The 57,671-nt window shown below is 59.1% G+C and carries 54 protein-coding genes (1 of these 54 running past the window's edge); 44 read left to right on the top strand and 10 right to left on the bottom strand.

The features are described 5' to 3' along the window. From K6117_RS06320 to K6117_RS06255, 14 genes are all read left to right on the top strand, one after another. Positions 1-285 carry the final stretch of a TonB-dependent receptor gene (locus tag K6117_RS06320; protein WP_246604914.1) on the top strand. Its footprint begins 2,112 nt before the window's first position, so the window shows 285 of its 2,397 coding nt (coding positions 2,113-2,397); its start codon lies off the left edge, out of view; the stop codon is at positions 283-285. A gap of 210 nt (positions 286-495) precedes the next feature. After that, positions 496-2,421, top strand: a complete 1,926-nt coding sequence (locus K6117_RS06315) for a linalool dehydratase/isomerase domain-containing protein (protein ID WP_221793063.1) — start codon at positions 496-498, stop codon at positions 2,419-2,421. A gap of 46 nt (positions 2,422-2,467) precedes the next feature. After that, positions 2,468-2,812, top strand: coding sequence for a hypothetical protein (locus tag K6117_RS06310; protein ID WP_221793061.1), 345 nt, complete (start codon positions 2,468-2,470; stop codon positions 2,810-2,812). Between the two features lie 19 nt (positions 2,813-2,831). Further along, positions 2,832-3,593, top strand: a complete 762-nt coding sequence (locus tag K6117_RS06305) for an SDR family NAD(P)-dependent oxidoreductase (RefSeq protein ID WP_221793059.1) — start codon at positions 2,832-2,834, stop codon at positions 3,591-3,593. Positions 3,594-3,887: 294 nt separating this feature from the next. Continuing rightward, entirely contained in the window at positions 3,888-5,015 is a 1,128-nt protein-coding gene (locus tag K6117_RS06300; protein ID WP_221793057.1) for an acyl-CoA dehydrogenase family protein, read from the top strand. Between the two features lie 12 nt (positions 5,016-5,027). Beyond that, complete coding sequence (locus K6117_RS06295; RefSeq protein ID WP_221793055.1) at positions 5,028-6,212, top strand: acetyl-CoA C-acyltransferase; 1,185 nt, start codon at positions 5,028-5,030, stop codon at positions 6,210-6,212. Positions 6,213-6,302: 90 nt separating this feature from the next. Then, positions 6,303-7,478, top strand: coding sequence for an acyl-CoA dehydrogenase family protein (locus tag K6117_RS06290; RefSeq protein WP_221793053.1), 1,176 nt, complete (start codon positions 6,303-6,305; stop codon positions 7,476-7,478). Next, entirely contained in the window at positions 7,475-8,542 is a 1,068-nt protein-coding gene (locus K6117_RS06285; protein ID WP_221793051.1) for a phosphotransferase, read from the top strand. Before K6117_RS06290 ends, K6117_RS06285 begins: the two co-directional genes overlap by 4 nt. A 191-nt stretch (positions 8,543-8,733) precedes the next feature. Continuing rightward, positions 8,734-9,861: an Rv3169 family protein gene (locus K6117_RS06280; RefSeq protein ID WP_221793049.1), complete on the top strand. Its 1,128-nt coding sequence runs from the start codon at positions 8,734-8,736 to the stop codon at positions 9,859-9,861. 146 nt (positions 9,862-10,007) lie between these two features. After that, the gene (locus K6117_RS06275; protein WP_246604912.1) at positions 10,008-11,306 is read left to right on the top strand and encodes a cytochrome P450; all 1,299 of its coding nucleotides are present in this window, start codon (positions 10,008-10,010) and stop codon (positions 11,304-11,306) included. A 19-nt stretch (positions 11,307-11,325) separates the two neighbouring features. After that, positions 11,326-12,198: an AraC family transcriptional regulator gene (locus K6117_RS06270; protein WP_221793047.1), complete on the top strand. Its 873-nt coding sequence runs from the start codon at positions 11,326-11,328 to the stop codon at positions 12,196-12,198. Next, entirely contained in the window at positions 12,195-12,617 is a 423-nt protein-coding gene (locus K6117_RS06265) for a GFA family protein (RefSeq protein WP_221793044.1), read from the top strand. Before K6117_RS06270 ends, K6117_RS06265 begins: the two co-directional genes overlap by 4 nt. Positions 12,618-12,642: 25 nt before the next feature. Beyond that, positions 12,643-13,440 (top strand): SDR family NAD(P)-dependent oxidoreductase, encoded by a 798-nt coding sequence (locus K6117_RS06260; protein ID WP_221793042.1) that lies wholly within the window; start codon positions 12,643-12,645, stop codon positions 13,438-13,440. 26 nt (positions 13,441-13,466) lie between these two features. Then, complete coding sequence (locus K6117_RS06255) at positions 13,467-14,570, top strand: NAD(P)-dependent alcohol dehydrogenase (protein ID WP_221793040.1); 1,104 nt, start codon at positions 13,467-13,469, stop codon at positions 14,568-14,570. On the opposite strand, the gene K6117_RS06250 is transcribed toward K6117_RS06255, so the two are convergent. Further along, the gene (locus tag K6117_RS06250) at positions 14,571-15,230 is read right to left on the bottom strand and encodes a TetR/AcrR family transcriptional regulator (RefSeq protein WP_221793687.1); all 660 of its coding nucleotides are present in this window, start codon (positions 15,228-15,230) and stop codon (positions 14,571-14,573) included. It abuts the gene before it with no gap. A 79-nt stretch (positions 15,231-15,309) separates the two neighbouring features. Between K6117_RS06250 and K6117_RS06245 the strand changes: the two genes are divergently transcribed. The 11 genes from K6117_RS06245 to K6117_RS06195 all read left to right on the top strand — a co-directional run bounded on the left by K6117_RS06245 (position 15,310) and on the right by K6117_RS06195 (position 25,734). Continuing rightward, positions 15,310-16,464, top strand: a complete 1,155-nt coding sequence (locus K6117_RS06245; RefSeq protein WP_221793038.1) for an acyl-CoA dehydrogenase family protein — start codon at positions 15,310-15,312, stop codon at positions 16,462-16,464. Positions 16,465-16,642: 178 nt separating this feature from the next. Beyond that, positions 16,643-17,404 carry an SDR family NAD(P)-dependent oxidoreductase gene (locus tag K6117_RS06240; RefSeq protein ID WP_221793035.1) on the top strand — a complete coding sequence of 254 codons (762 nt, stop codon included), beginning with the start codon at positions 16,643-16,645 and terminating at the stop codon, positions 17,402-17,404. A gap of 53 nt (positions 17,405-17,457) precedes the next feature. Next, a complete protein-coding gene (locus tag K6117_RS06235; RefSeq protein WP_221793033.1) occupies positions 17,458-18,618 on the top strand; it encodes an acetyl-CoA C-acetyltransferase in 1,161 nt (386 codons plus the stop codon). Then, positions 18,618-19,595, top strand: coding sequence for an NAD(P)H-dependent flavin oxidoreductase (locus tag K6117_RS06230; RefSeq protein WP_221793031.1), 978 nt, complete (start codon positions 18,618-18,620; stop codon positions 19,593-19,595). The genes K6117_RS06235 and K6117_RS06230 overlap by 1 nt, the downstream gene beginning before the upstream one ends. A gap of 15 nt (positions 19,596-19,610) precedes the next feature. Then, entirely contained in the window at positions 19,611-20,387 is a 777-nt protein-coding gene (locus K6117_RS06225) for an enoyl-CoA hydratase-related protein (RefSeq protein WP_221793029.1), read from the top strand. Between the two features lie 2 nt (positions 20,388-20,389). Beyond that, positions 20,390-21,496 carry a CaiB/BaiF CoA transferase family protein gene (locus K6117_RS06220; protein WP_221793027.1) on the top strand — a complete coding sequence of 369 codons (1,107 nt, stop codon included), beginning with the start codon at positions 20,390-20,392 and terminating at the stop codon, positions 21,494-21,496. A gap of 97 nt (positions 21,497-21,593) precedes the next feature. Beyond that, positions 21,594-22,661, top strand: a complete 1,068-nt coding sequence (locus K6117_RS06215) for a zinc-binding dehydrogenase (protein ID WP_221793025.1) — start codon at positions 21,594-21,596, stop codon at positions 22,659-22,661. Positions 22,662-22,716: 55 nt separating this feature from the next. Continuing rightward, complete coding sequence (locus K6117_RS06210; RefSeq protein ID WP_221793023.1) at positions 22,717-23,745, top strand: phosphotransferase family protein; 1,029 nt, start codon at positions 22,717-22,719, stop codon at positions 23,743-23,745. Continuing rightward, positions 23,742-24,170 carry a hypothetical protein gene (locus K6117_RS06205; protein ID WP_221793021.1) on the top strand — a complete coding sequence of 143 codons (429 nt, stop codon included), beginning with the start codon at positions 23,742-23,744 and terminating at the stop codon, positions 24,168-24,170. Before K6117_RS06210 ends, K6117_RS06205 begins: the two co-directional genes overlap by 4 nt. 35 nt (positions 24,171-24,205) lie before the next feature. Then, a complete protein-coding gene (gene budC, locus K6117_RS06200; RefSeq protein ID WP_221793019.1) occupies positions 24,206-24,988 on the top strand; it encodes a meso-2,3-butanediol dehydrogenase in 783 nt (260 codons plus the stop codon). Between the two features lie 26 nt (positions 24,989-25,014). Beyond that, complete coding sequence (locus K6117_RS06195; RefSeq protein WP_221793017.1) at positions 25,015-25,734, top strand: GntR family transcriptional regulator; 720 nt, start codon at positions 25,015-25,017, stop codon at positions 25,732-25,734. Here K6117_RS06195 and K6117_RS06190 read toward each other — a convergent pair whose 3' ends face one another. Genes K6117_RS06190 through K6117_RS06180 form a run of 3 tightly spaced genes read right to left on the bottom strand, consistent with a single transcriptional unit; the run spans position 25,735 to position 29,656 of the window. Next, positions 25,735-26,871 (bottom strand): epoxide hydrolase family protein, encoded by a 1,137-nt coding sequence (locus K6117_RS06190; protein WP_221793015.1) that lies wholly within the window; start codon positions 26,869-26,871, stop codon positions 25,735-25,737. 10 nt (positions 26,872-26,881) lie between these two features. Beyond that, a complete protein-coding gene (locus K6117_RS06185) occupies positions 26,882-28,396 on the bottom strand; it encodes an acyl-CoA synthetase (RefSeq protein WP_221793014.1) in 1,515 nt (504 codons plus the stop codon). Between the two features lie 12 nt (positions 28,397-28,408). Next, a complete protein-coding gene (locus K6117_RS06180) occupies positions 28,409-29,656 on the bottom strand; it encodes a cytochrome P450 (protein WP_221793012.1) in 1,248 nt (415 codons plus the stop codon). Between the two features lie 148 nt (positions 29,657-29,804). Between K6117_RS06180 and K6117_RS06175 the strand changes: the two genes are divergently transcribed. Then, positions 29,805-30,845, top strand: coding sequence for a LysR family transcriptional regulator (locus K6117_RS06175; RefSeq protein WP_221793011.1), 1,041 nt, complete (start codon positions 29,805-29,807; stop codon positions 30,843-30,845). A gap of 10 nt (positions 30,846-30,855) precedes the next feature. Here K6117_RS06175 and K6117_RS06170 read toward each other — a convergent pair whose 3' ends face one another. Further along, positions 30,856-31,236, bottom strand: a complete 381-nt coding sequence (locus tag K6117_RS06170; protein ID WP_221793009.1) for a nuclear transport factor 2 family protein — start codon at positions 31,234-31,236, stop codon at positions 30,856-30,858. A 201-nt stretch (positions 31,237-31,437) separates the two neighbouring features. Here K6117_RS06170 and K6117_RS06165 point away from each other — a divergent pair, with 201 nt between their 5' ends. From K6117_RS06165 to K6117_RS06135, 7 genes are all read left to right on the top strand, one after another. After that, a complete protein-coding gene (locus tag K6117_RS06165; protein WP_221793007.1) occupies positions 31,438-32,511 on the top strand; it encodes a phosphotransferase in 1,074 nt (357 codons plus the stop codon). After that, the gene (locus K6117_RS06160; protein WP_343211749.1) at positions 32,508-33,932 is read left to right on the top strand and encodes an aldehyde dehydrogenase family protein; all 1,425 of its coding nucleotides are present in this window, start codon (positions 32,508-32,510) and stop codon (positions 33,930-33,932) included. Before K6117_RS06165 ends, K6117_RS06160 begins: the two co-directional genes overlap by 4 nt. Before the next feature lie 51 nt (positions 33,933-33,983). After that, positions 33,984-34,760, top strand: coding sequence for an SDR family NAD(P)-dependent oxidoreductase (locus tag K6117_RS06155; protein WP_221793005.1), 777 nt, complete (start codon positions 33,984-33,986; stop codon positions 34,758-34,760). Positions 34,761-34,770: 10 nt separating this feature from the next. Further along, on the top strand, positions 34,771-35,604 hold the full coding sequence (gene budC / locus K6117_RS06150; RefSeq protein ID WP_221793003.1) for a meso-2,3-butanediol dehydrogenase: 834 nt from the start codon (positions 34,771-34,773) through the stop codon (positions 35,602-35,604). A gap of 3 nt (positions 35,605-35,607) precedes the next feature. Next, complete coding sequence (locus K6117_RS06145) at positions 35,608-36,630, top strand: zinc-dependent alcohol dehydrogenase family protein (protein ID WP_246604911.1); 1,023 nt, start codon at positions 35,608-35,610, stop codon at positions 36,628-36,630. Further along, positions 36,623-36,997, top strand: a complete 375-nt coding sequence (locus K6117_RS06140; RefSeq protein WP_221793001.1) for a limonene-1,2-epoxide hydrolase family protein — start codon at positions 36,623-36,625, stop codon at positions 36,995-36,997. Before K6117_RS06145 ends, K6117_RS06140 begins: the two co-directional genes overlap by 8 nt. Positions 36,998-37,427: 430 nt before the next feature. After that, positions 37,428-39,620 carry a TonB-dependent receptor gene (locus K6117_RS06135; RefSeq protein ID WP_221792999.1) on the top strand — a complete coding sequence of 731 codons (2,193 nt, stop codon included), beginning with the start codon at positions 37,428-37,430 and terminating at the stop codon, positions 39,618-39,620. Between the two features lie 197 nt (positions 39,621-39,817). Here the strand turns inward: K6117_RS06135 and K6117_RS06130 are convergent, their stop codons facing one another. The 5 genes from K6117_RS06130 to K6117_RS06110 form a co-directional block, all read right to left on the bottom strand. Further along, positions 39,818-40,129, bottom strand: a complete 312-nt coding sequence (locus K6117_RS06130; RefSeq protein WP_221792997.1) for a UrcA family protein — start codon at positions 40,127-40,129, stop codon at positions 39,818-39,820. A gap of 441 nt (positions 40,130-40,570) precedes the next feature. Then, positions 40,571-41,965: an efflux transporter outer membrane subunit gene (locus K6117_RS06125; RefSeq protein WP_246604910.1), complete on the bottom strand. Its 1,395-nt coding sequence runs from the start codon at positions 41,963-41,965 to the stop codon at positions 40,571-40,573. Further along, positions 41,962-45,123, bottom strand: a complete 3,162-nt coding sequence (locus K6117_RS06120; protein WP_221792994.1) for an efflux RND transporter permease subunit — start codon at positions 45,121-45,123, stop codon at positions 41,962-41,964. The genes K6117_RS06125 and K6117_RS06120 overlap by 4 nt, the downstream gene beginning before the upstream one ends. Positions 45,124-45,133: 10 nt before the next feature. Beyond that, positions 45,134-46,273 (bottom strand): efflux RND transporter periplasmic adaptor subunit, encoded by a 1,140-nt coding sequence (locus K6117_RS06115; RefSeq protein WP_246604909.1) that lies wholly within the window; start codon positions 46,271-46,273, stop codon positions 45,134-45,136. Positions 46,274-46,638: 365 nt separating this feature from the next. Next, positions 46,639-47,523, bottom strand: coding sequence for a LysR substrate-binding domain-containing protein (locus tag K6117_RS06110; RefSeq protein WP_221792993.1), 885 nt, complete (start codon positions 47,521-47,523; stop codon positions 46,639-46,641). Between the two features lie 236 nt (positions 47,524-47,759). Between K6117_RS06110 and K6117_RS06105 the strand changes: the two genes are divergently transcribed. The 11 genes from K6117_RS06105 to K6117_RS06055 all read left to right on the top strand — a co-directional run. Further along, positions 47,760-48,023, top strand: coding sequence for a hypothetical protein (locus K6117_RS06105; RefSeq protein ID WP_221792991.1), 264 nt, complete (start codon positions 47,760-47,762; stop codon positions 48,021-48,023). A 40-nt stretch (positions 48,024-48,063) separates the two neighbouring features. After that, a complete protein-coding gene (locus K6117_RS06100) occupies positions 48,064-48,621 on the top strand; it encodes a RidA family protein (protein ID WP_221792989.1) in 558 nt (185 codons plus the stop codon). A 90-nt stretch (positions 48,622-48,711) separates the two neighbouring features. Further along, on the top strand, positions 48,712-50,301 hold the full coding sequence (locus K6117_RS06095; RefSeq protein ID WP_221792987.1) for an NAD(P)/FAD-dependent oxidoreductase: 1,590 nt from the start codon (positions 48,712-48,714) through the stop codon (positions 50,299-50,301). Between the two features lie 3 nt (positions 50,302-50,304). Then, a complete protein-coding gene (locus K6117_RS06090) occupies positions 50,305-50,721 on the top strand; it encodes a c-type cytochrome (RefSeq protein WP_221792985.1) in 417 nt (138 codons plus the stop codon). Between the two features lie 87 nt (positions 50,722-50,808). After that, complete coding sequence (locus K6117_RS06085) at positions 50,809-52,395, top strand: flavin monoamine oxidase family protein (RefSeq protein ID WP_221792982.1); 1,587 nt, start codon at positions 50,809-50,811, stop codon at positions 52,393-52,395. Then, complete coding sequence (locus K6117_RS06080; protein ID WP_221792981.1) at positions 52,395-52,823, top strand: c-type cytochrome; 429 nt, start codon at positions 52,395-52,397, stop codon at positions 52,821-52,823. The genes K6117_RS06085 and K6117_RS06080 overlap by 1 nt, the downstream gene beginning before the upstream one ends. Positions 52,824-52,956: 133 nt before the next feature. Beyond that, positions 52,957-53,325 carry a c-type cytochrome gene (locus K6117_RS06075; RefSeq protein WP_221792979.1) on the top strand — a complete coding sequence of 123 codons (369 nt, stop codon included), beginning with the start codon at positions 52,957-52,959 and terminating at the stop codon, positions 53,323-53,325. A gap of 224 nt (positions 53,326-53,549) precedes the next feature. After that, positions 53,550-56,066 (top strand): TonB-dependent receptor plug domain-containing protein, encoded by a 2,517-nt coding sequence (locus K6117_RS06070; RefSeq protein WP_221792977.1) that lies wholly within the window; start codon positions 53,550-53,552, stop codon positions 56,064-56,066. A gap of 111 nt (positions 56,067-56,177) precedes the next feature. Then, positions 56,178-56,675, top strand: a complete 498-nt coding sequence (locus K6117_RS06065) for a Rid family hydrolase (RefSeq protein WP_221792975.1) — start codon at positions 56,178-56,180, stop codon at positions 56,673-56,675. Positions 56,676-56,785: 110 nt separating this feature from the next. Further along, positions 56,786-57,412 carry an energy transducer TonB gene (locus tag K6117_RS06060; RefSeq protein ID WP_246604908.1) on the top strand — a complete coding sequence of 209 codons (627 nt, stop codon included), beginning with the start codon at positions 56,786-56,788 and terminating at the stop codon, positions 57,410-57,412. A gap of 72 nt (positions 57,413-57,484) precedes the next feature. Then, positions 57,485-57,671: hypothetical protein (locus tag K6117_RS06055; RefSeq protein WP_221792971.1), on the top strand; the 187-nt coding region annotated here is incomplete at its 3' end.

Raw genomic sequence — 57,671 nt, 5'->3', positions numbered from 1 at the left:
TATTTCGGCATTTCCGCAACCCACAACTCCAAGAGCACCACCGCACTGGCCAACACCACCACGCAATATGTCACGGCGGATCCGCGCTTCATCATGAAGGCGTACACATTGGTGGACCTGCGTGCCGGTGTTGAATTCCCGGGCAGCAATGTCCGCGCCGGCGTCTATGTCCGCAATGTTGGCAATGTCTATTACTGGACCAACACACAGGACAATCTGGCGTCGATCTCCCGCTTTGCGGGGATGCCGCGGACCTATGGTCTGCAGGTTAGCTGGCGCTATTGATCGTATATTAAGCGTATCTGCAACCTCGTGGCGTTTCGACGTCACGAGGTTGCGCGTTAAACATAATCGTCATACGATGATGGTCAAATTAATGGCCCACAGAAGGCCTGATTCTTGTCTCTGTCCTACATTGTCCGGCGCTTCGGCACCTATCGCTGATCTTGCCCGATACGCGCAGAGCCAAGGTCGCCAGATTTGCAGGAGAGTGGAATGGACGGCGCGCATAGGCCCATAGAAGAGAATGCCGACAATCCTTCGGGTGCCGGGGAGCCGCGCCGACTGATTGACCGCATTCCGGCAATTCCCGAACGTAAATCCCTGCATGGTCCGCTGACCGCGCGACGGTTGCGGCGCTTTTATGCGTTTCTGGCGCTTGAGTTTCTTCTTGGCATTTCGCCGATCCTGCTGGGCATGAGCACACAGTGGAAGGCGTTCGGCCTTGGGATGATTTTCCCGGGCGCGGGCTTCCTCTATGCCGGTGGTATTGCGGGGCCGTTGTTCGCGGCGCTCTCGGTCGCGGCATTCACCGTCATCATGTTTATCTGGTGGGCGCGTGGCGTGATCGTCGGGCCGCCGGGCGTATTGCTCGGCACGGCCTTGCTGTCGGCGGCATGGATCGAGGGCAAACAAGGCGTAAGCTGGATGGAAACCGCGCTGCCTGTCGCGGTGGCCGCGCTGCATCTCTATCTGGCTTATGGTCGCAGACAAGAATTCGCCGCCGCCAAGGCTCGCGGTGCCGCGTTGAATGAGGTGATCACCAAGGCCGAGCCTTTGTTGCGCGATTATCCGGTCGTGGCCGCCGAGGAAATGCCCGCAGGCCAGATTGGCGAATATCGCCGGATGCTCGATCTTGCGCTGCAACCGGTCGATAGCTGGAACGGCTTTTCGATGGACGACACATGGCAGGATGGGGCGTTGCGCTACCAGATCTGCACGATGTCGTGGAATCTTGCGCTGGGCCAGTACACGCAATTGCCTGCGTTCCATGGCTATCTCAACACAGCGCAGGAAAATCTGATCCACAAGCACATTGACCGCAACACATGGAATTATTGGTATTGGGAAAGCCTGTGGGGCAATTTCCAACTTGAGAAGAACCCGGTTACCACCGACAATATCATGCTGTCCGGTTTCCTTGGGGTGTCGCTCGGCATGTTCGAAACCGCGAGCGGGACATCGCCGTTCAAGGCACCGGGCGCATTGACCTTCCGCTGGGATGAAAACACCGCCTTCCCGTATAGCCATGAAACGCTGATGGAAGAGGTGGTCAAAAATTATAAGCGCTATGATTATGGCTGGTTCCCGTGCGAACCGCGCTGGATTTATTCGATGTGCAATCTGGTCGGGCGCACGGCGCTCGCCTTCCATGATGCGCGTCACAACACGCATTTCATCGACGCGGTCGGTGATCGGTTTGAACGGACGATGGAAGAGGAAATGATGCTGGCCGATGGCCGGATCAAGGTCTGCACCTCATCGCCCTTCGGTTTTCAGGTGCCGAGCCTGTCCGGCTTGTTTGGCGAGACCTGGGGCATTCGTTTCCTGACGCCGCACGCCCCGGAACAGGCCGAACGCCTGTGGCAGATTCTCAAAAATGACTATATTTCGGTCAAGCCCGATGGCCAGTTGGATTTCAAGCTGTTGCCGCTCGGTTGGGATACGCGTAAGCCTGCGGACTTCTCCAAATGGCCGGAACTGAACCCGTTGATCATGACGCTTTGGGCCGCGCTTGAAATGGGTGACGAGCCGATCATCAATGCGACCACCCGCACGATCGATCAGCGTTATGGCGAGGGTCTGGCCGCGTCGATGACATGGAGCCGTCGCAACACGGTGCGCGACATGGTCAACAAGGGCCTGCCCGAGGCATGGGCCAAGGGACCGATCATCGAAAAGGCCGTATATCCGGAGGCGATCATCACCCGGGCCGTCACCGATGGTCAGGCATTGGAGGCCGTCATCCATCCGGGTGCGCAAGGCGGCAAGACCAGCATCGGCCTTAGCCGCCTGAAACCGGGCGGGAATTACCGACTATTGCAGACCGGTGAACAATTCACGGCCTCAACAGATGGGCGTCACCAATTGGATATCATCCTGCCGGGCAGGACCGAAATCCACATCGTGCCGGTGGTTTGATCCGATGGCCTGCTGCATCCTCGCCGCCTTTTTGATCGCCCAATGCATGGCGACATTAAGGCGCTGGGGTGTGTTCTGGCATTTGCTGCCGGTGCCGGAGGGGGAAAGCCCGGATACGGCGCTGACCCGCCTTAATGCATGGTTGCGGCGGCCACGGGTGCGGGCGGGTATCGCCTGTGCCGTCATGGTTGAACTGACGGTGCTGGGTGCTTGGGTCTATGTGGAACATGGCCGCCATATTGCCGAATTTGCCGATGTCCAATGGGCGCATCTCCATGGCGAGAGGGTGGTCTATGCCAAGGTCTGCGACCAGACCGGCCAGACGAGCATCCGCATGGTGCTGGAAGAAATGCGCCGCAACGGGGTGGCGACGCGCCAGACGCAAATCTGAGCGCGGATCGAAATTAGGAATGATGATGGAATTTCAGGATCAGGTCGTCTTGGTGACCGGCGGTTCCAAGGGTATTGGCAAGGCCGTGGCGATGCTGGCCGCCAAGCGGGGCGCGGCGGTGATTATTGTCGGGCGCAGCCTTGGGGCGCTTAACGATACGGCTGATGAAATCCGGGCGGCCACCGGGGCAAGGCTGGTGACGGTCGCGGGCGATGTGGCCGATGCCGATACAGCGATCCGGGCCGTGGCGCAGGCGCGGGACCATTTCGGGCGGCTGGATGTGGTCGCCAATATCGCGGGCGCATTTCCGACGGCCTTGCTGGAAGATACGACCGAGGCCGATTTTGCCGAAACGATCGATATCAATTTGAAAGGCACGTTTCTGATGTGCCGTGAAGCCCTGCCGTACCTGCGCCAACAGGGCTGGGGGGCGATTGTGAACATGTCGTCGACCGCCGCGCGTTTCCCGACGCCGGGCCTGTCGGTCTATGGCGCGAGCAAGGCCGGGGTCGAGGCCTTCACCCGCGCCATTGCCAATGAGGCCGCGCCCCACATCCGCGTGAATGCGGTATCGGCCGGTCCCACCATGACCGAAACCGTGGCCGCCTTGATGGCGGTGGATCAGACCGGGGCGGTAGACGCGGTGACCAAATCGCTGCCGCTCGCGCGTCTGGCCGATCCGGATGAAATTGCCGAGGCCGTGCTGTTCCTCGCGTCATCACGCGCGAGTTTCATCACCGGCCAGATATTGCAGGCCAATGGCGGGGGCATCATGGCCTGATCGGCCAAGTGCATGCCTGACGTTTCGGCGCAAGAAACATCAAAAATCGCATCAATGCCGGATAAAGCCATGGGCGGGGATTGCCGCTACACAAGCGGATATGGCGATGCCCCGCCCGCATTTTGATCGAATGACCGGCACGCGTTTGGGCTGGAACCAGTGCCAGAGCAAGTGTCTTAGGCGCGAAAATTTTTGACAGCAGCCTGTCTTCGCGCTTATGCATTGTCCGACGATATCGACTGACCAGAATGTCATTTGAACATCAGGTCAATTTCAGTTTGGCAAGGAGGAAGCGTGCTTCTCAGCGACACTCAAACCGCAATCCGGGATTCTGTCCGGGCGTTTGCGCAATCCCGTATTTTGCCGGAAAGCCGGGCTTTTGAGGCGGCGGGCGGCTATCCGCCGACGCTGTTCGAAGAATTGGCCCGTCTTGGCCTGATGGGCATGACCGCCCCCGAATCCTTTGGCGGGGCCGAGACGGATTATGTGTCCTATGCACTGTCCCTGATCGAAATAGCGGCCGCCGATGGCGCGCTTTCGACGATCATCAGTATTCAAAACAGCCTGATCGTTTCCGGCCTGTTGAAGGATGGGACAGCGGCGCAGCAGCAGCGTTTCCTGCCGGACCTGATCGCGGGCCGGATGGTTGGTGCTTTTGCGCTGACCGAAACGGATGCGGGGTCCGATGCCTCGGCCATTCGCACCCGGGCGGAAAAGGTCGAGGGCGGTTATCGCCTGAACGGGGCCAAGCAGTTCATCACCTCGGGCAAGATCGCCGGGGTGACCATCGTCTTTGCGGTGACGGACCCGGCGGCGGGCAAACGCGGCATTTCCGCCTTTATCGTGCCGACCGATCGCCCCGGTTATATCGTGGACAAGGTCGAACATAAATTGGGGCAGGCGGCTTCCGACACCTGCGCGATTCGCTTTGAAGACCTGTTTATCGAGGACGATCTGCGGCTGGGGGCCGAAGGCGCGGGCTATGGCATTGCGCTGTCCAATCTGGAGGCGGGGCGGATCGGCATCGCGGCGCAATGCGTCGGCATGGCGCAGGCCGCGCTCGACATTGCTGTCGCTTATGCCAAGGACCGCAAAAGTTTCGGCAAGCCGATTATCGAGCATCAGGCGGTGGGATTCCGTCTCGCCGATCTCGCCACCCGATTGGAGGCGGCGCGTCAGTTCGTCCTGTCGGCGGCGGCGTTGAAGGATGCGGGCGAGCCGTGCCTGACACAGGCGTCGATGGCGAAATTGTTCGCATCGGAAGCAAGCGAGGCCGTGGTTTCGGGCGCGATCCAGACCCTTGGGGGCTATGGCTATCTCGAAGAGTTCGGCATCGCCAAAATCTATCGCGATGTCCGCGTCTGCCAGATTTACGAAGGCACGTCGGATATCCAGCGCATGGTCATTGCGCGCGCATTGTAAAGGAAGACGGTTATGACAGCAGATCCCATCGTGATCATCGGTTTTGCCCGCACGCCGATTGGCGGTTTCATGGGCGCATTGTCGTCGCTCACCTCGCCGCAACTGGGCGCGATTGCGGTCAAGGCGGCGGTCGAGCGGTCGGGCGTCGCACCGGATCAGATCGACCGCATCTATATGGGCTGCGTGCTGGCGGCGGGCCTTGGTCAGGCACCGGCGCGCCAAGCCGCATTGGGCGCTGGCCTGCCGACTTCGGTGGAGGCGACGACCCTCAACAAGATGTGCGGTTCGGGGATGCAGGCCGCGATCATGGCGGCAGAGGCGCTGGCCGCCGGTTCGGTCGATGTCATCATCGCGGGCGGCATGGAAAGCATGAGCAATGCGCCCTATGCCCTACCCAAGCATCGCAAGGGCGCGCGGATCGGCCATGATGTCGTGATCGACACGATGATGATGGACGGGCTGGAAGATGCCTATACGCCGGGCAAGGCGATGGGCGCCTTTGCCGAAGATAGCGTCGGCGATTATAAATTCACCCGTGAGATGCAGGACGCTTATGCGATCCGTTCGCTGGAACGCGCCAATGCCGCCATTGCCAGCGGGGCCTTTGCCGGTGAAATCGTGCCGGTCAATTTGTCGCAGGGCGGCAAGGAGCAATTGGTCGAACAAGACGAACAACCGGGCAAGGCGCGACCGGATCGTATCCCGCATCTGAAACCGGTCTTTGCCAAGCAAGGCACGATCACGGCGGCCAATGCGTCGTCGATCTCGGATGGCGCGGCGGCATTGGTGATGACGCGGCAGAGCGTAGCCGACCGTCTTGGCCTGAAACCCATTGCCAAAATCGCCGCCCATGCGGCCCATGCCCATGAACCGGGCCTGTTCACCACGGCCCCGGTCCCGGCGATGCAGAAGGTCATGGCAAAGCTCGGTTGGACGGTCGACGATGTCGATCTGTTCGAGGTGAACGAAGCCTTTGCGGCGGTGGCGATGATTGCCGCGACCGATCTCGCGATCCCGGATGACAAGATCAACATTCATGGCGGCGCGACGGCGCTTGGCCATCCCATCGGCGCAAGCGGCGCGCGCATTCTCACTACCTTGATTTCGGCGCTGCAACAGCGCGGCGAAAAGCGCGGCATTGCCAGCCTGTGCATCGGTGGCGGCGAAGCGACGGCGCTGGCGGTCGAACTCATTTAAGAGAGGATATTTCATGCAGTTGAACAATGTCGCCGCGAATGTCGCGGGTGGGGCATCCGGCCTTGATGGTGCGATCCGCAGGGGTGCGAAATGATCGGGGTCGGCCCGGAACGCACGGCAATCATCGCCGATCAGGTCGAAGCGTTCGTCCGCAATGTGGTGGTGCCTTATGAAAAAGACCCGCGCCGCGATCATCACAATTGCCCGACCGATGAATTGGTCAATGAACTGCGCGAAAAGGCGCGGGCCGCTGGCGTATTGACGCCGCACATTCTGGCGGACGGCACGCATCTGTCGCAGCGCGAGACGGCGGTGGTGTTGATCCGTTCCGGCCTGTCGCCATTGGGGCCGCTCTCGTGCAATACGGCAGCGCCGGATGAGGGGAATATGTATCTGCTCGGCAAGGTCGGCAGCCCCGCATTGAAGGAACGGTTCCTTGATCCGCTTGTCAACGGGCAGGCGCGTTCCGCCTTCTTCATGACCGAACCGGCGGAAGATGGCGGCGCAGGCTCCGACCCATCCATGATGAAAACCACGGCAGTGCTGGATGGCAATCATTGGGTGGTGAATGGCCGCAAGGCGTTCATTACCGGGGCCGAAGGGGCAAAGGTCGGCATCGTCATGGCCAAATCGGCCGATGGCGCGTGCATGTTCCTTGTCGACCTGCCCGATCCGGCGATCCAGATTGAACGCGTGCCGAACACCATCGATAATTCGATGCCGGGCGGTCATGCGGTGGTGAACATCGAAAATCTGCGGATTCCGGCGGATCAGATGCTGGGCAATAGCGGCGAGGGCTTCACCTATGCGCAGGTCCGCCTGTCGCCCGCCCGCCTGTCGCATTGCATGCGCTGGCTTGGGGCCTGCATCCGCGCGCATGAAATCGCGACGGATTATGCCAATCGCCGGATGGCATTCGGCAAGGTCCTGATCGACCATGAAGGCGTTGGCTTTATGCTGGCGGAAAATATGATCGATCTGAAACAGGCCGAATTGATGATCGACTGGTGCGCGGGCGTGCTTGATGGTGGGTCGCTTGGTACGGTCGAAAGCTCGATGACGAAGGTGGCGGTGTCCGAAGCGTTGATGCGTGTCGCCGACCGCTGCGTGCAGGTGATGGGCGGCACCGGCGTGACCGATGACACGATCGTCGAACAGGTGTTCCGCGAAATCCGCGCGTTCCGCATTTATGATGGCCCGACCGAGGTGCATAAATGGTCATTGGCCAAGAAGATCAAGCGGGATTGGAAAGGCCAGCACGGATGAGCGCTGTCAATGACGATGCCAACGCCGGTACGACGGTGGTGCGTGAGGCGCATCGCTTTGATGAAGCGGCGCTTGCGCGTTGGCTGGAGGCCAATGTCGAGGGCTATCAAGGCCCGTTGACGGTCGAGCAGTTCAAGGGCGGGCAATCCAACCCGACCTATAAATTGGTGACGCCGGGGCGGTCTTATGTGCTGCGGCGCAAACCGCCGGGAAATCTGGTGAGCGGTGCCCATGCGGTCGAGCGCGAGGCGCGGATTTTGTCGGCGCTTGGCCCGACGGGTTTTCCGGTGGCGCGGGTCTATGGCCTGTGCACCGATGAAAATGTCATCGGGACCTGGTTCTTCGTCATGGAAATGGTCGAGGGCCGGATTTTCTGGGATGCGACTTTTCCGAATGTCAGCCGCGAAGAACGCCCGGCCTATTTCGAGGCGATGAACAAGACCCTTGCTTCATTGCATCAGGTGGACCCGGAGGCGGTCGGCCTTGGCGATTATGGCAAGGCGGGCAATTATTTCGCCCGCCAGATCAGCCGGTGGTCTCGGCAATATCTCGAAGATGAAGACGCCGGACGCGATCAGGATATGGACCGGCTGATTGAATGGCTGCCCGCCAATATCCCGGAGGGCGATGAAGTCAGCATCGTCCATGGCGATTTCCGCTGCGACAATATGATCTTCCATCCGAGTGAACCGCGCGTGCTGGCGGTGCTGGATTGGGAATTGTCGACGCTGGGCCATCCGCTCGCGGATTTCGCTTATCATGCGATGATGTACCGGATGCCGCCGAATATCGTCGCGGGGCTGGCGGGTGCCGATCTGGAGGCGCTCAATATTCCGTCGGAACAGGATTATGTCTCGGCGTATTGCCGTCATACCGGGCGCACATCAATGCCGGGCTATGACTTTTATATCGCCTTTAATTACTTCCGACTGGCCGCGATTTTTCATGGGATCAAAGGCCGGGTGCTGCGCGGCACCGCATCATCCGCCCATGCGAAGGAACGGGCGAAGAGTTTCCCCATATTGGCGCGACTGGCGCGGGAAGCGATGGAGGCTTGTGGATGACATGCGGCCATGCGTGCCTGTAGGTTTTGGCGGGTTTGGCGTAATGCCCTTTTTAAAATGGGGCGGATGGCATGGCTATAGACGGATTTCTGTCCATAGCCACGCCATCTCACCGGGGTTACGCCTTGTGATGGATTGAGATTGGCGCAGACCATAGCCCGCGCCCTTTTGAACAGAGACGAGGACCTGAGATGCTCATTAAATATGACGATTACCCGCTTCATCAAACGGCGGAGCCGCTGTCTTACCTCGCCACCAGCGATCGCAATGCCTATGCCCGTTATTGGTATAATGGCTATGATTTCGATGGCGAATTCTATTTCGGCATTGCCTTTGCCATGTATCCCAATCGCGAAGTGATGGATGGCGCGGTCTCGATCGTGCGCAAGGACGGGACGCAGGACAGCTTCCGCGCCTCGCGCCGTCTGCGCGGCGATCGGACCGAAATGTATGCCGGGCCGATGCGCCATGAGATCGTCGAGCCGATGAGCACAGTGCGGGTCGTGGTGGAAGAAAATGATACCGGCTTTACCTGCGATCTGACCTTCCACGCTAATACGGTCGCCCATGAAGAGCCTGCGGATCATATGAAACAGGGCGTGCGCACTGTGGCGCAGATGAAGCGTTTCAGCCAGTTCGGTAAATGGTCGGGCCATATCACCGTCAATGGACGCCGCCAGGAAATCAACGCCGACACGACCTATGGCACCAAGGATCGTTCCTGGGGCTGGCGTTGGACGGGCGAGCCGGAGGCCGGTATTTCGCGCGATCAGCCGGAACAGTTTTTCTGGCTATGGGCGCCGCTGCATTGGCAGGATCGCTGCACCCATTGGGGCCAGCATGAATATGGCGATGGCAAGCGCTGGAAAGAATTCGCCCAGATTTTCCCGACCCATCCGATCAAGTCGAATTTCGACACGCTCGCGGAGCATGAGGTGGAAGAGGTCATTTGTGGGGAGCATCGCCTCACCTTCGTGCCCGGTACGCGCATGTTGGGACGTTCGGAAATCGATACGATCTACAAGGATGGCCGCAAGGAAACCTTCGTGCTGGAGCCGATGTTGCGCTATCACATGATCGGTACCGGCTATAACCATCCGACATGGGGGCATGGCTTCTTCAAGGGGGAGGAAGCACATACGCTGGAAAGCTGGAACATCAACGATCTCGATGTGAACGCGCCGCAATATCTCCATGTCCAGCATGTCGTCCGCGCGACCTGTGGCGACAAGGTGGGCGTGGGGGCGTTTGAACAATATATCACCGGCCCACACCAGCGTTATGGTTTGACTGGCTTTCTCGACCCTGTGAAGGGTTGAGGTCGATGAGGGGGCGTCTCGATCAAGAGATGCCCCTTGATTGCGTGTGCGCCCAACAATCTGTGCTGCGCCGGTGGGGCGCAAGAAATGTCAAAAACGGTATCAATTCCATGTAAAGCCATAGGGCTATATTACGGCTAAGTCTTATGGATAAAGGTGCGTCAACAAGCGCCTATCAAGCTGAAATCCTGTTTGGAGAGGATGACGACATGGGCGCAGGAAATGCCAACACCCCCGATCTGCGTGATAGCGACCTGTACGTCGATCATGCGCCATATGAAGTCTTTGCCGCGCTTCGCAAATCCGATCCCGTCTATTGGAATCCGGAAGATGACGGACCGGGCTTTTGGTCGCTGACCAAATATGACGATATCGTCGAAGTGTCGCGCCAGCCCTTGTTGTTCTCGTCGGCCCATGAGAATGGCGGCCATCGGATTTTTAACGAAAATGAAATCGGTCTGACCGGATCGGGGCAATCGGCCATCGGCATTCCGTTCATCTCGATCGATCCGCCGGTCCATACCCAATATCGCAAAGTCGTGATGCCGGCGGTTGCGCCGGGACGGCTGGCCGGGATTGAAGAGCGGGTGCAGCAGCGCTGCGCCATGTTGCTGGACAAAGTGCCTTTAGGGGAAACGGTGGATATCGTGCCGTTGTTGTCTGCGCCCTTGCCGCTGTTGACCCTGTGCGAATTGTTCGACCTGCCGTCCGATATGTGGGAATCCTTATACGAATGGACCAATGCATTCGTGGGCGAGGATGACCCGGATTTCCGCCAGTCGCCTGAAAAGGTCGCGGCCATTTTCGGCGCGTTTTTTGCCTTTGCGCAAGAGTTGTTCAACGATCGCCGGGCCAATCCCGGCAATGATCTCGCCACCTTGTTCGCGAATGCGGAGATCAACGGCAAGCTGGTCGACTATAAGGAATTTCTCGGCAATATGGTGCTGGCATTGGTCGGCGCGAATGAGACGACGCGTAATTCGATCAGCCATACGATTGCCGCCTTTGCCGCCAACCCGGATCAATGGGATCTTCTGCGGGCCAAGCCGGAGTTGCTTAATACGGCGGTGCGGGAAATGGTGCGTTATGCCAGCCCGGTCATGCATATGCGGCGCACCGCAACGGCGGACACGGAAATCCGGGGCCAAAAGATTGCCAAGGGGCAGAAAGTCGTGATGTGGTACATCTCCGGCAATCGCGACGAAGATATTTTTCCGGATGCGGATCGCTTCGATATCAGCCGCGGCAATATCCAGCATTTGGGCTTTGGCAGTGGTCAGCATGTGTGCGTGGGCTCGCGGCTTGCCGAGATGCAGTTGCGCGTGGTGTTCGGGCGGCTGCTGCCCTATGTTCAGCGCTTCGAAATCACGGGGACGCCGCGCCGGTTCAGGTCGAATTTTATCAATGGCTTGAAAAATCTGGACGTGAAAATGGTCCCGGCATGACATTCGAAAGAGGCATGCCATGTCCGATGCAATGACCAATGAAGACATTATTGCCGATGCTTTGGGCCGTGCCCCGGATATTCAGATCGGGAGCAAGGATGGCGGCTGGCATTTGTCGCGTTGGCGGCAGTTCGTAGGTTCCTATAGCTTGCCTGCGCTGCCGGACCCGGTCTTCACCGTGCATATCGCGGGCAAGCCGCAGGTGAAAATCTGGGACAAGGATGGGTGGAGCGATGCGAGCTCGATGCCCGGCTGTTCGACCATTGTCCCGGCTGGCCAGCAGACCGGCTGGCTGGTGGATGGCGAGCTGGATGTGGTGACGCTCAGCCTCTCGTCGGATATGCTGCGCGCGGCATCGGCGGATGAGCAGTTTCGCCGGATGAAATTTGCCTTTGCCGATCCATTGGGCGTGGCCTTGAGCCGTCAGGTGATCGCCGAACTCTACGCCCCACCTGCGGATGATCGCACCGAATATATCGGGGCGCTGGTCAATGCGTTGAAAGCGCATATCCTGCGCGGGACTGCATCGGCGCCGGTCGACGATGTGCCGACCTCCACATTTTCCGCCTATCGGCTGCACCAGATCATGGGAGAAATCGACCGGCGCCCCAATGCCCATCACAGTCTGGAAAATATGGCGGAAACGGCAGGGGTCAGCCCATCGCATTTTTGCAGGGTCTTTCGTCAGGCGATTGGTATCCCGCCGCACAAATATATCATGCGTAAACGGCTGGACCGCGCCAAGGAAATGCTGTCGCATACGGGGCTGTCCCTTGCGGCGATTGCGGAGTCCGTCGGCTTTGCGAGCCAGAGCCATTTCACCCGCGCATTCCGGCAATATGCCGCCACTACCCCCAGTGATTTTCGTAAAAAAATGAGGGATATAGGATGAGCAACGACAAGGCTGCCCCTTATACGGGCGGATGTTTATGCGGCGCGGTGCGGTATCGCTTTGAGGGCGACCCGTTGTTGACGGCGGTCTGCCATTGCACCCATTGCCAGAAACATAGCGGCGGTGCGTTTTCCGTGGTCGCGGTCGTGCCGGACAGCGCCTATGCCCAGACCGGGGAGACCCGCATTTTCACGGATATCGGGGATAGCGGCAAGGCCGTGGATCGCCATTTTTGCGGCCAATGCGGTTCGCCGATCATCTCTGTCGCCGAAGCCTTTGCGGGCGTGACCATCATCAAGGTCGGGACGCTGGATCAGGCATCGCGCCTGACGCCGACACAGGAGGCCTATTGCGGGACCGCCATGGCGTGGATGCCTGCTTTAGCGGGCACCGAACGATTTGAAGCATCTAACATATAAGCAGAAAAAAATGAGGAGTGCGGGGATGAGCAATATCTATGCGCTGGACGGCAAGATCGCGCTGGTGACGGGGGCCGGTTCCGGGATCGGTAAACAAGTGGCGCGTCAATTGCACGCCCTTGGCGCGCAGGTCATCGCGACCGATATCAATATTGCTGCGGCGCAGGCGACGGCGTCGGAGTTGGGCGCGAATGTGTTGTCGCTTGCCCATGATGTGGCGGAGACGGGTGACTGGGCGTCGGTTTATGCCGAGATCGCGGCGCGGTTCGGCCATCTCGATATTCTCGTCAACAATGCCGGGATCATGATGTCCAAGCCGTTTATGGACGCGCCGATCGATATCTTGCGCAAGCAGCAACGGATCAATGTCGACAGCATCTATATCGGGATGCAGGGTGCTGTTCCGCTGATGGAAGCATCGATTGCGAAGGGGGCGGGGACATGCTCCATCGTCAATATTTCCTCGATCTATGGCAAGGTCGCCGGGGCGCAGTTCGCGGCCTATAGCGCGACCAAGGGCGCGGTCCGGGCATTGAGCAAGGCCGTCGCCAATGAATTGGTGAAGCGCAAGATCCGGGTCAATGTCGTGATGCCGGGGCCGGTTGCGACCAATTTAGGCGCGGATTGGGAACCGCCCCGCCATGCCGATGGCCGGTTGATGACCCCGGAAGAGGGGCTGGCCGCATGGTCGTCGTTGATGCCGATCGGGCGATTGGGCGAACCGGGGGATATTGCGCCGCTGGTGGCCTATCTCGCGGGGGATGCCGCATCTTTTGTGACCGGCGCGGAATTCATCGCCGATGGCGGCTATACCGCTATTTAAATCGGGCAAGGCAAGGGGACAGGATCATGGATATCACCGCCGCCATTGCGCGGGGCGCGCATCAGGACTTCGCGATTGAAACAGTGCAGATCGATGCGCCGGGACCAAATGAGGTGCGGGTCAGGATTGCCGGGGTCGGCCTGTGCCATACCGACCTTGTCGCCCGCGATCAGTTCATTCCGATCCCCTTGCCTGCCGTGCTCGGCCATGAAGGCGCGGGCGTGGTCGAGGCGGTGGGCGCGGATGTCACCAAAGTAAAGCCGGGCGATGCCGTCATCATCGGGTTCAGCAGTTGCGGCGCATGTCCGCGCTGCGCGGACCATCTGCCGTCTTATTGCCGCGAATTTCCGGTCCTGAACTATGCGGGCTGTCGCGCGGATGGGACCAGCGCGCTGCATCAGGATAATGCGCGCATTTCGTCCCATTTCTTTGGCCAGTCATCATTCGCGACCTATGCGATTGCCGCCGAGCGCAATGTTGTGAAGGTCGATCCCACCGGCCTGCGGCTGGAGATATTGGGGCCGCTGGCGTGCGGCCTGCAAACGGGCGCAGGCGGCGTGATGCGGTCTATGGCCTGTTCTGCGGGTAGTTCCCTCGCCATTTTCGGTGGTGGTCCGGTGGGGCTGGCCGCCGTGATGGGGGCGGTGGTGCAGGGCTGTGGCACGATCATCTTGGTGGAGCCGGTGGCGGCGCGGCGCGAAATGGCGCTGGAATTGGGCGCGACCCATGTGATCGATCCGGCGACAGGCGATGTGGGGCAGGCGATCCGGGCGATCCTGCCCGATGGTGTCGACTTTGCATTGGAAACGAGTGGGCGCGAACAGGTGGTCGAAACGGCGCTGGCATCGCTTGCCAGCCATGGCTTACTGGGGCTGGTCGGCGTACCGCCGCGCCCGGATAGCGCGGTGTCGATCAACCTAGCGGCGTTGATTACCTATGGCCATCGGATCATCGGCATTATCGAGGGCGATACCGATATGGACGGGTTCATCCTTGAACTGATCGATCTCTATCGCGCCGGTCGTTTCCCGTTCGATCGCCTGATCGCGACCTATCCGCTCGATCAGATCAACGAGGCAGTTGCCGCACAGGCGCGCGGCGATTGCATCAAAGCGGTGTTGCTACCGTGATCAGCGTGGCGCGAGGCCCATCATCAGGCTGTCAACGATCTGCGCGGCCATGGCGTCGGGCGGTGTTGGACCGCTCTTGCTGTACCAGCGCGCGGGCCATGCCATCGCGCCGGCAAGGGTGAAGGCGGTGATCTTGGGATCAACTGCCGTGATGGAGCCATCGTCGATGCCCTCGATGATCAGTGCGCGTAGCGCAGTATCAACCCGGCGTTTCATGGCGCGCAGGTTTTTCACCCCTTCCGAAGACAAGGTATCATCACCAGAAAGGATGACGCAGCGTCCAAAATCATCAATGTTGATAAAGAAATAATTGGTCAGGAAGATGCGAAGCCGGTCCATGCCCGTGCCGATTTCAGTGCGGGCCTTATCGGCGGCGGTAAATAATTGATCAAGGCCGATGGTCAGGCATTCAAACAGCACCTGCTCTTTATTGCCGAGATAGTGATAGATCGTCGGTTTCGAGATGCCGAGGCTGGCGGCGACATCGTCCAGTGAGGTGGCGTGAAACCCTTGGGCATTGAACATTTCTGCCGCCGCATGGAGCAGCGCCATACGTTTTTCTTCGCGCTCTTCTTGCTTTTGCAACGCGGTTTTGAACGGAGAACGAGCTTTTTCCACGGATGACCTTTGCTTGAATGGACCTGACGCTTTTATTGGCATTAAACTAGGAAGATTGCAATCTACTAATGAGTAATATACAAACTTATGGGTATAATTATTGCCGAAATGGGGAATGAACATGTCGCTCGATCACATCCCGCGGGTTGCCTATAACAAGGATCATGAGGCCTTCCGCCAGACCGTTCGTCTGTTCATGGCGCGCGAAATTGCGCCCCATCAGGCGAAATGGGCTGAACAGGGCGTGGTGCCGCATGATGTCTGGGTTAAGGCAGGCGCATTCGGCTTGCTCTGCCCGACCGTGCCAGAGGCCTATGGCGGTCTAGGGCTGGATTTCCGCTATAATGCGATTGTGAGCGAAGAGTCGGTTTATACGGGCGGGGTTGCGACCGGCTTTGCGTTGCAGTCGGATATCGTCGCCAATTATCTGGTGCAATATGGCAGTGAGGCGCAAAAGCAGCGCTGGTTGCCGAAAATGGTGTCCGGCGAATTGGTGACGGCGATTGCCATGACCGAACCCGGCACGGGGTCCGATTTGCAAGGGATGCGAACGACCGCGCTGAAAGACGGCGATCATTATGTCATCAACGGGTCCAAGACCTATATCACCAATGGCCAGACGGCGGATTTGATCCTTCTATGCTGCCGGACGGATGTGGAGATTGAACCGCGCTGGAAAGGCATGTCGATACTGCTGGTGGAAGCGGACCGCGAAGGTTTCCAGCGCGGGCGCAATCTCGACAAGATCGGGCAGGACGAGGCGGATACGTCCGAACTCTTTTTCCATGATGTCCGCGTGCCATTATCCAATTGTCTGGGGCAAGAGGGGCAGGGTTTTGTCTATTTGATGAGCGAACTACCGCAGGAGCGGCTGTCCATCGCGATTCAAGCGCAGGCATCTGCCCAAAAGGCATTTGACGATACGGTCGAATTTACCCGCACCCGCAACGCCTTTGGCAAGCCGATCCTCGATTTCCAGAACACGCGTTTCACGCTGGCCGATTTGAAGGCCAAATTGCAGATCGGCTGGGCGCATCTCGATTGGGCGCTCAACCGCCATTGTGCCGGTGAATTGACCCCGGAAGAGGGTGCGGCTGCGAAGCTTTGGCATAGCGAGACGCAATGGGAGATCATGGACAAATGCCTGCAACTCCATGGCGGGGCGGGCTATATGAATGAATATCCGATTGCCCGGGCGTGGCGGGCGTCGCGCGTGACCCGGATTTTTGGCGGGACGAGCGAAATCATGAAGGAACTGATTGGGCGCAAGCTGTGATGGAACATGCCCTGAATATGTTGTGGGGACGGTTGACTTTAAACTGTGCGAATGTGATTGTACTCACCAGTAGATATTTGTCGTTTCGGTTTTGTTAGAGGTGATTCTTCACGCCACAGGCGATGCGACAGAAAAATTTTCCAGTTTTTATAATGGGTTTTAAGGAAAGGTTAGCCATATGAATATCAATGGAGTTGCAGCCATCGTAACCGGTGGGGCGTCTGGCCTTGGTGGCGCGACGGCGGCGCGTCTCGCCAAGGCTGGGGCGAAGGTCACGATTTTCGATTTGAATGCGGATCTGGCCAAGGCCCATGCGGCGACCATCGGCGGCCATGCGATTGCGCTCGACGTGACGGATGAAGCGGCGGTGGAAGCCGCGATTGCCGAGGCGGAAGGTCTGCATGGCAAGGCCCGCATCCTCGTCAATTGCGCCGGGATCGGCCCGCCTGCCAAGGTCATCAATCGTGACGGCAGCGCGATCCCGCTCAAGGATTTTACCAAGATCATCAACATCAACCTGATCGGTAGCTTTAACGTGCTGTCGAAATTTGCCGCCCGCATCCATGATGCCGATCTGGTTGGCGAAGAACGCGGCGTGATCGTCAATACCGCGAGCGTTGCGGCCTTTGACGGGCAGATCGGTCAGGCGGCATATGCCGCATCCAAGGGTGGCGTGGTCGGCATGACCCTGCCGATTGCGCGTGAATTTGCGCGTTATGGCATTCGCGTGATGACGATTGCCCCGGGCCTTTTCTTGACGCCATTGCTCGCAAGCCTGCCGCAAGACGCGCAGGACTCGCTTGGCAAGCAGGTGCCGTTCCCCAGCCGTTTGGGCCAGCCAGATGAATATGCCCAGATGGTCGAAAGCATCGTCAATAATCCGATGCTGAACGGTGAAACCATTCGCCTCGACGGCGCGATCCGCATGGCGCCGAAATAATCGGTGAGGCCGTCTAAGCGTCCTGTGTGTTCGAATTGAAGGAATGATCTATCATGGCTGAAGCTTATATCGTTGAGGCGGTGCGTACCGCGGGTGGCAAGCGTGCAGGTAAATTGGCCGATTGGCATCCTGCCGATCTTGGCGCGTCGGTGCTGAATGCCGTGGTGGATCGTTCCGGCATCGATCCGGCCCGGATCGATGATGTGATCCTTGGTTGCGTCACACAGGCGGGCGAACAGTCCTTTGCCTTTGCGCGCAATGCCGTCTTGGCTTCCAATCTGCCGGAAAGCGTGCCTGCGGTTACCATCGACCGGCAATGCGGCAGCTCGCAACAGGCGGTGCAGTTCGCGGCGCAGGCGGTGATGTCCGGCACGCAGGATATCGTGATCGCCGCCGGGGCCGAAAGCATGACCCGCGTGCCGATGTTCAGCAATGCTTCGCTGCATGCACAGGCCGGGATCGGCGTTGGTCCGTTGAGCGACCATATCAAGCAGCGTTATGGCGTGCAGGCGTTCAGCCAGTTCGATGGCGCGGAGGCGATTGCGCGCAAATATGGCTTTGACCGCGATACGCTCGATCGCTTTGCGCTGCTGAGCCATCAGCGCGCGGCGGCGGCGACATTGGCCGGGGCGTTCAAGCGGGAAATCGTGCCGCTGGCTGTTTTCGAGGGCATGCATGACAGCGACGAGGGCATCCGTCACGGCGCCACGCTGGAAGGCATTTCGTCGGTCAAGCTGTTGCAGGAAGGCGGCGTTATTTCGGCGGCCAATGCCAGCCAGATTTGCGACGGCGCGTCGGCCACGTTGATCGTGAGCGAACGCGCGTTGAAAGAACATGGCCTGACCCCGATTGCGCGGATCGTCAATATGACGGTGACGGCGGGTGATCCGGTCATCATGCTCGAAGAACCGATCCCCGCCACCCGCCGCGCGCTGGAACGGGCCGGGATGCGGCTTTCCGATATTGATCTGTATGAGGTCAATGAAGCCTTTGCCTCGGTGCCGCTTGCATGGTTGCAGGCGCTGGATGCCGATCCGGACAAGCTCAACGTCAATGGCGGTGCGATTGCGCTGGGCCATCCGCTGGGCGCATCGGGCACGCGTTTGATGTCGACCTTGATCCATGCGCTGCGCGCGCGGGGTAAGCGTTATGGCCTGCAGACCATGTGCGAAGGCGGCGGCATTGCCAATGTAACTATTTTGGAGGCGTTGTAATGGCGATCAAGACACGTATCACTGAATTGCTCGGGATCGAGCATCCGATTGTCCAGGGTGGGATGATGTGGGTCGGGCGCGCCGAACTGGCCAGCGCTGTATCCAATGCGGGCGGGCTTGGCATCTTGACCGCGCTGACCCAGCCGACGCCGGATGACCTGCGCCGCGAGATCGACCGTTGCCGGGCGATGACAGACAAGCCGTTCGGCGTGAATTTGACGATCCTTCCGTCCGTCTCGCCGCCGCCTTATGCCGAATATCGCAAGGCGATCATCGAGAGCGGCGTCAAGATCGTGGAGACTGCCGGACATAAGCCGCAAGAACATGTCGATGACTTCAAATCCCATGGCATTATTGTGCTGCACAAATGCACCGCCGTTCGCCATGCCCTGTCGGCGGAGCGCATGGGCGTGGATGTGATCTCGATCGATGGGTTCGAATGCGCGGGCCATCCGGGCGAGGACGATATCCCCGGCCTGATCCTGATCCCGGCGGCGGCCGATAAGGTCAAAATCCCGATGCTGGCGAGTGGCGGTATCGGCGATGGCCGGGGTCTGGCGGCGGCGCTGGCATTGGGGGCCGAGGGCGTCAACATGGGCACGCGTTTCTGCGCCACGGTCGAAGCGCCGATCCATCAGAATGTGAAGCAGTTCATCGTCGATAATGACGAACGCGCGACCAACCTCATTTTCCGTAAATTCCACAATACGGGCCGGGTCGCAAAAAGCAGCGTATCGGATCAGGTGGTCGAAATTTCCAATCGCGATGGCGCTGTGTTTGAAGACATCCGCCCATTGGTCGGCGGGGCCAAGGGGCGCGAGGCCCTGGAAACCGGCAATCTCGATGCGGGGCTGGTCTGGGCCGGGCAGATTCAGGGCCTGATCCATGATATTCCGACGTGCAAGGTGCTGGTCGAACGGATGGTGCGGGATGCCGAGGCGATTATTCGCGGACGGCTGGCGGGATTCGTGCATTAAGTAAGGGGGAGCAGCATGTCGTACGAATATATCAATTATGAGGTCGAAGGCGCGCTCGCGATCATCACGATCAATCGGCCAGAGGCGCATAACGCCCTGAATGCGCGCGCGCATGTCGAATTGGAAAATGCGTTCGATCGCTTCGCAGCCGATCCCGATCAATGGGTCGCGATCATCACGGCGACCGGGGAAAAGGCGTTTTGTGCCGGGCATGACCTGAAACAACAGGCGGCAGGCGGCGGCATGGTCGTGCCGGAGACCGGTTTTGCCGGGCTGACGGGGCGGTTCGATATGAACAAGCCGGTGATCGCGGCGGTCAATGGCGTGGCGATGGGCGGCGGTTTTGAAATCGTGCTGGCCAGCGATATTGTGGTGGCGTCGGAAAATGCGCTGTTCGCTTTGCCGGAACCTCGGGTCGGGCTGGCGGCGCTGGCGGGTGGTATTCAGCGCTTGCCGCGCGAAATCGGCTTGAAGCGGGCGATGGGCATGATGTTGACGGGCCGTCGCGTCACGGCGCAGGAGGGCTATCAACTGGGCTTCGTCAATGAAGTGGCCACGGGCAATGTGCTGGATGCGGCCAAGCGCTGGGCCGTCGATATTCTCGCGTGCAGCCCCTTATCCGTGCAGGCGACCAAAGAGGCGGTGTTGAAGGGCCTGACGGTGCCGGTGGAACAGGCATTGGTAGATGAATGGGCATATCCGGCGATGCAGGCGATGCTGGCGTCCGCCGATGCGGTCGAAGGGCCGGCGGCCTTTGCCGAAAAGCGCGCGCCGAAATGGCAGGGTAAATAAACATGAGTGATGCGGGCGGCACTGGCGACACAATTTCGGCAGGGCCGCTCGCGGGTTTGCGCGTGCTGGAATTCGCGAGCATTGGGCCGGGGCCGCATTGCGCGATGCTGTTGGCGGACCTTGGCGCGGAGGTCGTGCGGATCGACCGCGCGGGCGGCAATGGCTGGGACAATCCTATCATGGATCGGGGCCGTTCGACGATCACGCTTGATATTCGCAGCGAACAAGGGCGCGACACCTGCATCGAAGCGGCGACACATGCCGATGTGCTGATCGAGGGCTATCGCCCCGGCGTGATGGAGCGGCTGGGCCTTGGTCCCGAATTGCTATGCGCGCGTAATCCGCGTCTGGTCTATGGCCGGATGACGGGCTGGGGCCAGACGGGTCCGTTGGCGAAAGCCGCGGGCCATGACATCAATTATATCGCCATTACCGGGGCCTTGGCCGCGATGGGCGCGCCCGGCGCACCGGCAACGCCGCCGCTCAATCTTGTCGGTGATTTCGGTGGCGGGTCGATGTTCCTCGCCTTGGGGATCATGACGGCATTGTGGGAGCGGGAACGCTCCGGCAAGGGGCAGGTGGTCGATGCGGCGATTGTCGATGGCGTGTCTTCATTGATGACGATGTTTGCCGGGATGCTGCCCTCCGGCGGGATTTCGGTCGAACGCGACCGCAATTTATTGGGCGGCGCGGCGCCTTTTTACCGTTGTTATATCTGTGCCGATGGCCGGGAAATTGCGATCGGGCCGATTGAACCGCATTTCTATCGCGAACTGATCGACCGGATCGGCGCGCCCGACAGCTTATTGGCGCAGCAGAATGATGCCGCCCAATGGGAGGATGGCGCGCAATGCCTTGCCGCCTTGTTCCGGACCCGCCCGGCGCAAGAATGGTGCGATCTGCTGGAAGGGACCGATGCCTGTTTTGCGCCGGTTGTGACCTTGCAGGAGGCGGCCCATCATCCGCATCTGGCGGCGCGGCAGACCTATGTCGAACATGATGGCCTGTTGCAGGCAGCACCCGCACCGCGCCTGTCGCGCACGCCGGGGGCGATCCGTTCGACCCTGCCCAATGGCGCGGATATACTGGCCAAATGGATGGCGAAATAAGGCTGAAAATGGCCCGTTGACGGATTCACGTCACTACTCGCCAGACATGGGGGGGGGTACCCGTTGCGATCAGTTAATTTGATGGCGGGTGGATGTGATGAAGGCTGTAGCTCTCGAATCCGGGCGACTTTCGGTGGTCGATATGGCCGCGCCGACACGGGCGGCGGGGCAGATTTTGGCGCGGCCTTTGGTCTGCGGGATATGCGGTAGCGACCTGCACGCCCGCGATAATGTCGATCATTTGTGCGACCTGCTTCATCGTGCGGGTTTCCGTGGTTTCATGAACCCCTCCCAGCCTGCGGTCATGGGCCATGAATTTGTCTGCGAAGTGCTGGAGGCGGATGCGGGTAGCCCGTTTGCGCGCGGCCAGCGCGTGGTGTCTTTGCCCTTTGTGTCCGGGCCTGAAGGGCTGGAATTGATCGGCTATTCCAATCGCTTTAACGGCGCATTTGCCGAAGAGATGCTGTTGCAGTCGGACCTGACTTTTGCCGTGCCGGACCATGTCTCTACCGAAGTAGGGGCATTGTGCGAACCGCTGGCGGTCGCGGTGCATGCGGTGGCGCAGAGCCAGCCGGATCAGAGTTGCGCGTTTTCGGTCATTGGCTGCGGCCCGGTAGGCCTGTTCATCATTGCCCGGTTGCGGGCGCTTGGCCTTGGGCCGATCTTGGCGATTGAGCCCAATGCGGCGCGGCGGAAAATGGCGGAGCAAATGGGCGCGGATGCAGTCATGGCCCCGGCGGACCCCGATGCCGCGCGCTGGTGGGAGGGGCAGGGGCTGTATCTCGGCCTGTCCGATTCCATCGAACGGGCGATGGACCCTAAAAATCGCACCCGTTCGATCATTTTCGACTGTGTCGGCAAGCCGGGCATGTTGATGGCGATTGCCGGTGGCGCGCCGGTATCAAGTACCATCGTGACCGTCGGCAATTGCATGGAAACCGATCCGATTGAACCGGCGTTCCTGCTGCAAAAGGGCCTGACGATCAAATATGTCTTTGCCTATGACGCGCAGGAATTTGTCGATGCGCTGGAGATGATCAAGCAGGACCCGGACCGGCTGGCATCGATGGTGACCGGCGTCACCAATTTCGCCGGGGTGGCGGGCGCGTTTGATGCGCTCATTTCGGGCGGTGAAAATATCAAGATTCTGATCAAGCCGGACTGAGCCGACGATGATCGAAAGCCATTTAAATGATAATGACAACTAAGGGCATGATTGCATGATGCAACCCATTACCGACGACAATCTGGGGGCTTATCTTCGGCAGAAATTTCCGGAGAAAAACGACCTCAAGGTGGAAGGCCTGTATCGCCTGCCGCTTGGCGCATCGCGCGAGACGTTTCGCTTTGATCTTGTCTATCAAGATGGCGCAGGTCAGTCGCAGACTGAAAAGATGATCCTGCGGCGCGATCCGCCCGCCAGTAATGTCGATTCCGACCGCCAGCATGAATTCCTGTCCTATCAGGCGATTTACGGCCATGGGGTGCCGGTGCCGAAAATGCTGTTGCTGGAAAATGACGCCGCGCATTTCGGTGGCGCGATCTCGATTGCCGAGGATATGCGCGGGTTCCACAATAGCGAATATCAGTTTCAGGAGGCCGCATGGCTGCCCAAGCTGCCGCATGTCGCCAAGCAATTCTATAATTGCATGGGCGATCTCGCGGCAGTCGATGTGGCGAAGCTAGATCTCAGCTTCATGCCCGCCACCACGCGGGAGACGACGGCGCTGCAGGAGCTGGATAATTGGGTTGAAAAGCTGGAAAAGAACACGGTCGAGCCGGAGCCGATTTGCGCCGCCGCGATCCGTCACCTGCGCCGCTGGCAGCCGGTGGCGACGAAGCTGGCGATGGTCCATGGCGATCTGCGCGCCGGGAACTTCCTCTATAATGACGATGGCGATCTGATCGCGGTGCTGGACTGGGAAATGGCCCATGTCGGCGATCCGTTGGAAGATCTGGCATGGAGCCTCAATCGCGCATTCTGTTTCGGCAAGGATGATCGTCGCGGTGGTCTTGTCTCCCGCGCACAGGCGATTGCCCATTGGGAAGAAACAAGCGGGATCAAGGTCGACGAAAAAGCGCTGCATTGGTGGGAACTGTTCGCCTGCATCAAGGGACAGGCGATCTGGGATACGTGCGGGGCGATCTGGCACAGAAACCAGAACCGCGATGTGATCTATGCTTATGCGAGTTGGTGGCTGCGCAACACGCAGGACCGTGCCATCCTCGAACTGATGGGGAAATTATGATTCCGAACATTGTCGAAGTCGCCAAAGATGTGGCCGAGCGGATGTCCCGCGATGTGGTGCCGAGGCTTACGGGTTTTGAGGCGAATAATGTCGCGATGAGCGCCGCCATGATCGGCATGATGGCCGAGCATTGGGACAAGGCCGCATCCGATCTGGTCGCGGAAAATACGAGCCTGTTGCAGATTCTGGCGCTGGGCGCGGCATCGGGTTTCGGTCCTTATGACGGGCCGTTCGATAACCCGCTGGCCGATCTGCGCGTCCATGCGCTCAGCGCCCTGAACGCGCGGTTGCGTCAGGCGCTGATTACGCTGCACGCAGCCGTCGAAGATGCGGATAGCCCGGTGGCGCGGCAGATCGAGGCGCATATCTGGGCCGAATTGCGCGCATCGACCGAACGGCGCAAGATCAGCGCGGGCAATTTTTAACGCCCGCTGCGTGCATGACGATTGAGGAGAGAGTGATGACTAAGCGTTTTAAGGGCAAGACCTGCATCGTCACGGGTGGTTCCGCCGGGATCGGTCTGGCGACGGTGCGCCGTTTCCTTGATGAAGGGGCGGAGGTGCTATTCTGCGGCACCAATATCGAAGCCGGGGAAAAGGCGCTGCAATTACTGGACAGCCCCAAGGCGCATTTCATGCGGGCGGATGTCGGTGAAGAGCAGGACATCAAGGCGCTGTTCGAACATGCGATTGCCATCATGGGTCATATCGACATTCTCGTGAACAATGCGGCCAAGGCAGCGGTCGATCTGATCCCGGATCACAGCACGGCGGATTGGCGGCGCAGCATGGCGGTGAATATCGATTCCGTGTTTTTCACCTGTCGCGAAGTGATCCCGCATATGGCCAAGCGCGGCGGCGGATCGATCATCAATGTCGCGTCGATTTCAGGTCTCGCCGGGGATGGCGCTTATCCGTCCTATTGCGCGCAAAAGGGTGCGGTCATCAACCTGACCAAGGCGATGGCGGTCTATCACGCCCGCCAGAATGTGCGGATCAATGCTGTATGTCCGGGGCTGATTGAAACGCCTGCGACCTCGGCGTTCGAAGCGGTGCCGGGTCTGTTGGAAAAATGGCATCAGGGCATCCCGGCCCAACGCGCCGGACAGCCGGAAGAAATGGCCGGGGTGATTGCTTTTCTTGCATCGGATGACGCAAGCTTTATGCATGGAAGCATCGTGGTCGCGGATGGCGGGGTAACGGCGGCAACAGGCCAGCCCACGCAGGTCCCGATTACGATTTAAACGCTGCTTGCCCTTGAGGAGGGGATATGCTGGGCCAACGATTTGCCGTTCATGATGCAGAACAGATCAAGAAGCACCCTGACGGCGTATCGTCGGGGGTGGTCGATGCGATCATGGCGGCGATCCAGTCCGGGATCATGGTGCCGGGCCAGCATTTGCTGGAGGCCGAGCTATCCATTCGCTTCGGTGTCAGTCGCCATTCGCTGCGCCCGGCGTTGCATCGGCTGGCGGCGGATGGGGTGGTGCGGCTGGACCGTTATCGCGGCGCCTATCTGAATGTGTATGACCGGCAGACGGCGCTTGATCTACTGGATGCGGTGGGGCCGCTGATCTGCCTTGCGGTCGAGCGGTCGGTGCAAAATGTGGCAGCCATCACCCCCGAACAACGGGCGTTCCTGGCGGGGGCCGATGCGGGTGATGTCGTGCCGGATGCGCGGTCGGCGAGCTTCTTGCTGTGGCGGCATCGCTTCTATTGGACGATCTTTGAATTGAGCAATAATCGTCAGCTTGCGGGTATTATTCCGTTCGCGCGGATAGATTTGCTGCGCGCCCAAATGTCGATTGGTGCCGAACCGAATGCCGGGACAGAGGACATGATCGATTATCAGGACATCGCTCGCGCGGTCCTCCATGCCGATGTGGATTCGGCGGTGGCGGCGGCGAAACGCCATATCGCCAATCGTCGCCGCACGGTTGAGGCCGCGCCGAACATCTGTTTCAGGCCATTATCTGGCTTAGGAGTCTGATCAGCGGATCGACCGGAAGCAATCGCGCATTTCTCCCACGAACAGGCTTGGTTGTTCCAAAGCCGCAAAATGGCCCCCGCGCGGCAGTTCACGCCAATGGATGATGTTCGACATGCAGCGCTCGGCCCAACTGCGCGGTGCGCGATATAGTTCGCCGGGGAAGATGCTGCACCCTACCGGCAGATCAAGCTGGCGCGCGCCAAAGCCATCGGCAAAACTTTCCCAATAGATACGCGCGGAAGAGGCGGCGCTGTTGGTCAGCCAATAGAGCGTGACGATGTCCAGCATATCATCCAGCGCGATGACCGTTTCCGGATCGCCGCCGCAATCCGCCCAATTGGCGAATTTCTCATATATCCATGCCAATTGGCCAATCGGCGAATCTGCCAGCGCATAGCCGATGGTCTGGGGGCGGGTGGCCTGTTGGGTGGAATAGCCGGATTCATGCGCCTGATAGGCCATCATCGCATCCAGCATGGCCTGTTCTTCTGACGATAACGGGCCGGAGAGATCGTCGGGCAATACCAGCGGCATGTTGATATGGATTGCCGCCAGCGCCGGTGCGCGGCGCATGCCCAATGTGGTGGTGATCGTCGCGCCCCAATCGCCGCCTTGGGCGACATAATGATCATAGCCCAGCCGTGCCATCAGGACTTCCCAAGCGGCGGCAATGCGCTTGACGCCCCAACCGGGGGCGGCCGGCTTGCCCGAATAGCCAAAGCCCGGCAGCGAGGGGATGACGAGGTGGAAGGCATCGTCGGCGGTGCCGCCATGATTTTCCGGGTCGATCAAGGGGGCGATGACGTGACGAAATTCCAATATCGCCCCCGGCCAGCCATGGGTCAGCAGCAAGGGCAACGCATGTTCGTGATGCGAGCGGATGTGGAGAAAATGAATGTCCAGCCCGTCGATTTCGGTGATGAACTGGCCTGCATTTTCCAGCCATCGGGCGCATGCCTGCCAATCATGGCGGTGCTGCCAATGGTCGGCAATCCGCTGCATCTTGTCCAGTTGCGGCCCTTGTGCGCTGTCGGTGACTGTTTCCCGGTCCGGCCAGCGTGCGCCCTCCAAGCGGCGACGCAGATCGAGGATCGCTTGGTCGGTGGCGGGGGCGATAAAGGGCCGGATGTCACTCATAGCGGATGGCTCATTTCCAATAACGATCCCGCACCAGCCGCTTGAACAGCTTGCCGGTGGGCGTGCGCGGTAGTTCGGGATCAAAGTCGATCTGCTTGGGATGCTTGATCCGGCCCAGTCGGGGGCGAAGCCATTCCATCAGTTCTTCTGCAAGTGCAGGGCCAGCCTCATGCGGGTCGCTCGGTTGGACCACGGCGATGACCCGTTCGCCCATTTCGGGATCGGGCGCGCCGACAACGGCCACGTCCGCCACCTTGGGGTGGAGGATCATCACGTCCTCGATTTCCTGCGGGTAGATATTGACCCCGCCAGAGATGATCATGAAGCTCTGCCGGTCGGTGAGGTAGAGATAGCCCTCTTCATCCAGCCAGCCGATATCGCCGAGCGTGCTCCAGCCATGCTGATTATAGGCGGCGGCGGTTTTCTCCGGGTCATTGTGATAGGCAAAGGGTGCCGGGTCCGCGAAATAGATCAGGCCGGTCGAACGCGGCGGCAGGGCGTTGCCCTCTTCATCGCAGATGCGCGGGCTGCCCCACATCGGGCGACCGACAGAACCGGGACGGACCAGCCATTCATCCGGGCCGATCGTCGTCAGGCCATTGGCCTCGGTCCCGCCGTAAAATTCATGAATGATCGGACCCCACCATGCCATCATCTCCTGCTTGACCTTGACCGGGCACGGGGCGGCGGCGTGGAACACGGTCTTGAGCGACGACATATCGTAGCGCGCGCGAACCTCAGGATCGAGCTTCAGCATCCGGATGAAGTGCGTCGGCACCCATTGGGCATGGGTGACGCGATATTTCTCGATCAGCGACAGCGCATATTCGGGATCATATTTGTCCATCACGATCACCGTGCCGCCCAGCTTCTGGATCGACATGCACCAGCGTAAGGGGGCTGCATGATATAAGGGCGCGGCGGACAGGAAGATGCTATTTTCATCCATGCCATATTTTTGGCGGCCCAATTCCGTCAGCGGGTTGGTCTGCGCCAATGGCCCTTCCGGCAGAGGCGGGCGGATGCCCTTGGGCCTGCCGGTCGTGCCGGAAGAATAGAGCATGTCATTGCCCGGCGTTTCATCTGCAATCGGGCTTTCGGGCATCTGGCGGCGTTCCGCGATATAATCACGCGCGGATGACGTATCGGGATGCAGATGGAAACAGGTGATGCCGCGCTTTGCGATGTCGTCGATCCATGCAGCAGGCAGCGGTTCAGAGGTGATCAGCGCCTTTGAATGGCTGTCTTCGAGGATGAAGAGGATTTCATCCGGGGTCAGCCGTGTCGAGATACAGGTGTAATATAGCCCTGCGCGTTGCGCGGCCCAGACGATTTCGAAAAACCGGCCATTATTGCCCAATAGCAACGCCACTCCATCGCCGCGTTGCAGGCCAATCGACCGAAACAGATGCGCACCTTGATTGGAGCGCGCCTCAAGCTGGGCATAGCTGACCTGTTCCCCCGTATCGGCCATGATATAGGCCGGTTTGTCGGGAGTTGTCAGCGCGTGGACGGATGGATGCATGATGGTCTCGACTTAAGCGTGATAGCGGATGGGCAGGGCCTTGAGGCCGGATACGAAATTCGCCTCGACCCATGCCGGATTGCCCGCGAGTTCGATGTCCTCGATACGGGCGAGTAATTCCTTGAACAGGATGCGCATTTCGAGCTTCGCGAGATGCTGGCCAAGGCACAAATGCGGGCCATAGCCAAAGGCGACATGCTTATTGGGGAAACGGTCGACGCGGAAAGCGAACGGGTCCTCGAACACCGCCTCGTCGCGATTGGCGGAAGGATAGCACATCATCAGGCTGTCGCCTGCCTTGATCTGCTTGCCGCCGATCTCGCAATCCGCAACGGCGGTGCGGAAGAAATGCTTGACCGGCGAACTCCAGCGGATGAATTCGTCCACCGCCATCGGCATCAATGCCGGGTCTGCCCGCAGCTTCGCCAATTGGTCGGGATTGCGCAACAGGCCGAGCAAGCCGCCGGAAATGGCGGAGCTGGTCGTATCATGTCCGGCGGCGGCGACGATCAGATAATAGGCATTGCGTTCATCATCGCCAATCGGTTCGCCATTGATCGTGGCGGTCGAGAGAATGGTGGCGACATCATTGCGCGGGTTGATGCGGCGGTCGGCGGTGACCGCGCTGAAATAGTCGTTGAACGCCTGAAACGCCTCGACCATGGACGCCATGCCATCGCCGCCACCGGTGTCCTTATCGGTGCTGCCGAAGACTTTTTGCGACAGGCGCAGCATCAACGGTTCGTCTTCCGGTGGGACGCCGAGGACGAGCATGATCGTGCGTAGCGGATACCATGCGGCGATATCGTTGACGAAATCGCACTGCCCGCCCATCGCCACCATGCGGTCGACCGTTTCGCGGGCGAGTTCGGTGATCTTGTCTTCCAGCTGGGCGATCATTTTCGGGCCGAACCAGGCCGAGGTCAGGGCGCGATAGGCGCGATGGTCGGGATTATCCATCGCCACCAGATTGCGCGCGAAATTCTTGCTGCCGGTTTGTGCCTCCAGCATATTTTCATCGTCGATGGTGACGAGAAACTGGCGCGGGCCATTGAGGAAATTGGCGGCATCCAATTCGACGCGCATGATATCGGCATGGCGCGTGATCGCCCAAAAGGGACGAAAATTGGCGGGCTGGCAATAATGCACGGGATCATGCGCGCGCAGTGATGCAAAAGCCTGATGATAGAGATGTTCATCCCCATAGGTACGGGGATCGGTGATGATCTCATCGATATCGTCTGCCAGTTTTGTCGGCACTTTATGCTCTCCTCTTTCCCGCCTTGGGGTTAGGGGCGAGGCTGGTGGCAAGTCCAATCGGGATATCGCAAAAATTGATAGTGAAGTGCGATGGATAGGTTATGATCCTCCGCAAGAGCCGGCAAAGTCGGCCAAATAGGAGTGAGATATGTTTCATCTGGATCTGAAACTGTTGCGTGGATTCAATGCCGTGGCATGCGAATCTTCGGTGACGCGGGCAGCGGAGCGGTTGAATCTGACGCAGCCCACCGTGTCCGGCCAGATCAAGGAATTGGAGCAGGCGCTTGGGTTCGTGCTGTTCCACCGGACATCGCGGCGGGTGACGTTAAGCGAACAGGGCGAGCGATTGCTGCCTTTGGTGCAGTCGCTGCTCGCGCGCGCAGAAGATGTGCGGCACGAGGCCGAGGCGATGCAACATGCCTCCAAGACGCGGTTCCGCTTGGGCGCGTCGATGTACAGTATGGATTTCCCGGATCGGATCGAATTGCTCGATGCCTTTATCGCGGCGATGCCGAATATCCATTATGCGATTGATAATCGGCTTCAGTCCGCCCATGTCCCCGATTTGTTGAATGACCGGCTGGATGCGGCCTTGTTGCTGGGGCTGGCCGTGCCGTCATCATTGGCAGAGGTCAGGGATCGCTATCTCGCGCCCGGCCATATCGTCAATGAAATCCAATATCCCGATACGCTGCAACGCATTGTGTTTCGCCGCCGTCAAATCGGGCTTTTGGTCCCGGAAGATTCCGATCTGGCCTTGATGGATGTGGTGTCGCGCGATGCCTTGCGCGGGCGGCGGATTGCGATGTTGGGGATTGAACATGGCGAGCAGATCGTGAACCCGATGGCCAATTTCCTGCTGGAAAGCGGGGCGATGCCGATCAGCCTTGCAGAGAGCAACGCGCTGGCGATCGAGCGTTACGCCCAACGGCACAATGTCTGCGCGATTGGCATCGGCTGGTTCCCGACGCCATCGGGACTGGTTCTAAAGCCGGTAGAGGGTTTTGATTTCCATCTCGATTATTCATTGGCGCTGGGTTCGAGCGCCAATCACGCCGCGCAGCGGTTTTTCGCCTTTGCTAAGGAGTGGCAGGCTGCGCGGGTACAGCTTGGCGCAGCTATGCTGGGCTTGAGCGATAATGCGGTAGCGCCCGCTGCTGATGAGGCAATGCCGGTCCTGTCGAAATGACCGGGAGCGGTCAGCCTGCGCCCATATCAAAGGTCGCGATGACATGGGCGGTGTCGCTATATTCCCGGACCTCCCGGATGCGGTCGCCGTCAAAATGGATGAGGAAGATATAGCGGTTGTTATATTGCTTGCCGTTCTTCAGCCCTGAAGCGCTGGTGGCCTCGATCATGAGGCTATCGCCCTGCGTCATGATCAGGCCGGGTATGATGGCGATGCCCTCCAATGTCTGTGCATGAAGCTGGCCCAATAATGCGTCGAACGCGGCAATCGGGAAGCTCAGGCCACCGTTCCACCACCATATCGCATCCTCGGTAAAGGGCGCATCGGCGATGGAGCCAGTCTGAATTTTTGCCAATAATGTCAGTGCGTTTTCTTGTTGTTGGGCGGTCATGCCTTGGCTCTCTCCTGATGGTCTGCACATTATTGTGGTGGTGATGGCGTCTGGGACCAATTGATTTGTTCCGCGCATTGATCGGTACCGCTGATAGGTCGCGGCAAAAGGCCGATTGGACAGATTTTGAATGCGGATGCCAAATGGCGATCAACATAAGCCGGAACTACCGGCCAGAGTATGATGAGAGGAGAATATGGAATGCCGACTGTGTCGACGGTCGCACCTGCGCAGATTGATGCGCGATGGTTGACGGATGTGATCCGGCAATCGGGCATGGCGGTCGAAGTGGCGGCTTTCACGATGAGCCCTGTCGGGGCGGGGCAGATTGGTGATACCTTCCGTTTCGCGCTCGATTATGCGCCCGGTAGCGCGGCAGGCCCGGCGACGATCATCGGCAAATTCGCGACAAATGACCCGACTAGTCGCCTGATCGCCGCGACATGGTCGCTGTATGAGCGCGAGGTGCGTTTCTATCGTGACCTAGCATTTAAGGCGCGGATCGCAGTGCCGCTTTGCTATGGGACATTGTTGGCAGAGGATGGCAGCTTTGCGCTGCTGCTCGAAGATCTGGCCCCGGCCAAGCCCGGCGACCAGATCGCGGGCATGTCGCCCAGTGATGCCGAGCGCGCGATGATTGAGGCGGCGCGATTGCATGCGGCATTTTGGGATCAGGGCAGTAATCCCGATCTCGCATGGCTGGAATCCGGGCCGCTGGCCCAGCCCTTTTACGCGGCGGATGTGTTCCGTTCGGCATGGGCGGGATTCCGTGAACGTTATGACGGGCTGTTGTCTGAGACGCAGCAGCATGTCTGCGCAGAATTGGCGCGCTTGTACGATGCGTATATCCGTCCGCTCGATCGTCCGCGTTGTGTGACGCATAATGATTATCGCCCCGATAATATGCTGTTCGGGCCGGGGGATCGGTTGAAAGTGGTGGATTGGCAATCGGCGGCGCTCGGCCATAATGCCGTGGATATTGCCTATTTGATCGGCGGCGCATTTGCGCCCGAAGATCGCCGCGCCCATGAAAAGTCGTTGCTGGGAGCCTATCATCAAGAACTGCTGCATCAAGGCGTGCAGGGTTATGATATGGGTGACCTGATCGAAGATTATCGCCATTTTGCCTTTGCCGGGATCAATGTCGCGGTGGGGGCGGCGATGCTGGTCAAGCGTACTGAACGCGGTGACCGTATGTTTTTGACCATGTTGGATCGCCATGTCGCCCATGTCCGCGACTGGGATTCACTTGCATTATTGGAGAGCCGAAATTGACTGACAATATGGGAACGCTGCTGAATTTGCCGATGATGATTGATGGGAAAAGCGTGACATCCGCCCAGACCATCGCCGTGATCAACCCCGCGACAGAACAGGTGATCGGCCATGTGCCGGATTGCACGCGCGCGCAATTGGATGAGGCGGTCGCGGCGGCACGAAAAGCCTTTCCGGCATGGCGGGCCACGCCCTATGCCGAACGTCAGCAGGTGCTGCATGAGATCAGCCGGGTGCTGGCCGAAAATGCCGAGGAACTGGCGGACATATTGATGACGGAACAGGGCAAGCCGCGCGCCGATGCCTTGGGTGAAATTCACGCCGCTTCATGGTGGATCGTGCAGGTTGCCCAGCAGGAACTGCCCGTCGAGGTGACGGATGAGATGCCGGGCCAGCGCAGCATCACCCGGCATGTGCCATTGGGCGTGGTGGGCGCGATTACGCCGTGGAATTTCCCGGTGGTGTTGGGGATTTGGAAAATCGGGCCAGCCTTGCTGACCGGCAACACTATGGTGTTGAAGCCGTCGCCGTTTACGCCTTTGTCGACCTTGCGACTGGGTGAATTGCTGCAGCCGATCTTGCCGTCCGGCGTGCTGAATCTGGTGACGGGCGGGGATGCGTTGGGGCCGTGGATGACCGAGCATCCGGGCATCGACAAGATCAGCTTCACCGGATCAACGGCGACCGGCAGGCGGGTGATGGCCAGTGCGGCGGGCAATCTGAAGCGTTTGACGCTTGAACTGGGTGGCAATGACGCGGCGATTGTACTGGACGATGCCGATGTCGAGGCGATTGCCGAGCCTTTGTTCTGGGCGGCGTTCAAGAATAGCGGTCAGATCTGCGTCGCCACCAAGCGGATGTATGTCCATGACAGCATTTACGACGATGTTGCCAAGGCTCTGACCCGGATCGCGGCGGAGGTGCAGATGGGCAATGGCGCGGACCCGGCTTCACGGCTTGGCCCCATACAGAACCGGGTGCAATTTGAACGGGTCAAATCCTTGGTCGAGGATGCGAAGGCGCAAGGCTTACGCTTTCTGACCGGGGGCGAGGTGCAGGGGCCGGGCTTCTTTGTGCCGGTGACGATCATCGACAATCCGCCGGAATCATCGCGCGTGGTGCAGGAAGAGGCTTTCGGGCCGGTGCTGCCGTTGCTGCGCTATACCGATATCGACGAGGTGATTGCGCGGGCCAATGATGTGGACATGGGGCTGGGCGGTTCGATCTGGTCCACCAATCACGACCGCGCGATGGAAATCGCGGCACGGCTGGAAACCGGCACAGTCTGGATCAATGCGGCGCAGGCACTGACCCCTTACGCTGCTTTTGCGGGACATAAGCAATCGGGGCTGGGGATTGAACAGGGGTTGAGCGGCATTCTCGAATTTACCGTGCCGCAAACCATTCATCATGCGCGCTGATACGGGCCACGGGATGGCGATGTTAATCGATCACATGGGAGGCGCGGGCGCATGACGGGATCATCGGGCATGCTGGCGGGCAAGGTCGTGATCGTGACGGGCGCAGGCTCGGGCATCGGGCGTGCGGCGGCATTGTTGTTCGCGCGGGAAGGCGCGCGTGTCGGGATCATGGAGCGCGATGCGACGAGCGGTACTGAAGTGACCGAGCTGATCGCACAACAGGGCGGTGAGGCGTTGTTTTGCCAGGCCGATGTCGCGCAAGAAGAACAGGTCAGCGCGGCTGTGGATGCCGTGGTGGCCCGGTTCGGGCGGCTGGACGGGGCGTTCAATAATGCCGGGGTCGAGATGTCGAACCAATTGGTGCCGGATCTATCCACGCCGGATTGGCAGCGGGTGATCGACATCAATCTGACCGGCGTGTTTTTATGCATGCGTCATCAGACCCGGGCCATGGCCCAAGACGGCGGGGCCATTGTCAATATGTCGTCGGGCGATGGCATTATCGGCCAACCCCATGCGGCGGATTATGTCGCCTCGAAACATGGCGTGATCGGCTTGACCCGGGCGGCGTCCTGTGAGGCGCGTTATACGAAGGTGCGGGTTAATGCGTTGCTGCCGGGGTTGATCCTGACCCCGATGGTGGAAGAGCGACTGTTCGCGAACCCGGCGTTCGAGGCGCAGGTGGCGCCGATGGCGGAGCGCCATTCGATTGGCCGGTTCGGCAAGCCCGAGGATGTGGCGGAAGCCGCCTTGTGGCTGTTGTGCGACCGCTCGGCGTTCATCAATGGCGCGTTGTTGACCGTGGATGGCGGCTATACCGCGCGATAAGGAGAAGGTGATGTTGCGGTTTGAGGGCAAGGTGGCCATCGTCACCGGGGGCGCATCTGGCATTGGCGAGGCGACGGTGCGCCGTCTCCACCAAGAGGGCGCGAATGTGGTCGTGGCCGATATTCGCCCCGATGCGATTGATCGGCTGTTGGACGAGATCGGCCCGGATCGCGTGATGGGGCATCAGGTCGATATGCTCTATTCGGCGCAGATTGAGGCGATGGTCGCTGCTACGGTCGCGCGTTTCGGGCGTCTCGATATTCTGGTGAACAATGCGGGGATTGGGTCGCTTGGTCGGGTGACCGAGATTGATCTGCCGCATTGGCGCGAGGTGATGGCGATCGATGTCGAGGCCGTGATGTGGGCCAGCCGGTGCGCCATCCCGCATCTGGAGGCTGTGGGCGGGAATATCGTCAATGTCGCCTCCACCTCCGGCATTGCCGGGGATCGCGGGTTTCTTGCCTATAATGCGGCCAAGGCGGCGGTGATCAACATGTCGCGTTCGATGGCGCTGGACCATGCGCCAAAGCTGCGGGTGAATATCGTTAGCCCCGGCCTGACTGCCACGCCCTTAGCCGAAGGGCTGACCGGCCATCAGGAGTTGATGGCGGCGTGGATGGACGGCGGCTTGCCCATGGCACGCCCGGCCCAGCCTGCGGAGGTGGCGTCCGCGATTGCCTTTCTCGCGTCGTCCGATGCGTCTTATATCAACGGGCATAATCTCGTTGTCGATGGCGGTACGACCGCATGGACTGGCCAGCCTGATTTTACGCGTATATTGGGCGGTGTCAGCCATTTGGAAGGTCGGGCGAGCGCCGTCGTGCGCGCAGCGGATGGAGAATAGATCATGATCCCCAGCAATATGCGTATCTATCGGCTGGCAGCCAAGCCGACGCTGGATAATCTTGAGATCACCCAAGTGCCGGTGCCACAACCGGGGCCGGGAGAGGCACTGATCCGGGTGCGGGCATCCTCGCTCAACTTTCATGATTTTCTCGTCGCGGCGGGGCATATTCCGGTAGCGGCAGGCCGGGTGCCGATGTCGGATGGGGCGGGGGAAGTGGTGGCGCTTGGCCCGGATGCGACAGGTGTCGCCATTGGCGACAGGGTGATGGGCGCGTTTTTCCCGCACTGGCTGGATGGCCCGCCGACTTGGGCCAATAATGCGGATGTCGCGGGCGAGACCTATGATGGTTTTGCGGCGGATTATGTCGCGGTCCCGGCGGCAAGTTTGGTGCCGATGCCCAAGGGGTGGAGCTTTGAAGAAGCGGCCACCTTGCCCTGCGCCGGGTTGACGGCATGGCGAGCCTTGAAGGCCGAGGGTGAAGTGGGGCCGGGCAGTATCGTGCTGGTCCCGGGGTCAGGCGGGCTCGCCATTTTCGCGGTCCAATTTGCCAGCGCCTTGGGCGTGCGGGTAATCTCGACCTCCTCTTCCGATGAAAAGCTCGCGCAACTGGCGGCCTTGGGGGCAGAATATGGAATCAACTATCGGGCCTGTCCCGATTGGGGGATGCGGGCGCGCGAATTGACCCAAGGCGCAGGGGCGGATGTCGTGATGGAGATCGGCGGCGAGGCGACGTTCGATCAATCGGTCGCCGCATGTCGGATCGGCGGGCGCGTGCTGGTGATCGGTAGCACCGGTCGTGGCGCACCTGTGCTGCCGTTGCGCGATGTGATCATGCACCATCTGCGAGTGCAGGGCATGGCGGTGGGGAGCGTGGCCCTGTTGCGGGAGTTGAGCGCGTTTCTGGCAGGGCAAACCATCCGGCCCATATTGAACCGGACATTTGGTTTTGAAGAGCTGGCCGATGCGTTTCGCTATCAATTGAGCGGCGCGCATCTCGGCAAGATCGCCATTCGCTATGACTGATCAGGCCATTTCCATCGTGCGCGATTTTATTGCGGCATGGAATCGCAAGGACCGGGATGCGATCATAAAGTTGATGCATCCGGACATCATCTGCCACGGCATCCCGCTTGACCCCGCAAAGGGGGTCGTGGCGGCGATGGCATTATTGGATGGATTTCTGGTGGCAGAGGAGATTGACTGGTCGCTCGAACATATTGCCGCGCAAGGGACGGTCGTCCTGACCGAGCGAGTTGATCGCTTCCGCTTCAAAGATGCGGACTGGACGGCTGTCCGCGCGATGGGGGTTTTCGAGATCGGGACGGATGGCCTGATCCACTTATGGCGGGATTATTTCGACAAGGAAGAATTGCTGCGCGCCCTAAGCTGAGTAAAGAAGGGCTGGGTATTCATTGCATTCCCCGATCATTCTACCGTTAAAACCAATTGGATCGTTCGTCCTTGCTCTTCTAGGATTGTCTGACAATCTGGGAATATATCTCGGTATTGTTCAATGACGTATAAATATAAGATATTATAATATAGTGTTTTTTCCGCCTAAGACATGAACGAAAAGGTTCGGGCGGTTGAAAAGGGGAGTGATGAGGAAAATCCCATTTTTGATCCGATTTGATGCGACGCGCGCCGCGTTGGTTGCATTGACGGATTCACGTCACTCCCGTCCAGTCGCGGGTCAGGCTAGCTAGTATCCACGGCTTAATATGAAACCGCACGCTATTTGAAGGCGCTGCATAGGCCTGAGTTTAGGCAATAATAAGGGGGGTATGATGAAAAAGTCCCGTTTTCTAACTGTTACCATCTTGGGTGCGTCACTGCTGACGCCGATGTATGCATTGGCCGCGGATGCGGACAATCAGGGTCTTGAAGACATTGTCGTGACCGCACAGCGCCGCTCGGAATCGCTGATGAGCGTGCCGGTGTCGGTGTCCGCCGTCGGTACCGAAGACCTTGCGCGTCAGGGCATCACCCAGAGTGTCGGCCTGTCCGGCGCGGTGCCTTCGTTGCAGGTGACCAGCGCATTTGGCGATGCGCAGCCGAACTTCACGATGCGCGGCATCGGTGTGGGTAACGAATATGGTGCCAACCAGGTGTCGCCGGTCGGCGTGTACACCGACGATAACTATCTCGTCGCCCGTACGATGCACGGCATGCAGATCTATGATCTGGAACGTATTGAAGCCGTTCGTGGCCCGCAGGGCACGCTTTATGGCCGCAACACCACTGGTGGCGCGATCAACTTCATTTCGGTGAAGCCGAAGCTGGAAGCCGGCACCAAGGGTTATGTAGAACTCGGCTATGGCCGTTTCAACGAGCTGCGCGGCCAAGGCGCGATTGAAGGCACGCTGATCGACGATGTGCTGGGTTTCCGTGCTTCCGTCAATTATGTCAAAGCCGATGGCTGGGTGAAGAACATCTATCCGGGCGAGCCGGATGCGAACTCGCGCGATTCACTGGCAGGTCGTTTGATCATCCGCGCCAAGCCAAGCGACAGACTTGACATGACGTTGAAGCTGACCGCTGGCAAGAACAACTCAACCCAGGCTGCGGCCTATCACCTGAACGATGGTAGCGGCGTGTCCCAATATCATCGTGAAGCCGATGGTCTGAGCTTCTTTGAAACCAATCAGCCGTCGCTCGGTTACAATAATGTGAAGAATCGTGGTGCACAGTTCAACATCAATTATGAACTGACCGATGAGCTGTCGATCCAGACCCTGACGGCTTATGACTGGGCAAAGCAGCATCTGAGCCAGGAAGGTTCGGGGACGCCGGTTGTTGGTTTCTTGCAGACCAATTATGGTGACGTGTACAAGCAGTTTAACCAGGAAGTGAAGCTGAACTATTCGGGCGAACGCACGAATGTACAGGCTGGCGTCTATTATGGCATGGACAAGATCAATAACGTCGATCGTTATCGCCTTGTGCAGGCACTGTATATTTACCAGCATTATCAGCAGACCCGTAAGTCGGCAGCGGCCTTTATTCAGGTCGATCAGGATATTACTGATAAGTTGAGCGCGACGGTTGGCCTTCGTTATACGAAGGACAAGAGCAAGCATTACGATGCCTATTCGTTTATCACGATTTTGGATCCAGCCACGGGTCCTGATTTCAGTGTGTATGATTTCGATCCGACGGCAGATGGCACCGGTTTCACCCATGGCTCGATTTCGCCGACTGGGGTGATTACGCCTGAACCTGCTCGCAAGCGTAAGAGCAGCCGTCTGACCGGCAAGTTCGGCCTGAACTACACGCTGGACAGCGGCGCGATCGTGTTCGCCAATTACAGCCGTGGTTATCGTGCCGGTTCGTTCAGTAGCCAGTTCTTCGGCTCCACGATCGATTTCGTGTCGCCGGAAAAGGTCGATGCGTATGAACTCGGCGCCAAGGGCAAGCTGCTCGACGGTCGCGTGAATGTGTCGGGTGCGGTGTTCCTGACCAAGTACAAGAACCAGCAGTTGAACGAAGTGATCGGCACCACCGGTTACATCCGTTCGGTGCCGGGTTCGGAAATCAAGGGTGCTGAACTTGAAATCAACACTCGTCTGATCCCGGAACTGAAGACCAACTTCGCGATCACCTATCTTGATGCGACCTATGACAAATTGACGCTTTCGGGCGTTAATCTCGATGGCAACAACCTGCCGAACGCACCAAAGCTGACGATCAATGCCGGTGCGGACTGGACCTTTGGCAAGCTTGGCAGCGGTGATTTGGTGTTCTCGCCGAACGTTGTCTACACCAGCAAGCAGTATTTCTCGCCGTTCAACAATGAAGATGGCAACTTCCATCTCGTCGGCAAGGAAAATGCCAAGGTCAATGCCACCATCGGTTGGGAGGGCGAACAGCTTTCGCTGCGTGCATGGGTCAGCAACCTGACCAACGTCAAGATGTTCATGTATGGTCTGAACCTGCGCGGTTCGTTCGGTTATGATTACATGCTGCATTCACCGCCGCGTACCTATGGCATGACGGCACGTTACAAGTTCTAAGATTTGTTTGCCGCAGAATTGCCTGTGGCACGACATTCTGGACGTTAAGGAACGGCGCGATGACCTCGGTCATGGCGCCGTTTTCTTGTTACGCGCTATTTGGCGATGTCAGCCTGCGCGTTTTACGATCATGTCCATAAAGAAAAGGCCGGGTGCGAACACCCGGCCTTTAGTCTTGTCGGCGACATGTACCCGTTTTAACGGCTGGCAAGCTTTGCATCTGCCTGTGCGCGGCCATCGGTGACGGCCTTGTTGAAGCAATTGTTATAATCCGCTGGCCTGTTCACGCCGGGGGTGGTCCAAAAACCGCAGGTGACGCGGGCTGCGATGTCGATCCGCTTATAGGCGGTGGCGCGGGCAGCCGGATTGGCGGCATTCAAATCGGCAATCGAGACGCTGCGGCTTTGGGTGACGGCATCGCTGATGTCGGATGAGGCCATGGCGGGCAGGGCCGGGAGGCCAAGGGCCGCGGCCACCAACCAAGCGGCGTGCGCGTGTGAAAATTTCATCTGGTAATATCCTTCCTACGATTGCAGACTTATTAGGTAATCTGCTTGTTGTTGTGCAGCGCAGAACCAAGTCGCCTGTTGGCTTTTACGAAGCGTGCATTGCAGTTTTATTATAGGTTTTTCGATATTTACCTGCAATCGGGTGGCCTGATCATGCCGATGATCGGGGGGTAACGAGGACAGCGAACACAAGAATAAACATCGGTTATCAGCATGATCGGGCGTTTCATCCCCCGCTGCCCCGGTTGCCAATAAAGGCCGGCATGGCGCGTACGGGGCGGCGGCTAGGCAGATATGGGAAACCAGCCCGATGCGGGCAGGCCATGTTCAATGCGATTTGCACGAATCGGTTTCAGTGCATGCGCCGCAGCAGAAAACCGACTGGGTGCACCCCGGTCAGTATTACCTATATCGCCCCAAAGCGCACGGTAGCACCGCGCTTCAGTGCGCTTCCGGTGCTATCGCGCGATACAGGGCGATGCGATAGCCGATCTGTGTCAGTCGCGTCCTGATGGCGGCCTTGCGGGCGGTGGTCAGGCTGCGTTGAGCATCCAGACGCGTGAAATAGGAATCGATGCCCGCGCGATAGCGACGGTCGCTTAAGGTGAAGCTCTGTTCGCTGGCCGTGACCAGCCGGTTTTGCGCGGCCAGTTGCGCGTCGATTGTTTCCAGCCCGGCAAGGGCATCGGCCACTTCGCGAAAGGCGGTCTGGATCGTCTTTTCATAGGAGGCGATCAGGCCTTCGCGTCGCGCCTTGCTGGCCTCGAAATTCTCGCGCCCGCCGCCGCCGAAGATGGGAAAGCTCGCGCTTGGCTTCACATCCCAACTGAACGCGCCATTGGTGAACAAGGCGGATAAGGCCGTACTGGCCGATCCGAGAGCCGAGGTCAGGCTGATCGTTGGGAAAAAGCGCGCGCGGGCCGCAGCCACATCGGCATAGCCTGCTTTAAGCGCCGCCTCGGCCTGCACGACATCGGGGCGGCGCAGCAACATTTGCGATGATAGATCGGGCTGGGGTTGAATGATCGCGGGATCAAGCGCGGCAAGGCCGGTCGGCAATTGGTCGGATGCCACCGGCACGCCGACCAATAGATCAAGCGCGTTGCGATCCTGCGCGACCTGCGTCATTGCGGCGAGCCGGTCGGCCTCGGTGGAGGCGAGCAGCCCTGCCGCCTGATTGACGTCAAGCCCGCTGACCAAGCCTGCTGCCTTGCGGCTCTGGACGAGTTGCAGGCTGCGTTCGGCGGTGGCTAGGCTGATCTCGCTTTCGCGCAACAGATCCTGATCGGCGGCCAATTGGATATAGGCGAGCGATAGCTCTGCCACCAAGGCGATGCGGGCGGCCTTGGCACCGGCTTCGCTCGCGAGATAGCGCTGGCGGGCGGCTTCGTTCAGGCTCGCCATGCGGCCAAACAGGTCGATTTCAAAGCTGGTGATGCCAATGGATGTGACCCAGTTTTCGCTGCTGTCGCCGCCTTGCAATGGTTCCTCGATTTTGACCGAGCCTCCGGCGGCAATATTGGGCAGGCGATCACGCTGCGCCCCGCGATATTGCGCCCGTGCCTGACCGATATTGGCGACCGTTATACGCAAATCGCGATTGTTGATGAGGGCTGTCGTCAATAGCGCCTGCAGTTTTTCATCGCGGACCAAGGCCTGCCACGACAAGGCGGCATCGACATTGCCTGTGCTGGCGACGGGCGAGGGGATGGGCGCGACCTGTTGCGGCCATTGGGCGGGCACGGGCATGGCGGGCTGCTTGTATGCGCCCATCATGCAGGCCGATAGCGCCGTCATGGTGCCGAGCGTACAGGCGATGCGAAACGGGCGGTTCATGCTTGCTGCTCCTGTGCCGCGATGGGCGGGGCCGGGGGCGAGGTATTACCCTGCCATTTGGCGTTGACGCGTTCGGCGATGGTCACGACCATGTCGAAGAACATCGGGATATAATAAATCGCCAGCACCGTGGCGGTCAGCATCCCGCCCGCGACCGCCGTGCCGATGGCGATGCGGCTTTGCGCCCCCGCGCCCGTGGCAAAGGCCAGCGGCAGCACGCCCGCGATAAAGGCGATGGACGTCATCAGGATCGGGCGGAAACGGATGCGGGCGGCGTTGATCGCGGCGGTGCGAATGGAATCGCCGCGTTGCCATGCGGCCTCTGCGAATTCGACGATCAGAATCGCATTTTTCGCCGCCAATCCCATCGTGGTGAGCAGGCCGACCTGAAAATAAATGTCGTTGTTCAGCCCGCGTGCCATGACGGCCAGCACCGCGCCGACGATGCCCAATGGAATGACGAGCAATACCGCCAAGGGGATCGACCAGCTTTCATACAATGCGGCAAGGCAGAGAAACACCACCAGTGCCGAAATGGCATAGAGCTTTGGCGCGCGGCCATGCGAGAGCTGTTCTTCATAGGACAAGCCGCTCCATGCGAAGCTGGTGGCCGGGGCTGTTTTTGCCTGTAGTTCGGCCATGCGGTCCATCGCCTCGCCAGAGCTTGCGCCCTCGCCTGCTTCCCCCTGAATCTGATAGGAGGAGACGCCGTTGAAGCGGCTCAAGGTCGCTGGCCCCTTGATCCAGCGCGTGGTGGCAAAGGCGGAGAAGGGGACCATTGCCGTGCCGTCCTGTGTGCGGACCTGCCAGCTATCGAGATCTTCCGGCAGGGATCGGAACTGGGCATCCGCCTGCACATAGACGCGCTTGACCCGGCCACGGTCGATGAAATCATTGACATAGCTCGCCCCCCATGAGGCGCTGAGCGTATCATATACATCGTTGATGCCGATGCCGAGGGCGGCGATCTTGGCTTCGTCGATATCGACCCGCAATTGCGCGGTATCTTCCAGCGTGCCTGCGCGCACTGATTTGAGCTGCGGGTCTTTGGTCGCCGCCTCGATCAGGGCATCGCGCTGGGCGAGGAAATCGGCGCGGCTCAGGCCATTGGTGTTCAACAATTCGAACGAGAAGCCATTGGACCGGCCAAAGCCCCGGATGGCGGGTGGATTGGTCACGATCACTCGCGCATCGCGGATTTTCGCCATGGCCTTGGAGGCGCGCTTCACTATCGCATCCGAACTTTGATCCTTGCCCGGGCGATCATCCCAAGGGGTGAGGTTCGCATAGGCCTGACCCGCATTCTGGGCATTACCGGACAGGCTGTTGCCGGTCGTGTCGAAATAATGTTCGACCAAGGCTTTTTCCTTGGTCATGAAATAGGTTTCGACCTCGCGCGATACTTCTGCGGTGCGGTTCATCGTTGCGCCCGGCGGCAGGGTGTAATTGACCAATACCTGACCTTGATCATCGGCGGGCAGAAACCCGGTCGGCAGGCGCACGAACGTCGCCCAGATGATCAGCACCACCGCGCCATAGCCCAGCAGAAAGGCATTGCGGCGGTTGATGACCTGGCTGACCCGGCCAAGATAGCGTTCAGTCAAACGGGCGAACCATTGGTTGAAACGGTCTGCCCAGCGATGCGTCGCGCCGTGGTTCGGTTTCAGCAACATGCTGCACAAGGCGGGCGAAAGGATCAGCGCGACGACCACCGACAGCAACATCGAGGTGATGATCGTGATCGAGAATTGCTGATAGATGATGCCCGTCGTGCCGCCGAAAAAGGCCATGGGCAGCAAGACCGCGCTCAACACCGTAGCCACGCCGACCAATGCGCCGCCAATTTCCTGCATGGATTTGATCGTGGCATCGCGCGGCGAGAGTTTTTCCTCGTCCATCAGCCGTTCGACATTCTCCACGACCACAATCGCATCATCGACCAACAGGCCGATTGAGAGGATCATGCCGAACAGGGTCATGATATTGATCGAAAAGCCGAGAACGGACAGCACGCCAAAGGTGCCGAGCATGACCACCGGCACGGCGAGCGCCGGAATGATCGTCGCCCGCCAGCTTTGCAGGAACAGATACATCACCAACACGACCAGCAGGATCGCCTCTGCCATCGTCTTGACGACTTCCTTGATCGATACCTTGATCAACGGGGTCACATCGCGCGGATAGGAGATTTCATAGCCCGCAGGCATATGGCGGGCGAGAGCTTCCGCCTTGGCCTTGACCGCGACGGCAGTTTTCAACGCATCGGCACCGGGCGCAAGCTGAAGCGCAATGCCGGATGATGGATAGCCATTCAGGCGGGAGGCGACACCATAATTTTCATTGCCCAATTCGACGCGGGCGACATCGGACAAGCGGACCAACGCGCCATCGCGATTGGATTTGACGATGATATTCTGGAATTGCTCGACATTTTCCAGCCGGCCTCGCAGCGTCACGGTGGCGTTGAGCTGTTGATGGGCGGGGGACGGGCCTTCGCCCAATTGGCCTGCCGACACCACGGCATTGTTGCGTTCAATTGCCTGACGGATGTCGGATGGCATCAACCGCGCAGCCGCCAGCCGATTGGGATCAAGCCAGATCCGCATCGCATAAGACGAGCCGAAGATATTGGTCGCGCCGACGCCTTCGATCCGACTGAGCGGATCTTGAAAATTGCTGACGAGATAATCGGAAATATCGGCCTGTGTCGATTTACCGGTCTTATCGGCGATGGAGACGATCACGAGGAAATCGGTCTGCGATTTATTGACCGTCACGCCTTGGCGCTGAACCTGTGTGGGCAGGCGGCTCATCGCGCGCTGGATCTTGTTTTGGACCTGCACCTGCGCGGTGTCCGGGTCTGTGCCTTTGACAAAGGTCGCGGTGATCTGGGACTGGCCATCCGAGGTGGAGGACGAGGAGAAATACAACAGCCCGTCAATGCCATTGAGCTGTTGTTCAAGCACCTGGGTGATGCTCGTTTCCACCGTTTCCGCAGATGCGCCCGGATAGGTCGCGCGGATGTTGACGGTGGTCGGCACAATGTCCGGATAACGGCCAACCGCCATCGACATCAGCCCGGCAAGCCCCGCCAGCATGATGCCGATGGACAGGACGAGCGCAAAAATCGGGCGCTTGATGAAATACAAGCTGATCATCGCTTAGGTCCTATTTCTGGAGATCAGTCGGGACTGGTTTGACCAAACTGCCGGGCTTGGCCTTGTCGGTGCCTTCGACGATCAGGCGATCACCGGGCTTCAATCCATCGGTGATCAGCCATGATGCGCCAATCGCGCGGGTAGCCGCAACGACGCGCTGCTCGACCTTATTATCCTTGCCGACAATCAATGCGGTTGCCTCGCCCTTGGCATTGCGGGCAATCCCTTGTTGCGGCGCGAGGACGGCATGGGCGAGCTTGGCCTCTGGCGCGAGGATCTTGACGAACATGCCGGGCAAAAGAACGCCATCCGGATTCGGGAAACGGGCGCGGATCGTGACCATGCCTGTCGCCTCATCCACCATCGGTTCGGTAAAGCTGATGTCGCCGGTCTGTTCATAGACGCTGCCGTCTTCCAGTTTCAGGCGGATGCTGCCGGTCGCGGGCAGGCTGCTGCCATTGGCGAGCGCGCGGCGCAGGGCGAGCAATTTGACGCTGGATTGGGTGACATCGACATAGACCGGGTCCAGTTGCTGAATCACGGCCAGCGCATCGCCCTGATTGGCGGTGACAAGCGCGCCGGGGGTGACGCTCGAACGCCCGATCCTGCCGCTGATCGGGGCGATGATCCGGGTGTAGCGCAAGGTCACATCCGCCGATTGCAGCGCGGCGCGGGCTTGGGCGACATTGGCGCGGGCTTGGCGTGCGCTGGCGCGAACATCGTCGATGTCCTGACGGCTGACGGCCTCGCTATCCGCGAGCGTGGCATAACGATCGGCACGGGCGGTGGCGGCGGCCAAGGCGGCCTCTGCGCCCGCCAGCCGGGCCGATGCCTCGCCGCGCGCGGCCCCATAAAGGGCAGGGTCGATTTGATACAGGGTCTGGCCAGCGCTGACGAGGCTACCCTCGGTGAATGTCCGGGCCTTGACGATGCCCGATACCTGTGGCCGGACCTCGGACATGACCGTGGCACGCACGCGGCCCGGCAGTTCGCTGGTCGTCTCGGTGGCGCCAGTGGCGATCACGATGAACCCGACTTCGGGTGTCGGCTTGGCGTCTTTTGCGGGGTCTTTGCCGCAACCCGTCAGGGCGAGCGCGCCGAGCATAATGCCAGCGAGCAACAAAGGGCGCGGAGATAATGCGTGCGTCATTTGAGGAGGTTCCGACCAATTCGTTGATGTGCTGTTTGTGGCATTTTTATTGTCACGGCGTGTTTAGCCCGAAAATGGGGTGGGGAACCATGGGCTTGCACAGGCAATATGCCAAATTATGACAGAACCCGAGGGGCAGGTGCATGAAAAGGGCTTGTTCCAACCGACCAAGCCTTCACCTTGAAGTGCCGGCTATAGGGGCGAAAAACCAGTGGATTTATAGTTATTTTCACGGCGGCCCTTTCGGTTATTATTATATTTGATGCAAGGATATGGGGCTGGATCGCCAATGAAAATCGCTAGTTATGCATCCGAGGTTGCGCAATTTGCATGCTCGACCGGTCCCGCCTTCGCGATGACGACATTTACAAATTCTGTTCGAACTGGCGCAATATCCAATCGTGAAAACGCTTCAGCGCCCGGTTTTCAAAGGCGCTGTGCTTGCAGGCGAAGAAGAAGTTGAATTCTGTCGGAATGCGCTCGCCAAAGGGGCGGACCAACCGGCCAGAATTGATGTGCGTGGCCGAATGCAGGTCAATGGCAAAGGCCAGCCCCATGCCATTGGCGGCGGCCTCCATCATCAAATGCCCATTGTCGAAATAGATAATCGAGGCTGGGCGGATATTCGGGATGCCAAGCGCCGCGCACCATTTGGTGAGCAGGCGATCCGTGCCGCGCAGCAGGAGCAATTTGTGATGGCGGATGTCGCTTGGATCTTGCAGCGGCGGCGTCCCGCCAACCATCGATGGCGCGCCGACAATATAGGTGAATTCTCGCCGCAATCGCCGATTATATAACAATTCCGAGACCTGATCGGTGAACAGGATTGCGCCGTCGACATCGTCCCGGACGCCTGCGGGCGGTTGGGGCGAGGAATCGAGCGTGATCGCGATGTCGGGATAGCGGGTGTTGAAATCCGCCAATCTGGGCAACAGCCATTGGCTGCAAAAAAAGCTGGGTACACCGAGCTTTAGGGTGTTTGATCGGTCTGGCGCGGTGGTAAAGGCATTGCCGATGGATTCCAGCGCGGGCGTCAGGCGTTTGAGCAATTCTGCGCCGTCATCGGTTAAATGCACTTCATTGCCGGTGCGGTCGAACAGATCCTGGCCGAGATAGCTTTCCAGCGCCTTGATCCGGCGGCTGACGGCGGATGGCGAGAGGTTGAGCTCGTCGGAAACTTCGCGCAGCGTCGGGCGCTGGGCGGCCATGACAAAGGCCTCGATCGCTCCCATTGAGGGCAGGCGTCTCATGATAGCCCTCCCTTGCAAGGCGGTTGGCGCAAGCAAGATGGCCGGACACATGCCGCTGATCTGTGTTTCATATTGGTCGTCCAATCTTGATAATATGGCGACCTTCAGGACTTCCCTTCCCCAAAACTTCACGCGCACGCAGATCGATACCGACTTCAAGTTACGCCAGATGCACCGCTGGTCAATCAGCTTTTGCAACGTGACATTCGTTTTTTGCAACGCAGCAAGTCGCTGCCTTGCGTGCTGCCGAACAACGGGCCGAACAAGGGAAAGACTATTCAAGTCTCCGCATTGTCCATGCTGAAATAAGGGATTTGGCGGCAGATTGTGCTGACTGTGCGGGAAAATTCAGCGTTGCGTTTAAATCATGCTGCATTGCCGCAATTGCGATTGCGCGTTGTGGGCATCCCCGTGATTGTCATGTTCAATATGGCGAAAAACGCAACGGATCTTGTTTATTGGTTTTTATAAATCAAGATAAATGCGAGATTTCAAAATAATATCGGAATATTGTCATAAAAATAAGGGGGCGTATAAATAATGTTGAAGAAATTGTCCGGAATTATTGCTGCATCTCTTCTCGCATCGCCTCTCCTCGCATCATCTGCGCTTGCTGCTGGCATTGAACGCCACCTGATCAATCCCGAAGCCATTATCCTGACCGGCGTCACGGTGCCGGAAGGCGCAACCACCCTCTATCTCAGCGGCGCATTGCCTGCGGTGGCCGATGTGACCAAGCCGACCAGTTCCATCGAAGCCTATGGCGATACCAAGACCCAGACATTGAGCACGCTTGCGCGCATCAAGGGCAATCTTGAAACGCTTGGCTGGTCGATGTCGGATGTGGTCAAGCTCACGGTTTTTCTCGCGGGCGATCCCAAATTGGGCGGCAAGATGGACTTCAAGGGCATGAACGAAGCGTATAGCCAATTCTTCGGTTCTGCGGAAAATCCGAACAAGGTGGCGCGTTCGACCGTGCAGGTTGCGGCGTTGGTCGGTGCGGGCTTTCTGATCGAAATCGAAGCAATTGCCGTCAAGGCCAAGGTTTCCGGCAAGATGCCCGGCAAATCGGCGGATGCGCCGCTGCTCGACCACTGAGTTTCGCCCCCGCCAAGCGCGGGGCCGATGTCGCCTATTTCACCGCCTTTGGCGCGCCCGATCATCCCAGCAGATATGGGAGCATATAACATGTCCATCAAAGACTTCACCCCCAGTCGTCGCCAACTCCTGTCGGCCATTGGCACGACCGCCGGTTCCGCCGCCGCGATGCAGGCGATGGCGGTGCTTGGCCATGCCGCCGAGAGCCGCTTTACGGGGCCACCGCAACTGACCGGCACGCGCAAGGGGGCGTCGGTGCTGGTGCTTGGCGCGGGGCTGGCCGGGCTGGTCGCGGCGTATGAATTGAATAAGGCGGGGTATAAGGTCCGGCTGATCGAATATCAGGGGCGTCCGGGTGGGCGCAACTGGTCGCTGCGTGGCGGGGATACCCATGTCGAAGTCGGCGGTGCGGTGCAGAAGGTGGAATTCGCGCCGGGCAATTATCTCAACCCCGGCCCGTGGCGCATTCCGCACCATCACAAGACGCTGCTGCATTATTGCCGCTTGTTCAATGTCGCGCTGCAACCGTTTATCCAGATGAATCACAATGCCTATGTCCATCAGACCGATGCCTTTGGCGGCAAGCCGATGCGGTACAAGGAAGTGGCGACCGATTTTAAGGGCCATGTCTCGGAATTGATGGCGAAGGCGATCAATCAGGGTTCGCTTGATGACAAGGTCAGCAAGGAGGACAAGGAACGGCTGCTGGAGGCGATGCGGAGCTGGGGCGTGCTCGATAAGGACATGGCCTATACCAGCAGCCTCAAAGTATCGGCGCAGCGTGGCTATGATCTGCCGCCGGGCGGTGGGGTAGGCGGCGCGCCGACCCCATCTGCGGTCGCGAGCCTTTCGGATATGCTGGATTCCAAGGTCTGGAACCAGATGGGCTTTTATTTCAACTATGTGATGCAGACGACGATGTTCCAGCCGGTTGGCGGCATGGACATGGTCGGCAAGGCCTTTGCCCGCGAAGTCGATCACCTCATCACTTATAATGCCAAGGTCACCAAAATCGCCCAGAATGCCAAGGGCGTCACCGTGACTTGTGAAGATATGGCCACGGGGGCAGTCAGCGAAGCCAAGGCCGATTATTGCGTCTGCGCGATCCCGGCATCGGTGCTGAGCCAGATCGAGATGCAGGCCGGGGACAAGATGCTCGCGTCGTTAAAGGCCGTGAATTACAGCGCGTCCGTCAAGACCGGCCTCGAATTCAAGCGCCGTTTCTGGGAAGAGGATGAGGCGATCTATGGGGGGCATAGCTTCACCAATCAGCCGATTTCGCTTATTTCCTATCCCAATTACAATTTCTTCAAAGATGGCCCTGCCGTGTTGCTGGGATCGAATGCGGGCGGCCTTGGCGGGTCGCTGCTCGGCGGGATGGAACCTGCGGCGCGGATCGAGGCGATTTTGGCGCAGGGCGAAATCATCCACCCGCAATATCGCCAGGAATTTATGAGTGGCGTATCCGTGGCATGGGGCCGCGTGCCTTGGAACATGGGCGGTTTTTCGCGGTGGAGCGACGAAGCCCGCAAGGACCATTATGCGAACATGATCGCAATGGATGGCCGCATCGTCCTCGCCGGGGAACACGCATCCTATATCGGCGGCTGGATGGAAGGGGCGCTCACCTCGGCAATTGACGCCATCACCCGCCTGCACAAGCGCACACAGGAGGCCTGAGCCATGAACATTCGGTATATTTCACATCGCCTCCTCGTCGTGATGGCCATGATGGGCGCATCGGTCCCGGCGCTTGCGGTCGGGCCGGGCTTTAAACTGCCGCCTGCGGAAACGGGCGAGCAGGTCTATGTGCAGGCCTGCCAGACATGCCATCAGCCGGGCGGCAAAGGCGGGGCGGGGGCCGCATCGGCCTATCCGGCACTCGCCAATAATCCCAAATTGGGGGTCGCGGCCTATCCGATCCTGACGATCTTGCGGGGTCGCGCGGCGATGCCATGGTTTGGCGGGACGCTCAGTTCGGCGCAAATCGCCAAGCTGGTGACGTATCTGCGGACCAATTTCGGCAATAATTACGCCACGCCGGTCACCGAAGACGATGTGAAGAAACTGAGCGTCAATCTGCCGGTTTCAGGCGAATAATTCGGCCACCATCATGATCCGCCGCACGGATCATGATGGCACCAACCCGATCAATCGGGCCACCCAAATAACGGGGCAAGACCAATCATGGATGATATCAACGCACCGACCCGCCGCAAATTGTTTGAAACCATCGGCAAGGCCGGTGGCATGGTGGCGCTTTATCAGGCGATGACCTCGCTTGGCCATGCGGCAGAGACGCAATTCAACGGCCCGCCGAAACTGAGCGGCGCGCGCAAGGGTTCAACCGTTGTCGTGCTGGGCGCGGGGCTTGCCGGGATGCTGGCGGCATATGAATTGACCAAGGCGGGCTATAAAGTCCGCATCCTCGAATTTCAGGGCCGTCCGGGTGGTCGCAATTACACGCTGCGCGGCGGCGATAGCCATACTGAAATCGACGGCACGACCCAGAAGGTCGAATTTTCGCAGGGTAATTATCTCAATCCCGGTCCGTGGCGGATTCCGCATCACCACCGCACCTTGCTGCATTATTGCAAGCAATTGGGCGTGCAGTTGGAACCGTTCATCCAGCTCAATCACAATGCCTATGTCCATAATACGGATGCATTTGCGGGCAAGCCGGTGCGCTACAAGGCAGTCGCGACCGACTTTAAGGGCCATATTTCGGAATTGCTGGCCAAGTCGCTTCAGCAGAATGCGCTTGATGAAAAGGTCACGACCGAAGACAAAGAGCGCCTGATCGAGGCAATGCGCGGCTGGGGCGTGCTCGACAAGGACCTGTCCTATAAGAGCAGCCTGAAGGTTTCTGGCCAGCGCGGCTATGATCAGCCGCCGGGGGCGGGGCTGGGCGGTGTGCCGACGCCGTCCAATATCACGACATTGCATGATGTGCTGGATTCAAAGGTCTGGAACACCATGTCCTTTTATTTCAGCTATGTAATGCAGACGACGATGTTCCAGCCGGTCGGCGGGATCGATATGATCGGCAAGGGCTTCGCGCGCGAAGTCGGCCATCTCATCACCTATAATGCCAAGGTCAGCAAGATCGGGCAGAATGCCAAGGGCGTGACGATCACCTATGAAGATGCCCTCACCGGGGCTGTCAGCCAGGCCAAGGCCGATTATTGTGTCTGCACGATCCCCTTGTCGGTGTTGAGTCAGCTTGAGGTGCAGGTATCGGATGAAAAGGCGGCGGCGATCAAGGCCGTGCCTTATAGTGGCCAGGTCAAGATCGGCCTCGAATTCAAGCGCCGCTTCTGGGAAGAAGATGAGTCCATTTATGGTGGCCACAGCTTCACCAACCAGCCGATTTCATTGGTGTCTTACCCGAATTTCAATTTCTTCCAGAAAGGCCCTGCGGTGTTGCTTGGCGCATTTGCCAGCGGGGCGAATGCCTATCCATTGGCGGGCATGACGCCCGAACAACGGATCGAGGCGGCGCTGGCGCAGGGGGAGGCGATCCACCCTCAATATCGCAAGGAATATATGAACGGCACGTCGGTCGCATGGAGCCGCGTGCCGTGGAGCCTTGGCTGTTGCGCGCAATGGAATGATGAATCGCGCAAGGAACATTATCAAAACATGGTGTCGATGGATGGCCGGATCGTCCTCGCGGGCGAACATGCGTCTTATTATGGGTGCTGGATGGAAGGCGCGATGCTGTCGTCGATCGATGCCATCACCCGCCTGCACAAGCGCGCGCTGGAGGCCTGATGATAGCCGGGCGGCAAACAGGTTTCGGCTTGGCGTTGGTCGCGCTGGGGGTGCTGGGTATTTCGGGGCCCAGCATCGCCGATGCGCCGGGCGCTGGCGGGACCATGGTCGAAAAGCCGGTGACCGGGGAACAAATATATCGGCAGATCTGCCAAGCCTGCCATCTGGCGGATGGCAAGGGCGGGGCAGGGGCCGGTAAATTCCCGGCGCTCGCCAATAATCCGCGCATGGCGGTGGCTGCCTATCCGATTTCAGTCGTGACGCGCGGCAAGGGGGCGATGCCCTGGTTTTCCAATATGTTGAACCCGGTGCAGGTGGCCGCAGTGGTTGGTTATGTTCGCATCAATTTCGGCAATAATTATCCTGCGCCCGTCACCGAGGCTGACGTCAAGCAATTCGGCGCGCCACCGCCAAAGCCGGAAGAATAACGCGGGAGGGTCCTGCATTGGGGGCGTTGCGTTCAAGTCATGCTGCATTGCAGCAATAGCGATGGCGCAGCGCCTTAAGGGGCATAGACTGAACTTCATTCAAGGGCATCAACCACCAAAAAGAAGAATCGAAGTGACCAGCAACAGATATGTCTTCCTCGCCGCTTATATGGTCTCATTCGTATGTCAGGCCGCGCCCGCAAGCGCGAACCAGAAGCTCTATATCGATAATTGTTCGGCCTGCCATCAGATCAATGGCAGCGGGATTGCCGGGGCTTTTCCAGCACTTGCCAAGACGCCATTTGTGCAGTCGGACCCCGCAAAAGTGGCCTCGGTGCTGCTTTATGGCCGTAACAACATGATGCCCGCCCAAAAGGACGCCCTGTCCGACGCGCAGATCGCGAGCATCCTCACCTATGTTCGCAAGAGCTGGGGCAACAAGGCATCTGGCATCACTGCATCCCAAGTGGCCGCCGTGCGCAAGCGCGGGCGGCCTTTTTGATGGGTGGGGGGATTATCAATAGCGTTGCGTAAAACGCAATCTGATCCGCAAATAATGCGTCAGAATTTGTGAATTAAATATTGCGATGCGATGCAAAGTTCGTGAGTATATGAATCATAAATCGAACTACTAAATAAAAAGTTTGATTAATATGTGTGGGTATAAAAATAAAAAATAAGAAATTAGGTGGGGGATTGGTCGACAATCCATAAAGGGGGTTCTTTGTGAACTATAAATCCAAACTTCGCCTTTCTCTCGTTATCGCTTCTTCCTGGACTGTGGGTGCGCATGCACAACAAGCCGTGCCGCTGGCTATTACTGCCGAGGCTGCCGTCGAAGCTGCCGCAGATGCCGAAGATGCGGGTAGCAGTGAAATCATCGTGACCGGCACCCGCACCAGCGGCATGGTTGCCGCCGAAAGTGCCACCCCGATCCAATTGCTCAGCTCGTCCGCGATTGAAAAGGTCGGCCAGCCGAACCTCAATCAGGTGTTGACCCAGCTGGTGCCGTCTTTCTCTGCCCAGACGCAGGGCACGGATATGTCCAACTTCTCGCTCAGCGCCCGTCTGCGCGGCCTGAACCCCAACCATACATTGGTGATGGTCAACGGCAAGCGCCGTCATGGTTCGGCCATTTTGCAGGTGATCGCCGGTCCGTTCCAAGGTTCCGCCGCGCCGAGCATCGATCTCATTCCGCCAGATGCCGTTTCGCGCATTGAAGTGCTGCAAGAAGGTGCTGCCGCGCAATATGGTTCAGATGCCATCGCAGGTGTGCTCAATATCATGTTGAAAAGCAATGATAGCGGTGGCACGGCCAAGATTACCGCAGGTCAATATTTCGACAGCGAAGGCGAAACCTATAGCGTCAGTTCCAATGTCGGGATGAAAATCGGCGATGCAGGCTTTCTCAGCCTGACCGGCTTTCACCGTCGCAGCGGCTATACCACGGTCGGCGATGGCCAGACGAGCGTTCGCGACATCAATGGTGTGTTGAACCCCAATATTAATGCCAATTTCACGTCGATTTACGATGCGCTCGATCTGAAGGGGATCAACGGCGGGCAGGCCAAATCGCAATTGTCGGTGGGCTTTTTCAACGCAGGCTATGATTTTGGCGATGTCCAATTCTATGCCTTTGGCGATGTGTCGCGGCGCAATGGCTATGCTTATCAGGGCTTCCGCACCCCGAACCGGATTTGCACCAGCTCGTCCAACCCTGCGACATGTTTTGCTGATACCGGCACGACCGGCATGGTCCCGCAGCAGAATGTGATCCAGCAGGAATATTCCTTGACCAGCGGCCTTAAGGGCGCAGCATTTGGCTGGGATTGGGATCTGAGTGCGACCTATGGTTCGGACAAGAATGAGATCTACACGATCGATTCCGCCAACCGCTCACTCTATATCGACAAGGGCTTTACCCCGACATCCTTCTATGATGGCTCGTTCGAGCTTTCGCAGTTCACCACCACGCTCGATGTGCGTCATGGCTATGACGTTGGTCTGGCGGAGGACCTGACGGTTGCGCTGGGTGCTGAATATCGCAAGGACAAATACGCCATTGGCGCAGGCGACCTTGCGTCGCGCTATAAGGAAGGCGGCCAGTCGTTCCCGGGTTATTCCCTGACGGATGCGGGCAATTATAGTCGTGATTCCAAATCGGTATATCTGAACCTTGCGACCAAGCCTGTGGATGCATGGACACTGGATCTGGCGGGTCGTTATGAAGATTATAGCGATTTCGGCGATACGGCGATTGGCAAGGTCACCTCGCGTTATGATTTCAACGATGCCATCGCCATTCGCGGGACGTTCAGCACCGGCTTCCGTGCCCCGACACTGGCTGAATCCTTCTATTCGGCAACGAATGTGGGGCCGACCAGCGCCAATGTGCAGTTGCCGCCAAACTCCGCCGCAGCGGCGTTGCTCGGTTTCAAGCCGCTGAAGCCTGAAAAGTCGATGAACTTGTCGGCAGGCGTGGTGTTGCGTCCGGTATCGCGCCTCGTGACCACGATTGATGCCTATTACATCAAGATCAAGGACCGGATCGCCGGTACTGCGCCTATTCGCGGCTTGGTCGGCAATGTGCAGCAGCCGCAATATGCGGCGGTGATGGCGGCGATTGCGGCGCGCGGCACGGTGCTTGATGCAGTGCCGGATGTCAGCCTTCAGACCTTCACCAATGGTGTCGATACGCGGACTTGGGGCGTGGATTTCGCGGCTCGCTATCCGGTCGATCTCGCATTCGGCAATCTCGATCTGTCGCTGTCCGGGAATTATAACGAAACCAAGGTGACGAAGAACAAGCTGGGTGCATCGTTGTTCACTGCACAGGCCGAGAGCTATCTCGAAACCGCGCAGCCGAAGTACAAGGTAATGGCGAGCGTGGCCCTGACCACCGGTCGCTTCAGCGCCAATCTCCGCCAGTCCTATCAGGGCAAGTCGGTGGTGCTCGTCTTCCCGTCCGTCAGCGGCTATGGCCCCTATGAAGGCACGGTCAAGGCCACGCCATTGACCGATCTGGAATTCGGTTATGAAATCACCGATTGGGCGACTGTGTCGGTCGGCGCGAACAATCTGTTCGATAAGAAGCCGGAAATTCCGGGTCTTGTCCCCGTCGCAGTGGCAGGTGGTACATCGCCTTATGTCAACGGCACCTCCACCATCAATTCGCCTTATGGTCACGGCACCTATGGCACCAATGGCGGCTATTATTACGCGCGCTTAGCGTTCAAGTTCTAATCATCGAGGAGGAGGGCCGACCGTGGTGAAAACTGCGGTCGGCTTTCTTTATGCGATGCGACGGACGCCCATCTACGACGCCTTTATTTCCCGGATCACAGGAGTAATTTCATGAAACGCATCCACGGTCTTGCACTTGCCCTGGCGTTGACAGCCGTTTCGGCCAATGCCGCTTATGCTGCGGGGATCGAGCGGACCAAGGGTTCGCCCACTTCGCCAATTGCCAGCACGGCCACCGTGCCAGCGGGCAGCAATTTGTATTTCCTGTCAGGCAGCACCGCATCGGCGATCAATCCGGCGGATACGGAGAGCCCGAATGCCTTTGGCGATACCGGCGCGCAGACCTTGAGCATCCTGAACAAGATGAAGGCGCAATTGGCGACGCTTGGCCTTGGCATGGGTGATATCGTCAAGCTGAACGTCTTTCTTGTCGGCGTACCCGCCTTGGACGGCAAAATGGACCGCGATGCGATGAATGCGGTGTTCAAGACCTTCTTCGGGACAGCGGAACAACCGAATTTGCCGACCCGTTCCACCGTGCAGGTGGCAGCGCTCGGTCGGCCTCAGATCCTTGTCGAGATCGAAGGCATCGCCGCCAAGGCACCTTGAACGATCCTGAACAACAAATGTGATCATGTGATCCGGCGGTCGTTGCCGGTCATTTGATCTGTGTAGCAACGGAGTGCTGAACCCGAATGGCTTATGCTGATAAACAACCCATGAGCCGGAGCAAGATGTTAGCCATCGGCGGTGTCGCCTTGCTCCATCTCGTGCTGTTATGGGGCCTGAAAAACGGTCTGGATTATAATGCGGCGGTCGAGGTTTTCGAAGATTTGAAGACCTTTGACATCAAGGAAGAACCCAAGGTCGAAGAAGAAGCGCCGCCGCCGCCCGAACAAAAGGACATGCCGCCGCCACCGACGGTGGATGTGCCGCCCCCGCCTGTCTCGGTCGCGCCGCCCCCGGTGTTGCCAGCGGCCCCGCCTGCGCCGATCATGGCCCCGCCACCGCCACCACCCGTGGCCATTGAGCCACCCAAGGCGATGCAGGCGCAAGCGGCCCGCGCCCGTGGCAATCCGGCAAGCTGGGTGACGACCGAAGATTATCCGCCAAGCGCCTTGCGGGAAGAACGCGAGGGCGTGACGGGGATCGCCTGGGACGTGACGACGGATGGCAAGGTCGCCAATTGCCGGGTGACTCAATCGAGCGGTAGCGCCGATCTCGATGATGCAGCCTGCAAATTTGTCACGCGTCGCGGTCGGTACAACCCGGCGCTCGACCAGAATGGCAACCCGATCCAGTCTTCGGACAAGCGGCGCGTGCGCTGGCAGATCCCGAAGGATTGATCGCCTTCAACGCCTATTCCATGTGGGCCAATGGCCCAATCTTCAGAACGGTTTATTCAAGAGGTTATTGTAATGCAGAATGTTGTTGAAACTGCCAATGCAGCAGCGGAAGTCGTTACCAACGCCGCATCAGCCGCTGCGCCTGCCGCAGAGGCACTGGCCAACACCGCCGCAGTTGAAGGCGCGGAAGCAGCCGCCACCAAGTTCGGCCTGATCGAAGCGCTGAACGACGGCGGCGCGCTGTCGTGGACTTTGTTCC

Origin of the sequence: Alteraquisediminimonas sediminicola, from assembly GCF_019740335.1 — a bacterium.
Taxonomy (GTDB): Bacteria; Pseudomonadota; Alphaproteobacteria; order Sphingomonadales; family Sphingomonadaceae; genus Alteraquisediminimonas; species Alteraquisediminimonas sediminicola.
This window is presented reverse-complemented; position numbering and strand designations above follow the sequence as displayed.

Coding starts and splice junctions, on each gene's coding strand:
- K6117_RS06315 (WP_221793063.1), top strand. CDS start 496: ATGGACGGCGCGCATAGGCCCATAGAAGAGAATGCCGACAATCCTTCG.
- K6117_RS06310 (WP_221793061.1), top strand. CDS start 2,468: ATGGCGACATTAAGGCGCTGGGGTGTGTTCTGGCATTTGCTGCCGGTG.
- K6117_RS06305 (WP_221793059.1), top strand. CDS start 2,832: ATGATGATGGAATTTCAGGATCAGGTCGTCTTGGTGACCGGCGGTTCC.
- K6117_RS06295 (WP_221793055.1), top strand. CDS start 5,028: ATGACAGCAGATCCCATCGTGATCATCGGTTTTGCCCGCACGCCGATT.
- K6117_RS06290 (WP_221793053.1), top strand. CDS start 6,303: ATGATCGGGGTCGGCCCGGAACGCACGGCAATCATCGCCGATCAGGTC.
- K6117_RS06285 (WP_221793051.1), top strand. CDS start 7,475: ATGAGCGCTGTCAATGACGATGCCAACGCCGGTACGACGGTGGTGCGT.
- K6117_RS06280 (WP_221793049.1), top strand. CDS start 8,734: ATGCTCATTAAATATGACGATTACCCGCTTCATCAAACGGCGGAGCCG.
- K6117_RS06275 (WP_246604912.1), top strand. CDS start 10,008: ATGGATAAAGGTGCGTCAACAAGCGCCTATCAAGCTGAAATCCTGTTT.
- K6117_RS06270 (WP_221793047.1), top strand. CDS start 11,326: ATGTCCGATGCAATGACCAATGAAGACATTATTGCCGATGCTTTGGGC.
- K6117_RS06265 (WP_221793044.1), top strand. CDS start 12,195: ATGAGCAACGACAAGGCTGCCCCTTATACGGGCGGATGTTTATGCGGC.
- K6117_RS06260 (WP_221793042.1), top strand. CDS start 12,643: ATGAGCAATATCTATGCGCTGGACGGCAAGATCGCGCTGGTGACGGGG.
- K6117_RS06255 (WP_221793040.1), top strand. CDS start 13,467: ATGGATATCACCGCCGCCATTGCGCGGGGCGCGCATCAGGACTTCGCG.
- K6117_RS06250 (WP_221793687.1), bottom strand. CDS start 15,230: ATGCCAATAAAAGCGTCAGGTCCATTCAAGCAAAGGTCATCCGTGGAA.
- K6117_RS06245 (WP_221793038.1), top strand. CDS start 15,310: ATGTCGCTCGATCACATCCCGCGGGTTGCCTATAACAAGGATCATGAG.
- K6117_RS06240 (WP_221793035.1), top strand. CDS start 16,643: ATGAATATCAATGGAGTTGCAGCCATCGTAACCGGTGGGGCGTCTGGC.
- K6117_RS06235 (WP_221793033.1), top strand. CDS start 17,458: ATGGCTGAAGCTTATATCGTTGAGGCGGTGCGTACCGCGGGTGGCAAG.
- K6117_RS06230 (WP_221793031.1), top strand. CDS start 18,618: ATGGCGATCAAGACACGTATCACTGAATTGCTCGGGATCGAGCATCCG.
- K6117_RS06225 (WP_221793029.1), top strand. CDS start 19,611: ATGTCGTACGAATATATCAATTATGAGGTCGAAGGCGCGCTCGCGATC.
- K6117_RS06220 (WP_221793027.1), top strand. CDS start 20,390: ATGAGTGATGCGGGCGGCACTGGCGACACAATTTCGGCAGGGCCGCTC.
- K6117_RS06215 (WP_221793025.1), top strand. CDS start 21,594: ATGAAGGCTGTAGCTCTCGAATCCGGGCGACTTTCGGTGGTCGATATG.
- K6117_RS06210 (WP_221793023.1), top strand. CDS start 22,717: ATGATGCAACCCATTACCGACGACAATCTGGGGGCTTATCTTCGGCAG.
- K6117_RS06205 (WP_221793021.1), top strand. CDS start 23,742: ATGATTCCGAACATTGTCGAAGTCGCCAAAGATGTGGCCGAGCGGATG.
- budC (WP_221793019.1), top strand. CDS start 24,206: ATGACTAAGCGTTTTAAGGGCAAGACCTGCATCGTCACGGGTGGTTCC.
- K6117_RS06195 (WP_221793017.1), top strand. CDS start 25,015: ATGCTGGGCCAACGATTTGCCGTTCATGATGCAGAACAGATCAAGAAG.
- K6117_RS06190 (WP_221793015.1), bottom strand. CDS start 26,871: ATGAGTGACATCCGGCCCTTTATCGCCCCCGCCACCGACCAAGCGATC.
- K6117_RS06185 (WP_221793014.1), bottom strand. CDS start 28,396: ATGCATCCATCCGTCCACGCGCTGACAACTCCCGACAAACCGGCCTAT.
- K6117_RS06175 (WP_221793011.1), top strand. CDS start 29,805: ATGTTTCATCTGGATCTGAAACTGTTGCGTGGATTCAATGCCGTGGCA.
- K6117_RS06170 (WP_221793009.1), bottom strand. CDS start 31,236: ATGACCGCCCAACAACAAGAAAACGCACTGACATTATTGGCAAAAATT.
- K6117_RS06165 (WP_221793007.1), top strand. CDS start 31,438: ATGCCGACTGTGTCGACGGTCGCACCTGCGCAGATTGATGCGCGATGG.
- K6117_RS06155 (WP_221793005.1), top strand. CDS start 33,984: ATGACGGGATCATCGGGCATGCTGGCGGGCAAGGTCGTGATCGTGACG.
- budC (WP_221793003.1), top strand. CDS start 34,771: ATGTTGCGGTTTGAGGGCAAGGTGGCCATCGTCACCGGGGGCGCATCT.
- K6117_RS06145 (WP_246604911.1), top strand. CDS start 35,608: ATGATCCCCAGCAATATGCGTATCTATCGGCTGGCAGCCAAGCCGACG.
- K6117_RS06140 (WP_221793001.1), top strand. CDS start 36,623: ATGACTGATCAGGCCATTTCCATCGTGCGCGATTTTATTGCGGCATGG.
- K6117_RS06130 (WP_221792997.1), bottom strand. CDS start 40,129: ATGAAATTTTCACACGCGCACGCCGCTTGGTTGGTGGCCGCGGCCCTT.
- K6117_RS06125 (WP_246604910.1), bottom strand. CDS start 41,965: ATGAACCGCCCGTTTCGCATCGCCTGTACGCTCGGCACCATGACGGCG.
- K6117_RS06120 (WP_221792994.1), bottom strand. CDS start 45,123: ATGATCAGCTTGTATTTCATCAAGCGCCCGATTTTTGCGCTCGTCCTG.
- K6117_RS06115 (WP_246604909.1), bottom strand. CDS start 46,273: ATGACGCACGCATTATCTCCGCGCCCTTTGTTGCTCGCTGGCATTATG.
- K6117_RS06110 (WP_221792993.1), bottom strand. CDS start 47,523: ATGAGACGCCTGCCCTCAATGGGAGCGATCGAGGCCTTTGTCATGGCC.
- K6117_RS06100 (WP_221792989.1), top strand. CDS start 48,064: ATGTTGAAGAAATTGTCCGGAATTATTGCTGCATCTCTTCTCGCATCG.
- K6117_RS06095 (WP_221792987.1), top strand. CDS start 48,712: ATGTCCATCAAAGACTTCACCCCCAGTCGTCGCCAACTCCTGTCGGCC.
- K6117_RS06090 (WP_221792985.1), top strand. CDS start 50,305: ATGAACATTCGGTATATTTCACATCGCCTCCTCGTCGTGATGGCCATG.
- K6117_RS06085 (WP_221792982.1), top strand. CDS start 50,809: ATGGATGATATCAACGCACCGACCCGCCGCAAATTGTTTGAAACCATC.
- K6117_RS06080 (WP_221792981.1), top strand. CDS start 52,395: ATGATAGCCGGGCGGCAAACAGGTTTCGGCTTGGCGTTGGTCGCGCTG.
- K6117_RS06065 (WP_221792975.1), top strand. CDS start 56,178: ATGAAACGCATCCACGGTCTTGCACTTGCCCTGGCGTTGACAGCCGTT.
- K6117_RS06060 (WP_246604908.1), top strand. CDS start 56,786: ATGAGCCGGAGCAAGATGTTAGCCATCGGCGGTGTCGCCTTGCTCCAT.